We start from the raw sequence: 45,822 nt of genomic DNA on the forward strand, positions 1-45,822 counted from the left end.
AGAAGGAAGAAGGAAGAAGGAAGAAGGAAGAAGGAAGAAGGAAGAAGGAAGAAGGAAGAAGGAAGAAGGAAGAAGGAGAATGCAATCCAAACAAAATATCTCGTGCTTAAGATTTGAGACTTCTTGAAGAAGTTGGGAATCTTAAACAGTCTGGGACTCACTCGGACTAAAGAAACCGGGTTTTTTACCCCGTTGCTGCGATTAAAGAAACCGGGGTTTTTTACGCTCATCTGTGGCTGCGACGAAATATTCTTGCAAAAAACCCGGTTTCTGGATACCCGTGCTAAGTCCTAATTTTAAGAAAGTTTTGCATAGAGAGCTGAAATAAAATTAACGCTTAAAAAGCCTACTCCTAGTACGAGAATGATAAAGATGCCGATACTGAAAATAGACTTTAGCCGATCGCCAATTCCGGGTTTTTCTGAATTCATTGGTCAATTTTTACAGTAAATTTGAGAGGGGGAATTGAGAAAGAGTAGATTATACCAATGGGCGAACAAAAAGGCAACTCCCGACAAGCTCCAAACGACGATCGCCCTGAGTAGGTCGCATTTTTTTAACTTTTAATCTAAAATCTCAAATCTAAAATAGTCTTAGGCATTTTTCGGTGAGCCTGGGCAGCCCGAAGTCGATCGCCCGAACCCGATGGGGCTAACTCCTGTAAAATAGAGAGCGCGTTGGGGCGAACCTTTTAACAGCCGGAATTAGGCGCGATCGCCACAGGCTCCCAAATACATAATAATATGTCAGTCATCCTTAACTTACTCACAAAGGTAAAAATAGAAGAGTGCCAAGAAATAATCTAAAACATATAACTGAAAAAAGGATAGAAATCGATGCTCCACCCAGTCTCGCAACCTTACCCACAACGAGCAAATACTATGACCCAAAGAGCCGTGCGGAAGCCAAAACCCTCTGTTGCAAACCACTTGAGACCAAGTTTTCCTCAAAGGCACTGGCTGGAGATGGCAGAGTACGCCTCTCTGGCGGCCTCTGGTGTGGGTTCCCTGGCGGTGGCAGTGTCGGGTCAAGCTTTTTACGGCGTGGCTCCCCTAACCTTGGCTTTGTCGCTGAATGTTGCTAACCGGTATCGGTTCGAGCAGCAAGTGCGGGTGCATCAAAATTCGGAAATGGCCCAAGTCCAAAACTCTGTCAATAAAGTCGAAAAAACGGCGGTGACGGTAATTGTTAAATTACGCAGGCAGTTGTCTGCAGATATTGCAGCGCTGCGCCAGCAAATGGCTGCACTGCCTAGGCATGAGGCTTTTGAGGAGTCGATCGACATCCAGCGGCAGTTGCTGAGTTTAGGAGAGTCGGTAGCTTCTTTGCAAGAAATCGTGGCGTCTGCTGTGCTCGATGTTCGCCAGCAGGTGAGCCAACAACTGCAAGATTTATCGGTTGGTCAATCGGCGAATCTCCAAGCTGTGGAACAGGCTATAGAGCAACTGCAAATCGCCACGCAAGGCTTGGCAGAAACTTCTATCAGCCGAGACGACTGGGAAGTAGTAAATACTCGATTTTTGGAAATCCAGAAAGTCATGGCCAATTTGCAAAGCCAACTGCTAGCTCCCGCGCACCAATCGACGGCCGATTTGTCGATCGTCCAAGCTCAAATCCACCGTTTGGAACACGAGCAGCAAGAAGTTGTCAAACCTCATCTCAAGCGCTTAATCTCAGTTGTCAAGGAGTTGCAGCACACACCAGAGAACCGTCAGTAGTCAGTAGTCATTAGTCATTAGTCATTAGTCATCAGTCATCAGTCAACAGTCAACAGTCAGCAGTCAACAGTCAACAGTCAACAGTCATCAGTCAGAAGGAATACTTTTTCCATCGGACACTCAGACACTCTCGGACTGTCGCCCGATCGAGTCCTACTTTTTCGACAACTGTGTTAAAAGATTAAAAGCTAATCTGTCTAGTTCAACTGTTTTCAACCTGTTACAAGAAAATTAAATGACTGCAACCGTAACTATTGCTGATAACCCGTTACTAATCGGTCAAGGATTGCCCCCATTTGACGCGATCGAATCACAACACGTAGTCCCCGCTGTTACCCAACTGCTGACCGAACTAGAAGCCTCGCTAGCTGACTTAGAAGCCTCTGTAGAACCGACTTGGAGCCGCTTAGTAGAACCATTGCAGCGACTCGGAGAGCGTTTAAATTGGAGCTGGAGCATTGTCGGACATTTGATGGGCGTGAAAAATAGCCCGGAACTGCGATCGGCTCACGAAACAGTGCAGCCGGAAGTAGTAAAATTTTGGAGCAAGCTCAGTCAAAGCAAACCGCTTTATGAAGCTTTTAAAGCGCTGCGGGCTAGCGAAAATTGGGACAGCTTAGAGTCAGCTCAAAAGCGAATTGTTGAAGCCGCTCTCCGAGACGCCCAACTCTCCGGCGTCGGTTTAGAAGGCGAGCAAAAAGAGCGTTTTAATGCCATTCAATTAGAATTGGCCGAAATTACAACCCAATTTTCCAATCACGTCCTCGACGCTACCAAAGCATTCAGCATCACCCTCACAAACAAAGACGAAATTGACGGTTTGCCGCCGAGTTTGTTGAGTTTAGCAGCTCAAGCCGCTCGCAGCGCCGGCGAAGAAAATGCAGATGCCGAAAATGGCCCTTGGCGGATTACTTTAGACTTTCCGAGTTACGGCCCTTTCATGCAGCACGGCACCCGCCGCGACTTGCGCGAAAAGTTGTACAAAGCTTTTATCGGCAGAGCAAGTAGCGGAGAATTGAATAACTGGCCGTTGACCGATCGCATTTTAGCTTTGCGCCAGGAAAAAGCTGCTTTGCTGGGGTTTAGTAGTTATGCCGAATTGAGCTTGGCGAGCAAAATGGCTCCCGACGTTGCAGCAGTAGAAGCTTTGTTAGAAGAATTGCGTCAGGCTAGTTATGATGCTGCTATCAAAGATTTAGAAGAATTGAAAGCTTTTGCTGCCGAAAAAGGCGCGGCGGAAGCGGGAGATTTGAAGCACTGGGATGTAGGTTTTTGGTCGGAACGGCGCCGGGAAGAAAAGTTTGCTTTTAGTGCCGAAGAATTGCGGCCTTATTTTGCTTTGCCACAGGTATTAGACGGGTTATTTGGATTAGTAAAGCGGCTGTTCGGCGTGACAGTAACTGCGGCGGACGGTCAAACTCCTGTGTGGCACAAAGATGTGCGATATTTCCAAATAGATGATGAAGCAGGAAATACGATCGCCAATTTCTATTTAGACCCCTACAGCCGCCCCGAGGAAAAGCGCGGCGGTGCTTGGATGGGCGAGTGCGTGGTGCGCGCTAAATTTGTGGAAGCGGGAAAAACAACTACGCGGTTGCCGGTGGCTTATTTGGTGTGCAACCAAAGTCCTCCGGTTGACGGCAAACCGAGTTTAATGACTTTTTTGGAAGTCGAAACTTTGTTTCACGAATTCGGTCACGGTTTGCAGCATATGCTGACAACGGTAGACTATCCGGGGGCTTCGGGCATCAATAATGTTGAGTGGGATGCAGTGGAATTGCCCAGTCAATTTATGGAAAATTGGTGTTACGATCGCGCTACTTTATTCGGGATGGCAAAGCATTACGAAACCGGGGAAACTTTGCCGGAACACTACTACCAAAAACTGCTAGCAGCGCGCCACTACATGAGCGGCAGCGTTATGCTCAGGCAAGTACATTTTAGCAGCGTTGACATCGAATTGCACCACCGGTATCGATCGGGCGGCAGCGAAACTGTAGCCGATGTCCGCAACCGCATCGCTAAAACTACCACAGTTTTGCCTCCTCTGGAAGAAGACGCATTTTTGTGCGCTTTCGGACACATTTTTGCAGGCGGCTATGCGGCGGGGTATTACAGTTATAAATGGGCGGAAGTGCTCAGCGCTGATGCTTTTGCGGCGTTTGAGGAAGCGGGTTTGGAAGATGAAAGTGCGATCGCCTCTACAGGCAAGCGCTTCCGAGATACAGTATTAGGATTGGGCGGCAGTTTGCACCCGATGGAAGTGTTTAAAAATTTCCGGGGACGCGAACCGAGCACTAAAGCTTTGTTGAGACACAGCGGTTTAGTTGCAGCTTAATTAAGTGTGGAATAACTAGGGATTAATGCAGGTGAATTTATCTGCATTAATCCCTGTTTTTTGTTAAACAAGATTTACACATATCCTGTATGTGTAGGGTGCGGTGTGCATGAATTATTACCGCTATAATTCATATCAAATCCAGTAGCATCGGAATTATATCTCTCTGTTCTCTTCCTCTGTGTTCTCTGTGCCCTCTGCGGTTTAATCATTCCATTCCAATTCAACCGGAATTCATATCATGCGTCAAACCACTTTTTGCCTAACTTGTGCTGACTTCAAAATGTTTGTAGTAAAAACTAAAAGGTTCAGAATTTTATACTAATTCCCCCCATTCTTGCTAGCTATAATCCTGCTATCATCTGTAGGGAAACGGCAATGCCGTGTCCGGCGCGGGACTCGACAAAATTTCATAATAGTTATAAAATTGAGAATTATAGCAACACTTTTTTATTGGTATTAATAGGACTAAAGTCCTCACTACAAACCAATTTTATTGTAGAAAATCATGCAATAAACATCTGTAGTTTGGCACATCATCCCGAATATTTTTGTGGAAAATCGGGGAGAAAGTGCGTTAGCGAAGCCCGCCCCTAGGGGGCTACGCCAACGAAGAGGATCGCCAGCGGCTTTTAGTTTAAGTTGAAAGCCGCTCAAACCAGCTTTTGCGAATATTTGCTGTCATCGATCAGTGATTATACTTAACTTTCCCTCTCCCTGAAATTAAATTTATATTTCGCAACATTTCCGGGCTGTTTTCTCGATACAGCTAATGCTTTTATTTGCAACTAAAAATCGACGCTTTTACCGAATCTTTAAGATAGAGTGGCAACAGCGAGTGTTTTTTGAATTTTCGATAAAGAACGGGGTACTCGGCGTCAAAAGGGTAAAAAATTAATCTCAATTAAAAAAATTAGTTGAGATTAATTTGAGGATTGTAATAAAAAATCTTTGTATATATGATAAAAAGTAAGGAGTGATAGTTAGTCGTTCACCCATAAATTAAGATTTTCATGGATATTCAATTAATTAATATCGGTTTCGGTAACATTGTGTCTGCTAACCGAGTGATTGCCATTGTCAGTCCCGAGTCAGCGCCAATTAAGCGGATTATTACTGATGCGCGGGAGCGGGGACAACTGGTTGACGCAACTTACGGCCGCCGCACGAGAGCGGTAATTATTACAGATTCGAGTCACGTCATCCTCTCCGCGATTCAGCCGGAAACGGTTGCTAATCGTTTTGTGATCAGCAAAGACGGTCAAAGTAGGGATGATTGAGGTTTGTTAGTTGCAATTTGAGCGCTTACAGTTTAGAGTAAGCGGAAACTTAAATTGTTACACGTTTCTATTGTAAAAATGAAATCTGGTAAATTAATTGTTCTGACGGGGCCTAGCGGTGTGGGGAAAGGCACCCTAGTACGATCGCTCCTCAATCGCCATTCCGAATTGTATCTTTCGGTATCGGTGACAACTCGATCGCCCCGCGAGGGAGAAATTGAGGGAAAGCACTATTATTTTGTCAGCCGCAGCCGCTTTGAACAAATGGTTGAGGCTGGAGAGTTGGCGGAATGGGCCGAGTTTGCCGGCAATTTTTACGGTACTCCCTATTTTGCTCTCCAGCAGGGTACCGGTGAGGGAAAATGGGTATTGCTCGAAATTGAGCTCGAAGGGGCGAGGCAAATTAGAAATAAGTTTCCAGAGGCGCTGCGAATTTTTATTTTACCTCCTTCTTGGGAAGAATTGGAGCGCCGGCTGCGGAGTCGGGGTCAAGATTCCGAAAGTGCGATCGCCCGTCGGTTGGTGCGGGCTAAAGAGGAAATTGAAGCTGCGGGGGAATTCGATTTCCAAGTTGTTAATGACGACTTGGAAGTTGCTTTGAAAAAGCTAGAATCAATACTTAATTTGGAGTAATTTTTAGGTGGGGAGGAGTGAATTTTGAAGTTTTATTGATACTAATGCCCCACAGCACGACACGGAAGTCACGGATACACTGATAGTTGTTTTTTCTTCTCACTTATGAATCACCATTAAGAATTAATCCGTGTATCCGTGTCAAAATCAGTGTCGTGCATTCCTTGTTCCTTCAATCTTACCCATTTCTCCGTCCTGGCTAAAACTTCGCTACTTTGTTTGATAGCAACACAAACTTTTAAATTCAATTCCAGAATATTCGATGAAGGCGAAATTTTTCTCAACGGTTCAATTTCGCGAGCAGAACAGCCCAACATTTCCATATAAGCTAGCGTCCAGCCAATAGCTGCAATGTCCCCTACATTGCCTTCTCCGGCGCAAAGGTAACAACCCAATTCGCCCTCCGGCCCACACTCAGGACAAACCCAATTGCCCAGTTGTGAATGGAGCAGATTTGTGCGGGAGGCTGCTGCAATTGTTAATGCTTTAATATGATTTTGAACTACTTGTTTAAAACCTCGGTTTTGGTTGCTGCGCTGGTCGGAATGTGTGTGCGATCGCCCGATCACTACTGCTTGCTGTTGTGGCGAAGCAACAGAGGCTGTTTGGTTCTCCCTGGTTACTCTAGATTCGCCTAGGTTCGCCGTTAGCTGAATACCATAGTCTTTCGACTCTTCAGTCTGAGAGTGGTTGAGTGCGCTGGAGGAATCGGGTTCGGAAGTTGTGAAGGATTGTTCTATGCGATCGGCAAAATCTTGCATTGAGAGGTGATGTTCGATCGCCAAAGACCAAGTTCTTTTATGTCGGAGGTCGCCATATTTTCTGGCTTCTTCCTCAGTAATGCCGATCGCCGCAGCCTCTTGGCGCAGCACATTCATGGAAGTCATTGTATCTGATATCATTAGTTTGTTTGCAGTTAAAATTACGATCGCCCGCTCAGCCTACAAATAAATTACCTTAGATATAGTACAATAGTCCGGACTATTTTGAGATTGTATTCTGAAACCCTTGATTTTTCGTTAGCAAGTCGATTCGGCAATCGCCCTGAAACCCTTATTTTACGCTTGGCAATCACACACTGCCCGAAGCATTGATAGTAGCTAAAATCTAAAATCTAAAATCTAAAATCTAAAATTGGATGACTTCAATTCTTCCCGATACAGCTTTATCTGTTGCCGGACTAACATCTTACCTGCAAGACTTGTTGGAGGGCGATCGCAACCTGCAATCAGTTTGGCTGACAGGCGAGGTGTCGAACGTTTCGCACCACCCCAGCGGCTGCTTTTTCACTCTGTGCGACACCGACAAAAGCGCTGCTATTCGCTGCGTGGTGTGGAATTCTCAGCGGCAAAAATTGGTGCAAATCCCGGAAAAAGGGGAACAGTTGCTGGTTTTGGGAAGCATCCGGGTTTACAAAAATCGCGGCGAGTACCAGTTGACTGTGGTGCAATCGCTACCGGCTGGGGAAGGATTGCAGGCTTTGCGGTTGCAGCAATTGCGATCGCGCTTGGATGCGGAGGGTTTCTTCGATCCCGCCCGAAAGCGCCCGATTCCCGCACACCCGCAAATTGTGGCGGTGGTGACATCCGATACTGGCGCTGCTTGGGGAGACATTCAGCGCACTCTAGCTCAAAGATATCCGGGTTTGCGGGTGTTGCTGTCGCCGACAGGAGTGCAGGGAGAATTCGCTGCTGCTGCGATTGCTAGGGCGATCGCCCGTGTAGAATTGGACGGTAGGGCTGATGTGATCATTTTAGGGCGCGGCGGCGGTTCAGCAGAAGATTTGGCTTGTTTTAATGATGAGAGAGTTGTCAGGGCGATCGCCAATTGTGCGATTCCAATTATCACCGGTATCGGGCACGAAAGAGACGAATCTCTCGCCGATTTAGTAGCAGATAAACGAGCCCACACTCCCACTGCTGCGGCCGCTCAAGCTGTACCAATTTTAGCAGATATTTACTTTGAACACAAGCAGCGAATGGTCAATTTAGCAAACGCTGTGCGAACCAGATTTCAGGCAGAAGAAGAGCATTTGCAACTGTTACAAAATCGATTAAAACGTTTGCCTGCGACATCCCGAACTTTGCGACAAGCAACTGGTAAACTAGAAGTATTGCAAGAAAAGTTATCCGCACTGAATCCGGCGGCGGTATTGCAAAGGGGTTATGCGGCGGTAATCCAAAGTGACGGTACAATCGTCCGCAAAACTGACGGTTTGGAATTGGGAGAGGAATTGACTGTGAGGTTGAGTCGGGGCGTGCTGAAAGTTAAGATTGTAGAAGTATTGGATGCGGAAGAAAAGTTATGATTGATTCGCAGTTGCGCCAGTCTGACTGGAATTATGAGGAAACGGTCGATCGAATTGAAGCGATTATCGATCGGGTGGAATCGGGAGAGTTGCCTCTAGAGGAGGTTTTCGAGCAGTTTGGGGTGGCTGTGGAGTGTTGGCGGCAGTGCGAAAGCTTTTTGGCGCGGGGGAAGGAACAGATGGATTTGTCGATCGAGCTTTTAGCCGCAGAACCCAATTTTTAAGCGCAGGTGTAGGCACTTCGCCTTTATAAATAAAAAGGTAATGACACCTTATCAAGCACGAATAGGACTTTCAGCAATGCACCAATTTATAACAACCTGTCCAATCTGTTCCCAATCAGAATGCTTAGATGGATCGACTATTCTTGCAATCTCATTAGGAGTGTTGTCTTTAAGATATTCAACGGTCTTGCTGAGCGTCTTATCTCCAAACCCAAGTGATATTTTACATTGACATTCTCCACTATTACTACTGCATTGCCAGTTAGCTTGACACGAATTATTTATACGGTCTGATATATTGAGAATTTGAGGAATTTTGACTGACCAAAACTTCTTAATTTGAGAATTTCTTTCATCAATAATTTTTTTTAAATAAGTTCCTTTTTTTATATCTAAAAAATACCTAACCTCTAGACTAATACTTTCAATAATATTTAAGGCTTCAAGTTTTTCCTGATTTCCTGGATACAGTTTAGATAAAATTGAGTTAGGTATTAAGTTTTCACTTTCACGGCAATCAAGAATAAGAATTTGTGTTTTTATACAAGTTGGATCATCACTCTTAAGCAGGCTAGATGCTGTGGAGCCAAGGTTTCCATTAGGAGCAATTTTATCGCTATCTACAATACAAAGGCAAAAGCGTTGTTTTGCTTGTTGAATATTACTATACTCATTAGAAGTTGTATGACCCCCGCCGCCTCTATGTTCGCATACTATTTGTGCATTGATTTTTTTCCATCTAAGACAAACTTTTGCTATAGTTTCGTAGAAAACAGCGTCATCAAGATTTTCACCCAAGAGTATGGTTTTCTGTACTAACTCTGAATCATTAAAAAAACGTGGAGGTACTTTAATAATTTCCTTGTCTGAATCCGAAAGCACTTCTGGTTCATAACAAGGATTAACAATTTCAATATATTTTGTTACCGCCGAAAGATAGGAATAAAGTTGTGTAGATTCGTGGTATAATTTATTGTAAATCTTCCTAGAAAATTCAGATAAACGAGAGCATTGAGCAATCTTTTCAAAAGTTTCTCTCTTAGCCATTACTATATGCTTACCTTCACGACGAGCAGTTGCAAGATTTTCTAAAGCCACAACAGTCTCATCATCCCAAGTATTTTCATCTCCCTTATCTACTACAGAGCTATCAATCAAAATTAGCATTTATACAAGTTCCATTTCAAAAAAACCTAGTGGCCAGTTTAAAAGATACCCATCTGAATCGAATTGGGCATTTCTTATGGTTACTTCTCCCTGTTGATTGGATGGCTCAAACAAAACAATGTTAATTTCATCCTTAGAAATTTTACCTTCAGCAATTAATTGTCCTAGGCGATTTACCAATACTTCACTATGAGTTTCAATCATTAAACGTAGATCAATCTTCTTCTCCTTAGCTGTTTTGATTGACTTAACCAAGGCATCTGTTAAATTCCCTTGCAGACGGGGATGAAGATGTAACTCAGGTTGCTCGATAGCGTATGTTATTGTTCCTCTGTTTACTCGACGAGAGGTTGACTGTAAGTTCCCTTTGGAACTTAGTGACCATAATTGAGTAATAACAGGAAGAATTTGAGAAAAACCAAACCCCGTATCAGCAATATTAAGGTCTTTATCCGAATCCTTGGAACCTATTGTTACTGAAATATGGCCTTCGCTCGATTTAATTGATGGCTTAAATCCCAAGTTATCTAAAGTCCAAGCCGAGAAGCTTTCCATTTCGGAATCAGTTAGATTACGCAAAAACATTGCAAGATTATCACCTTGGTAATCCACTTCATCAACAGCTAAATCTTGAGTTCGGTAATAACGCTTTGCTGTAGCTCGTACTGGCCCAATATAGCTAATATTCTTGGAGAAGTTTGCTAGCATCTCATCACATTCTTCAAGAATATTAGGTATCGCATTTGCGATAATTAGATCTCTTAGGTCTTGAAAATCCTTTGTCTCTACTGTCCAATTTCTTGTTTTATTTTTCCAGCCTTGGCTACCAAAACTATTTTCTTGAATATCTTTGAGCATATTTTCTGAGTTGCCTAGACCAAAGGAGGCTGCCATTTGAATAATAGTATCTAACTTAGTTGCATGATGAGCCGTCTCCTTGGTTTTATCTATCAAAGCATGAAATAAAGCTCTGAAGCGAGTACGATATCTAATAAGACCAGGAGATGGTGAGGATAATTTTTCAAATTCATATTCTTTTTTTTGCTCACTTTCAGTAATAGTTGGCAGAAGCAAACTCCTATCAAATTTTATGGCAATATATTTACCCAAATTTAAGACGTTCAATGAATTATTAACCCAAAAATTTGTTACTGAATCATCCTCACCAAAATCTAATTGGATTTTTGAATCCTCAAACTGCAAAATAATTCTACTTGTTCTTGTATTTTTTTTCTCTTTATGTTCTGATACCTGGAGAGTTAATTTTATATCAAAACTGTTTAAAATCTTTGCTTCTCCAGAAACAAGAAAGTAGGGAAAACCTCTAGGATAGGTTAAGTTTCTTGATTCTAGCTTGAAGTTAAAAGAAAATTCAATATTGTTATTGTCTTCTGCTCCAGTTTGATGAGCATCTTTAAAATTACCGAAGTCAACTAGGCTGCCCGACCAAAGTATTGGCCCAGTTGTTCGAGATTCTACGCTTTGTTTCAAGAGAGGAAGAATACGCAAAAAACTACTCTTACCTGAACTATTTTGCCCAAGGAGAACAGTTATAGGCTTTAACTGAATATAGCCAGTGTCACCGAGGCAACGTAATCTTTCCACTCTAATAGAATCCATTCATACCTCTTAATAAGGAATAAGTTTAATAGGGTTGGCTTTAATCACTCTTGTAAGTTTGCCTTAAGGTAAGTTTTGAAGGGCTATCGCAGGAGTAACCCAATTTTATGCACATTCCAAAAATGAATCAGATCGAACCCAATTGAGGGCACAGCCTTTGATCGGGCTAGCCCCCTCTAAATTTTACATTCAATGCCTGATGAAAATTTTGTGGGGTGGGCGTCTCGCCCGCCCCACAAATACAGTTTAGATGACCGACAGCTTACAATTTGTCGATCGACTTTTTGGCTTTATCTGCCAGATTTTTCACCGCATTTTTTGCATCTTCTGCTGCGTGGCGGGCGGAGGCTTCCGCTTGTTTGGCTTTGCCTTCTACCTGGTCTTTTCTGTTGCCCGTGATATTACCGAAAATTTCCTGAGCTTTGCCTTCTAAATTTTTGCCGATCGCCTTCGCTCTGTCTTCTGTACTCATAATAAGCTCCGTTTGGCAAGTTGCTATAGTAACATTGTAAAATTAACTCACCTGCAATTGCCTTTAACTTCATATTAATTTATATTCTGCTTGACCTCGGTCTTCTGCTGATGATTTACTTGCGGCAAACTCGTCACTAAAAAAGCCAAGAATTTTTTTTGACCACTGTATAAGTCGGCAAAATTCGTCCTCAAAAACTATTTCAAACTCGCCGCAGCAACTTTAATCGGTTCCAGCAATTCTAACGGCAAATGCAGCATATTCAATTGGGTGCTATCTGCGGCTTTCCTTTCAGGATCGGGGCCGTGATAATCGCTGCCACCAGTTGCCAGCAAACCGTAATGAAGACACAAATCTTTCAACTTTTGGATTTGGCTAGAACTGTGGGTGGGATGGTATACTTCAACTCCCATTAAACCAGCATCTACTAATTCTTTTAAGACTTCCTCAACAGCGCCGCCGCGAAATAAATAAGGGTGAGCCCAAACCGGTACTGCGCCGCAACTTTTCAGTAAATCAATGCCTTCGACGATCGAGAATTTCTCGTAATGCACATAAGCCGGGCCGTCATCTCCTAGCCAGCGCTCGAATGCTTCCCGCGATGATTTCGCGTGACCGGCTTTTACCAGCGCAGAGGCAATGTGAGGCCTTCCCGGTGCCATTCCTGGGGATGTTTTTGGCAGTTCGATCGCGTATCCCATTGCTGCTAATTTTTCGACCATTTCCTGCGATCGACGAAACCTTCCTTCCAGGCGATCGTTCAAAGGAACACGCAACTTATTTGCATCGGGATAAAAACCTAAAATGTGCAGTGACCGGCCGTTGTGAACTGTACTGAGTTCGAGTCCGGGGACTATTTCGATACCGTGCAAAGCAGCGGCGGCGAAGGCTTCATCCCAACCCGACATCGTATCGTGATCGGTGACAGCCAAGGCGCGAACCCCCGAAGACGCGGCTGCGGCTACGAGTTCGGCAGGGGTGAGAGTGCCGTCGGAATAAGTAGTGTGGCAGTGGAGTTCTAGCATTTTTTCTGGTAAGTTAAAGTCTGTGAAACCTGCAATTATTCCCCTCACTCACGCGACATATATCGTCGCTGCGCTCGACAAGTGTTTGGGTAATTTCTATCTGTGAGCTGTAATAAGTTTTAGCGCATTTAAGTGGGACATTTATGTTTATTAAAAGCTTGCTTGGGATGGGTCTCTTGCCCACCTTTTCAGTTGAATTTAGATGCAGAACACCTTAGCTATTTCTTGATTTCTCGCATTGGGTAAAGGACACCCTCTGGCAATTTGGGAGGAACCGGCGATATTTCAATACTTTGTATGTTGTGAACTGGGATAACTACCAGTTTATCTGCCAATTCGAGAATTACCGGGTCTGCTGTCAACATTTTGTGCAGGCGAGTGCCTAAAGTTGCTTGCTCTCCTACTGTTCCCTCTGGCGCAATGAACTGGAAGTGTTGCTGTTTGCCGTTGGTATAGTGGATTGTCAGATTGATAATTCCTTCTTGGTTGGTTGCTTGCATAATTTTTTTCCCTAACAGTCGATCGGGACTTCGCAAAATTAACAATAAATCAAAACTGGCGATCGCACCACGATCGCACCACGGCTGGAAAGCTTTTGACAAGACCAGGCTGTCGGTACGAAAGTCCGGTTACTGCTAATTTTATCACAAAAACTGTACGGAAACTCGCCAACTTACCCAGTATACAATTGCCAGTCGCGCTGTCTTTGCTCCTTAATGCGCGAGAGCTTTCGCCAACAATATTGGGTCGATCGGGCTTTCTTGTATGCCAGTTGGCAAAGTGGCTCAATTTAGCCTCTGTAGCGACTTGACTCAAAGCGGTCTCAAGTCATACAGCAGAGGCATTTGAGCGCTTTAGGTGTCAAGGTTTTTCGAGGGGGGAACTGTGGAGGTTGAGATAGCGGCATTCTGCTGTCACTGCCGTTGAGGATTTTTTTATAAATTAATAACATAACATTCAGGTACAGCTTATGAAATCCACACTTTGTTTTCCCGAAACTTCTCTTCACTCTAACGCAGTCACTGTTAATAATAATGCTATTGACTCTTGTATACTTGCAGCTTGGATTGACTTAGTAGGAGGAGATTTTGAGAGCTTGGGAGGAGATGATTGGCTTCCCTTGTGCGGCGACATTGATGACGGCGAAATTTACCGGGAATGGTTTTTGTGGCAAGACAGCGAAGTAACTCAAGAGTGGGAAGCTTACGATCCAATTACTAATTATCGAGTTGTGGCATCTAGCCGAGAAATGATGATTGCTAAAATCGACAAAATAGAAGATGCCCGAAAAATTTAGTTGAGCGGGAGAAGGTTAAATCTTGATTTTCAACTATCATAAGAATTCTGTTAACAAACCCGGTTTCTCCCAACCACATTAAAGAAACCGGGTTTTTCAGACCCCCACTCTAGGTGTGGGTTGAGTTTCACGGGCAGAACATAATAATTTATGTCGCTACTGCTTTTTGTTTTTCTCGTTCTAATTTGCGCTGCTTCAAGGCGGCCAGATTTTGTTTAATTGTGTCGATCGCAAATCCAGCCCCCTGCTGTTGGTATAATTCGCTGGCACGGATCAAATCTGCAACAGCCTCGTCATCCGATCGCAAATTTGCAAAAGCTAAGCCGCGATTGTGGTAAGCTTCTGCTAAAGTTGAAACTTGTTCTACAGCGCTGGTAAATTTATCTTTGGCTTTGCGGTACTTTCCTGACTGATAAGCCTCAATTCCTTGTTGGAAATAAACGGAAGCTTTACTGCCGCTGTCGGTATCTGGAAATTCTGGGTAAGTTAAAATTGGTTCTTTAAAGAGTACAGAAATGCTGCCCTTGCCGAAGTAAGCCCAAGTCATTGTTCCAAACCCAATCCCCAGCACGAGGGCAATAATGACAGACAGAGCAATAAAATTGGTGAGTTCCATAGAGCAATATTTGTTGTATTATAATATGATAAGTTAATTTATAACTTCTGCACCAATGGCTGCGCGGATTTACCTCAAATGGAAATGGTTTTTCCGGTCGCTAGCTTTAGTATTGTCGATCGGCTTAATGATTGCAACTGCAAGTTCTGACGCAGCAACCAAGGCGCAAACTCAAGCAGGGTGGCAATTGTTGCAGCGGGGGGAGACAGGGTTGGTGGTAGCAATGCGACACGCGATCGCCCCAGGTACAGGAGATCCTGCTAACTTTAAGTTGGGTGACTGTTCCACCCAGCGCAATTTATCAGCACAAGGAAGAACTCAAGCCAAGCAAATTGGAGCAGAATTTCGCAACCGCAACATCAAAGTTGCCAGAGTTTTATCGAGTCAGTGGTGCCGATGTTTGGAAACAGCCAAATTGATAAATTTAGGCAAAGTCGAACCGTTCCCAGCGCTGAACTCGTTCTTTAGGGACAGCAGCAAAGAAGCCAGCCAAACAGCGGCAATTCGCAAATTAATTGTGGACAACCGCAACACAAAAGGCGCAATTATTATGGTAACTCATCAAGTAAATATTACCGCGATTACTGATATTGTACCGCAAAGCGGCGAAGCTGTGATTCTCAAAAGCGATCGAGAAGGTAAAATCCAAATAGTCGGACGAATTGGACGATTTTAAGGAGGTAGAAATTTACAGCAGATTGCGGTTAAAGTTTCTAACAATCGTCTAAAATTTCTAGAAGATAGGAACATTCTTGCCGAACATCAGGTGCTTCATCCGACAAGAGACTCTCAATAATTTTGGGCTCCAGCAAACTCCAATATTGTTCGTCTAGCCTGCACAACTCAATAGCAGCAAGTACGCCCGAAATTCTTTCCTCCGACTCCGACGACATCATCCGGTTAATAGAAGCAAGCAATACATGGTTTGGTGGTGATAGAATCTCAACAAGGTTTCTCGCTGTCTGCCGTACAATCGAATGTCGATCTCCGAGACGTAAGAACATCCACTGCAATAAAATATTGTCACCCTGCGGGAATTTCTGATGCCTTAGATTTCCTAATGTTTCGAGGGCAATCGATCGCACATCCCACTCATCGTCAGCAAGGAGACAAGCCAGTATGGGAGCAACAACAGGATTATCTAAATCTCCTAATTTTGCCGCAGCATTATATCTGACATCATTGCGATCGGAAAGTGTTTCGGTAGCAGCAGCAGCCACAACATCAGGCCACTTGGACTCTAGACTGTCTCCCATCCAAAAATTATCGTCAATATAAACAGAATCTCCCATAAATTCGCCTTTGTAGTGAAGGTGAGAATGTACTACAGACGCATTGCCACTAACACGACTAAAATCTGTTGGCGGATAATCATCCGAAGAAAAACAGCCAATAAATTGCGTTTGATGCAAATTGGCAGCTTTAAATAAGGTACCATTCAGACGGCAACCAAAGAACTCTACCATTGATAAGTCGAGTCCTTCTAGACTGCAATTTCTTAAGTCACAGAAACTCAGAGTGTCCTTTGGCTTGATAGGAAGCTCATGCTTTGTATCCCGCCAGTTCCTGCCCTGATACGGTGTTTTGTAAGTGTTCTCTAGCTTAATAATATCCATTGATTATTTTCCTAACTGATCTCTCCAAGAGTTTGCCCATCGGGGAATCACCGGATCGTTGCCGTTGTGGTAGTCTTCAGCCCATTGTAGCGCCTCTTCCATTTTTTGAATTTCTCTAGTAATCTTTTCTTTAGGCTCATTAGGCTCAGACGGCAAATCTAGCAATCTTTTTTTAAAATATGAAATATATTGACGGCACTTTGTATGGTGGATAGTTCCTTTTTTGAGGGACATTGGCTGGTTTTCTACTCCACCTTCAAATTGTTCCTTCATCACCATAAAAGCACAACTTCCATCTCCGTACTCTGCCTCTTCCCGATAGAGATCGTTCATAACCTCTTGAGCATCATCTATCGCCATAGCAACCGCACGGGGAAATCTAGATTCTCGATTCTCAATCAACCTAGAATCTGGGGTTGTTGGAGTGACTCTGAGTCTTCTAAGATTCTGGTTCTCTTGATTTCCTTTTGGATTCATCTCACTTTGAGTAGTAAAGGGATTGCATGGCGAGCAATTGATTATACCAAGACTTGCACAGTCACTCCCTTTTAACTCCGAAGTTTTGATATCGCAGTGAATGTTGTATAATATTACCAATTCCCAATTCCCCCTTACCAATTTATATGACTTTCCAATACAGCGCGGCCCTAGTGACTTTAGCAGACCTTGATAAGGAAGTTCTCGTTAAATTTTACACAAAATTTCTCGACATAGAACCAAACCCTTACATTCCCAATACTTATGCTGAATTTCAACTCCCCGGATTAAGACTCGGCATATTCAAACCCAAAGATTCCCACAAATCGGAATTTGCCAATCGAGCAAAAACAGGCATGAGTTTGTGTTTGGAAGTCAGCGATATCGAAACTGCGATCGCCCGAATTTGGGCTTTAGGTTATCCGCCCAGCGGAGAAATTATCAAAGCTTCTCACGGTCTAGAAATCTATGCCTTCGATCCTGCCGGGAACCGCATAATTTTACATCAACCCATGCGAATCTAGGATAATGGCTAATTATTGGTGAACTCTCCATCTTCTCTTCTCTTTCTACCCTACCCTTCGGGAACCCCTGCGGGGAACGGGAACGGCTTCGCCGAACGCGTCTTCGCGGTTCGTTCAAAAAAACATCTAGTTCACAACCCGCTGAGGATTGCTATATAACTTATGCAATTGCTTAACCGCCTTCGCAATGACATTGTAAAACCCGCCTCTACAAATCAAAACTGCCTTAACTATCTAATCAGTTCAGCAAAACTATAAAAACTGATAATTAATATTAATAACAACAAAGCAGTCAAGTGAGTTAGCTGAAATTGAGACCGCGGGTCGAGGGATTCCCGCACCAAAATTGAAAAAGACGAACCAATTATATAACTCAGAGACAGTGCTAAATATTGCCACTGCAATGTTACACTCCACAGCCCCAGCAACATCATCGCCAAAGTCAACATCACCAACTCAACAAAGCGAGGCGGATTGTGCTGAGTAGACAGAATCAAAGTGTCCAACCAATATTGCCAAGGTCTCATGTTTTAGCGATCGAGCTTTTGGATTTAGCCTTCTAGCTTAACCTACGATCGCCATTCTGTTTGTTGCTGCAAACACCTTAAAGCCTCCGCAGTCTCAACCTGCGGAAATTGCCCGTAAAAGCGACTGACACTGTAAAAAGGGTGAGGAGTCTCCAGAACGATCAACTTATCGGCCATCTGGGCCAAAAATCCCATTAAATCTGCCGGGGCGACAGGCGCGCAAATCCACAAAGCCAGCGGTTGCTGCGACTGCAAAGCCTTAGCCGCCACAGCCATTGTCATCCCCGTCGCAATGCCGTCATCTACCAAAATCGCCAAAGCCCCAGCCGCGTTGATATTTGGGCGTCCAGGAGACAAATCTGCCAGCAGAGATTGAGCATTATTTTGAGCCACGGGCAGGGCTGATTTTTGCAAGCGCCAATTCTGCAGCTTTTGCTTTTCCCAGAGGACGTGACCGTCAGCAGTTGCAGCCCCGATCGCCAATTCTAAATTATCTGGGCGAGTAATTTTCTTAGCGACAACCACATCCAAAGGACAGCCCAAGCGACGCGCTATCGGCACAGCAACGGGCAAACCCCCGCGTGGCAAGGCGTAAACAATCGGTTTCACCGCCTGCTGTGTCATTAAACTCAACTTGCCGAACTCGTCCACAACTGCCTCGGCCAGTTTTTCGCCTGCATCGGCGCGATCGTCAAAAAACGGGTTAGAGAACATATTTTTGCCTGTACGAGCTCAACCAAACAATTGGAGATTGTGCCAGTGTTAATTAGGGATTGTGCAATCGACAGCATCGCACACAAGCTTCTAGCCAATCTCAAATCACCAAACCCGATCTAAACTATAAACTCTAGACTCCAAAATATCTCCCTAATTGTAAAATTTATGTCCAGCGACTTGCAACTCAGCCTTTTTGACAACAATCAAAGTGCCACTTTCCAAACAGACTCAATACCAGCAAATGCCAAAATTCCCATTCCTCCCGGCACTTATCAAAATATGGAACAAATCGGCGAGCACTGCAACCGCTGCTACCGCTGCGAATTGGGCAACAGCCGCACTCACGCCGTCATCGGGCGCGGCAATCCTCAAGCCTCAATTTTGATTGTGGGAGAAGCGCCCGGACAAAACGAAGATGAAACCGGATTGCCCTTCGTCGGGCGATCGGGCAAACTGTTAGATAAGATTTTAGAATCCGTGGGATTGAGTGCAGAAACCGACGTATTCATTGCCAACGTCATCAAATGTCGCCCTCCCAACAACCGCCCTCCGACAGCAAAAGAAATCGAAGCTTGCAAACCATACTTGCTCGAACAAATTCGCATCTTAGACCCCAAAATTATTTTATTAACTGGTGCAACAGCCCTCAAAGGTTTGCTAAGCGACAAGCGGCCCATTAGTAAAATTAGAGGTCAATGGATTGAATGGGAAAATCGTTTGTGTATGCCAATTTTTCACCCGTCGTACTTGCTGCGAAACCCCTCCCGCGAACCGGAGACTCCGAAATGGTATATGTGGCAAGATATGCAGGCTATCAAGGCTAAATTGGATGAATTCAAAGAGCAATTATAATCGATTTTTCTTGTTGATTTGTAGGCAGGTTTGAGGCACAATCTCGGATTTTTACCCACAATCTTAAAACCCGCCCCCACCCACCGAAAAATTATAATTAATTTTCATGTGTAATTTGTAGGGGGCTGGTTTCACCAACAATCTCTGATTTTTACCTGCCATCTACAAAACCAGTTCCCGCTTTCCATTCATAAATTTACGCCCCGTAGTAAAAATCCGAATTATGGTTGTCTCTAGTATTTTTAGTGAAACTCCTATCAATAGACAAGAAATTCCTCAACAACTATTAGACATTGAAGATAAACAACGTACTAATCCACTTCCTTGGAAAGGGCAATTTTCCCCCCAGTTCGTCGAAACTTTGATTGATAAATATGCCAATAAAAATAGTGTGATTTTCGATCCATTTTTAGGTAGTGGAACAGTTTTATATGAGGCAGGAAGATTCGGACTGGAAGCCTGCGGAACCGAAATCAATCCAGCCGCTTTAATCCTAGCTAACACTTATAAATTCATCACTCTTTCACCAATAAAGCGTGAAAAATGTATCAATTCTTTTCTCACTAAACTAAAAACAGAGATATGGGAGAGAATGCCACTCTTCCAAACAATACAAAAAGAAATTACACCCAATGATTTAATAGATAAAATTGTAGAGGTAGCCGTTGATGATGAAGAAAAATTCCTTAATATTCTACATGAAGTATTAGTGATATTGCTAGACTTAGAAAACAAAAAACTTACCAAATCAAGAGTTTTTACACTGGCGGAAAATATCGCTACTTTTGTCCTTAAACTACCCTATAGTAAAAAGCCGATAAATGCCTACAATGCCGATGCAAGACACGTTCCCTTACAAAACTCCAGCGTCAATCTTGTGATTACCTCCCCCCCTTATATCAATGTATTTAACTATCATCAGCAGTATCGCGGTTCTACTGAAGCACTAAACTGGAAAATTTTAGAGGTGGCAAAATCTGAGTTTGGTTCTAATCGCAAGCATAGAAGTAATAGATTTCTAACTGTCATTCAATATTGCTTAGACATCGCCTATACTTTGCAAGAATTGTTAAGAGTATGCAGCCCTAATAGTAGAATAATATTTGTAGTAGGTAAAGAATCAAATATTAGAGGAACGCCGTTTTTAAACGGGGAGTTAGTTGCCGAAGTTGCTCGTCAAGTATTGGGAATTAGCTTAGATATCCGTCAAGAAAGAAGTTTTGTAAATCGTTATGGAAAAACTATCAAAGAAGATATACTACACTTTACAAAAAGAGAAGACTTACAGTATTATTTTGACATACATCAAGCCAGAACTCTTTCTGTAGAAGCTTTAATATCTGCTTATTCCGTAGCGAATGAACAAGTAAAATATGAAATCAAGGATGCTATCGATAAGGCAGCCACAGTACAGCCCTCACCTTATTTCGATCGGCAGCGTTCACGAAAAACCATTGAAATACTCAACCAAAAAGAAGAAAATTATGTTTAATTTAGCTCAACCACATGGGGACAAACTAGCAGCATTACTTGATAACGTGAAATTACCTCCTACAGATAAACGGCGTGTTAATCAAGCAATCGAATACTACAAAAAATGGTTGGAAACGCTTAAAAACATCAGGGGGGATGATCTGAAAGTTGTTCCAGAGATGGTATCCCATCTAACCTCCTATAAGCGATACATTGACGTTGAACTAATTTTTGACAGTGACAATGATTTTTTGTACCGTCAAAAAGGGCAATTAAAACTTGACAACTCAATTATTGAAGAATTTATACCTATCTTAGTTACAACCGTCTTTGCAGATTCATTAAAGGACAAAGAATTATCCTTTGGCCCAACACAGTGTTTTTCATCCCTACGATTTGAGTCAAGTTTAAAACTCAGTCCAAAAGGCGGTGGGATGAGTATTCGAGCCAAGGATCAAGATTTTGCGATTAGTAGAAAAATATTTCTCAAAGCCTCTCATAACCAAGATTTTAAGGAGAGTACCTCCCGTGAGGCAAATATTGCTTATGTTGCGGCTGAGTGTAAAACAAATCTTGATAAAACCATGTTTCAAGAGGGCGCAGCAACTGCCCTGGATGTAAAATTGAGTGTACCAGGAGCCAAGTATTTCTTGCTATGTGAGTGGCTTGATATGTCGCCGATTAGCTCATCACTCACAGCTATTGATGAAATACTAATTTTGAGAAAAGCAAAACGCTTATCGTCTAATATAAGAAGTGCTTTTAGTACGGTAGAGGGAAGAAATAAAAATAAAGATTATTTTGTCAACCATCTCGATAACAACCCCTTTGCACCGGAAGTTTTTATGAGATTTTTACGTGAGATTGAAGGGATGATTGGTAAAGATGAACTAGACGAAGATGACGTGCTTTCAAGAGGCTATTTTTAAGTGTAAAAAAAATCATTGGAACCAGCGAAATTTATGGCTTTGCATGACAATCGCGCAACCACAAACGAATAGCCTCAGCAATTTCGCTTTTATCGCTATCTTGTCCGAATAAAGGACGGACATCCGCCGCAGTACCAAACCTAGAAACAATTTTTACTAATTCCCATCCGTTCTCGGTTTTAGTTAAAAACAGCCAATGATATTGCTGAATTTCTACTCGTTTTCCCCCGCGATACTGCCGTTCCAAAGTAGTAATGAAAACTTGACTAGCATTTTCAGGAAGCGCATCTTCAAAATTTAAAGGTAACGGTTCAAACTCCGGGCGACCGGCTAAAATTATTTGCGGCAGCGCGTAACCGGGCGGTGTGTTAGTGTTAGGAGAAAAGTGCGATCGCACAATTACGCGATTAGCATAACTCGGCAAATCTTGCAACAGGCGATCGACCAAAGTTTCTAAATCAGCCGGACAGGGCGATCTGGCCCACAAACCATGCCCATTTGCATTTACATTAACATCATCGATTGCCAAATTAACCGCCATAGTTGGAGTCCCAACCACCCACACAATCGCAACCAAAATACTACTTACTGGAAATACATTCAACCTCAGAAAGACTCCTCATCGATCTTAGTCCGCCAATTGTCAAAGCAATGCTCATCTGCTACAATCCCCTATATCTAAACACCATAACACAGCAATATGCAGCGGAGAAAAGCCCTCAGATCCCCCCTCCCTCAAAGAATATGCCTGGAAAAATTCTTAAGCTATACCCCCAATTACAGGAGCCCACAATTTTTATCAGCTTTTAGATAAAATCAAAACTAGACCCGCCCTTTATCCTGGCAAGCGGTTTGGCGGTGGGCGTGGTTGCAGTTTGGCTATGGGCAGTATATACTAACAGTGAGCGCTTGCTTTGATTTGTTATTCAATAGGAGAGCGGATATGAATTTTTTCTATTGGATAATGGGTAATATCAAATGGATTTTTTTGTTTTTTGTTGCGTTATTAATGTTGGCTAGTGGGATGTACTTGTCTCCTTCTTTTGGTTGGTTTGGGTGTTTGTTTGTTTTGTTTTTGTTGTGGTGTTGGCTGTCGATTGGTGATGGATGAAAAACATCTGATGGAGGTTTAAGATTTTTATTATAGTTGTGAACCCGACTTTTTCCACGAAACCATGCCATTTCTACATTTCCGATACCTGGCACTGACCAGAATGAGCTAAAATGTTGCCAATTGATGCTAAGGTTTGTACTAAATGAAATCATGGAAGTCCAACCGAGAGAAATTCAAACCTATGAAACTTTAGAGGGAAAAATACCTTTTGAAGAGTGGCTTGATTCTTTGCGCGATCGCGAAGGGAAAGCTAAAATAAAAGGTAGACTTCAGCGAGTTGCTCTTGGTAATTTAGGAGACTGTAAATCAGTAGGAGAGGGTGTTTCTGAGTTAAAAATTGACTGCGGCCCAGGCTACCGGGTTTATTTTGGAGAAAGAGACTCAACTATTGTACTGCTTCTCTGCGGTGGAGATAAAAGTACCCAAGATCGAGATATTCGCAAGGCCAAAGAATACTGGATAGAATTCAGGAGTAGAAACAATGCCTAAAACCCACAGTTATCATGACTATCTGATTAAATCCCTCCAAGAAATTGAAGAAGCTGCTGCTTATATTCAAGCAATTTTAGAAGAAAAAGAACCGGAATCTGAACTGTTACTGACGGTTCTCAAAGACGTAGTTAAAGCTCAAGATAAACTCTCTATCATGACTGAAGACGAACAACAGAATTGGGAGAAACTTGAGGAATTGTTGAAAGCATCAGGGGGAGAAGAGATTTACCGATTTATGGGTTTGCTGAAGGCTTTAGGATTAAAGACAGATATTGCAGTTAGTCAATGTAAGACTCCAGACGCATCAATGCTAGAATCCCCATCTCGCGTCGAGACTTGTAAATTGTAACGTCTTACCAAATTACTCAAGAGTAGAAACTAGCTATTTTTTTATCTGCTGTAATAATAGCAGCTTAATTTCTTTTCGCCAACCGCAGATATCAGCAGATAAACACAGATGAACGCAGATAAAATTCCCTTGGCGTTCATCGGCGTTTATCGGCGGTTAAAACTGAGAGGTTGCACCATTCTCAATAAGCCTTTTATGAACAGGCTTTCCGGCCTGTTCCACAAAGAGTGAATTTTCTTGTGGAACAGGCCGGAAAGCCTGTTAAGCGAGAATGGTGCAAGATGTGAGTTAAAAACAACATTCCTCTTGTTATCCCAACTCTTCACAAATACGCGCAAAAGCCGCCACCGGATCATCCGAAGCAGTAATCGGCCGCCCAATCACCAGATAATCCGCACCAGCTTTCAAAGCGGCCTTTGGAGTCATCGATCGTTTTTGATCGCCTCCATCGGCCCATTTCGGACGCACACCGGGACAAACTAACAGAAAATCATCCCCGCAACTCATTCTTAATTGTTCCACTTCTTGCGGAGAACAAACAGCACCAGCTAAACCAGTTTCCTTAGCCAACAATGCCATGTGTAAAGCATATTCCGGCAACTCCAAAGGTATTTTCAACTCAAAAGCCAACTGTCGCGAATTCAAACTCGTTAACAGGGTAATAGCAATCAACTTAGGAGTCGGTTTATCCACAGCCGCCGCCCCTTCAGTCAAAGCCAACTGTGCCGCTTTCAAAGCATCTTTACCACAAGTAGAATGGATAGTCAATAAATCCACATTATACTTAGCAGCAGCCCGACAAGCACCAGCCACAGTATTCGGGATATCGTGAAACTTCAAATCGAGAAAAATCCGCTTTTCCCGCTGTTTTAAAATTTCCAAAATCCCCGGCCCGGAACTCACAAACAGTTCCAAACCCACTTTCCAGAAAGATACATCAGGCAGTTTGTCAAGAAGTGCGATCGCCTCTTCTTGACTCGAAACATCCAAAGCAACAATAATTCGATTATCAGCGTTCATCAGCGTTCATCTTCAGTATTCATCTGCGGTTAAAAAAATAGATTAGTCATCGCCATAATTGCCTGTTTTGAACAGGCAAGATGCCTGTTCCACAATCATTATTGGAGATGTCTATTCAAGACACCAATCGAACAAACTTATTTTTCCCGACTTGCAAAACCTTACCTTCCAATTCAGCAGGTGATTCAAAGGTGAGGTTAACATCAGAAACTTTATCGCCCTCCAACTTCACCCCACCGCCCTGCATCAACTTCCGCGCATCACCGCTGCTTTTACAAAGCCCGCTAGCACTCAGAATATAAAACAACTTAGCCGGAAACTGCACACTTGCCAAAGAAAACTCCGCCACAGCATCAGCTTGTCCCGCAGCACCTTTAACCAGCGCAATTGCATCTTGTTGTGCGCGATCCGCCGCTTCCTTCCCCCGATACTGGCGCACCACATCCAAAGCCAAAAGTTTCTGTTTTTCTCGCGGATTTTCTGGCAATTCATCAAGCGGCAAATCTGTCAATAGTTCAAAATATTGGGCGATCGAACTATCAGCAATTTTCTCCAACTTAGAATACATCGTCAGCGGGTCTTCCGACAAAGCCACATAATTGCCCAAAGATTTCGACATCTTCTGCACGCCGTCAGTCCCGATCAAAATCGGCATCAGCAAACCAAACTGCGGTTTCATCCCAAAATGGCGCTGCAAATCTCTCCCCACCGCAATATTAAACTTTTGGTCACTTCCCCCCAACTCAACATCAGCTTCCAAAGCCACCGAATCGTAACCCTGCATTAGTGGATACAGAAACTCGTGCAGGAAAATCGCATTTTCCTGCTGCATCCTGTTATCAAATCCCTCTTTAGCGAGCATCTGCTGCACCGTCATCGTGCCTAGCAGTTCCAAAATCTTCGCCATGTCCAATTTTGACAACCACTCGGAGTTATAGCGAATTTCCAAACGTCCGGGCGTGTCAAAATCTAGAATCGGACGCACTTGGTCTAAATAAGTCTTGGCATTTTCCGCCACTTGTTCGGCCGTCAACTGGCTTCGCATCTCGGACTTTCCTGTCGGATCGCCAATTCTTGCGGTAAAATCTCCGATGACCAGTACCGCTGTGTGACCGGCATCCTGAAAAGCCCGCAGCTTGCGGAAGCAAATGCTGTGTCCCAAGTGAATGTCCGCCCCTGTGGCGTCAATTCCCAGTTTGACGCGCAACGGTCGATCGACTGTTGCCAGCAGTTGGGCTAAATTTTCGTCAGGGTTGCTAGAATCAGGTCGATCTGGAAAAATCTCGCTGACGCCGCGGTAAAGCGCTGAAAGGTTAGGAGTTATCATCGGGGAGCGATCGTCCATCATATTTTGCCAAAGTGCAGCAGAATTAGTTACACTCACTGGTTGACGCATAAAAACATAACTATCAAGCTACTATAATCCCAAAGCTGACCGGCTTTCATTAGCTGACCCCGCCCAAAAACGGATACCAGCCCCCGACAACAGTCGTGGAGATCCCCAAATTTTAGACTCTTGTTCAAACTCCCAGATTCATCTGTGGAATAAATCTAAAATCTAAAATCTAAAATCTAAAATCGACTGACAGTCTCTAGGGTTCGCATCTAAAATTAAAAGTCTTAAACCCCAAATCGAGTGAGGAAGTGAAATCCACGTGTCAACCAACGCAGTCCGCAATAACACGGAAAACTCAGCCCCCGTATTCGAGTTTGTTCAGTCAGTCAGTAAAGTGACCGCCGGAACCATACTCAGCATGACAATGCTTGCCAGTTCCGTAGTCGCTGGTGGACTGGTTGGCTTAGCGATCAGCTTCCGCAATTTGCCAGATGTTCGGATCTTGCAAACCTACTCTCCCACAGAAACTACCCACATTTACGACATCAACGGCAAGCCCCTAGCCAGCATCCACGATGAAGCCAACCGGGATGTCGTACCCCTTGACCAAATCTCCCCGAACCTGAAACGAGCTGTTCTGGCGATCGAAGATAGCAACTTTTTCACCCACAAAGGTATCAACCCCGGCGGGATAGCCCGAGCTCTCATAGTCAACCTAGAGAAAGGTAGAACCGTTGAAGGCGGCTCGACTATGACTATGCAGCTAGTCAAGAACCTGTTTCTATCTCCCCAGTCAAAATTTAGTCGCAAAGTAGCTGAAGCGGTAATGTCTATCCGCTTGGAGCAAATTCTCAACAAAGACCAAATTCTGCAACTATACCTGAATCAAATCTACTTAGGTCACAACTTGTACGGCGTAGAGACAGCCTCTCGAAGCTATTTCAACAAATCAGCAAGTAATTTGACTCTTGCAGAAGCAGCGATGCTGGCCGGCTTAATTTCTGCCCCCGAAGAATACAGTCCTTTCGTCAATTACAAGTTGGCAAAAGAGCGGCAAACCCTCGTTTTAAACCGCATGAAGGATCTTAAATGGATTACGCCGGCCCAAGAGACTGCTGCCCGCAAGGAAAAAATTAAGCTAGGCAAAATTACCTCTTTTGGGGGCTCTCAAGTTCCTTACGTAACACAAGCCGTAGTCCAGGAACTGACGAGGCGTTTCGGGCGAGATGCCGTGGTTAAGGGAGGAATGCGCGTTCAAACCACGATCGACCTCAAAATGCAGCGCATAGCCGAAGAAACCGTCAAAGCGTGGCACAATCGGCTTTACTACCAAGGGCTGTTTTACGATCGCGAGGAAGGTCAAATTGCCCTAGCCGCGGTAGATCCCCGCACCCACTTCGTCAAAGCAATGGTTGGCGGCGTCGATTACGAAAAGAGTCAGTTCAACCGCGCCATTCAAGCACGTCGCCAGCCCGGATCTGCTTTTAAACCTTTTATCTACTACGCTGCCTTTGCTAGCGGCAAATACGGCCCGGATTCAGTTGTCTACGACTCCCCTGTCGGCTACCGCGACGGCGACGGCTACTACTACCCTCAAAACTACGGTGGCGGCTTCTCCGGTGCCGTCAGCATCCGCAGAGCTTTGGAAGTATCTCTGAACATTCCCGCCGTCAAGCTTGGCCAAGAAGTCGGATTGAATAAAGTGATTGAGATTTGCCGCGTGCTCGGCATCAGAAGTCCGATGGAACCGGTGATTTCTTTGCCATTGGGTGCCGTTGACCTCACTCCTTTAGAAATGGCCGGCTCTTTTGCTACCTTCGCCAACAACGGCTGGCATTCTGACACCACGTTTATCGTGCAAGTCACTGACAGCAGCGGCAATGTCTTGCTCGACAATACGCCCAAACCCAAATTAGTTCTCAATTCCTGGGCGGCGGCATCTGTCAACAGCGCCCTGCAAGGGGTAATTACCAGCGGAACGGCAAGGGCGGCTCAAATTGGCCGGCCGGCTGCGGGGAAAACTGGTACAACTTCCTCTGAACGGGATATCTGGTTTGTGGGTTACGTGCCGCAGTTGTCGGTGGCTGTTTGGATGGGCAACGACAATTATAGACCGATGAGCTACGGTGCTACTGGCGGTGGGATTGTCGCCCCTGTTTGGCGGGATTTTATGAGCCAAGCTTTGGAAGGCGTTCCCGCAGAAAGTTTCAAACCTGCTTCAGCTTTTGAGCGGCCTTAATTCTTGGGAATGGGACAATTTTAGATTTTAGATTTTAGATTTTAGATTGAAGAATTGATTAGTAAAGTGGGAATCTTTTATTTTTATTCCTTCTTCCTTTTTCTTTCTTCCTTCTTCCTTCTTTCTTCTTTTACATCCGTTACATCCCTTACAGAATCGGTTGCCGAACTTCCTTCTTCCTTCTGACACTAGGATTGTTTTTCCAGCTCAGATTTCATCCGCTCCAGCGTTGAGTTCATTTGATCGAACATCTGCTGGGGCGTGATGCCAAATTGATTGAGCTGTGTTTTTAACTGCTCTACAGTCATCTGAGCCATGAAGTCCTCAGACAGCTCAAAGCGCTTCATAAAAATACGGTAGCGCTCCATCATTGATTCCATCTGAGCGATGAACATTTTCTTGCCTTCGCGATCGAATTTGCCGTAATTGCCACCTAGTTTGATGAGAGATTGATAGTCTTCAAACAACAGCTTGGCTTCTTGCTGAACAATTTCTGAATCAAAAAATCCCATAGCTTTCCTAATTTTTTAATATTCTACTAATTTTGATCTAGGCGAGAAATCCCGCTGCTTTTTCTACTATTTTATCAGTTGCCGGAGGAAGTCCCTACCCCTTAAGGCGCAAGAATAAGTAGAAATTTCCGTACAGGATAAGGCATGAGAATGGGGCATCGGGCATCGGGCATCGGGCATCGGGCATCGGGCATCGGGCATCGGGCATCGGGCATCGGGCATCGGGCATCGGGCTTGCGATGACAACAGTCAACCGTCAACAGTCAACCGTCAACTGTCAACAGTCAACTGTCAACTGTCAACAGTCAACTGTCAACTGACTTCAAACTTCCCCGATGCGTTCTAGAGGCCAAAACCGCACTACAGCGCGGCCGATGATATTCTGCTTAGGTAAAAATCCCCACCTGCTGGAGTCGTTGCTGTTGTTGCGGTTGTCTCCCATCACAAAGTATTCATTTTCTGGGACGCGATAAGGCCCCCACTGGTATTTAGGAGGTTCGGCAATATATTTTTCGACGAGGGGTTTGTCGTTGAGATAAACTAAACCTTTTTTAACGGCGACGGTTTGACCCGGTAAGCCAATTACCCGCTTGATGAATGCTTGGTCTTGAGTAAAGCCTTGTTCTTGCAACTTTTCGGGCGGGGCAAATACTACGATGTCCCCAGTTTTGGGAGGTTCGAGGTAGTACGAGATTTTTTCGACTACCACGCGATCGCCCACGTGCAAAGTTGGTACCATAGAATCTGAGGGTATGTAGCGCGGTTCGGCGACCAACGCTCGAATCACTATTGCTAAACTCAAAGCAATAATCACTATCTGAAGATTTTCTCGCTGCGACTTCCACGCTTTCTGCCACCAGGTTTCAGGCGGATTTTCTGCTACTTCTGTACCCAAATTCTTTTTTTCAGATGTCATTTATTTCTCCACTATATAGTTCTTGCTAATTATCTAATTGCCCTTGAAGTAGCTCGCTCTAATTAAACGTAAAACTTTGTTGGGGTATTCAGAAACCCGGAAGGGCGAACACGGCGGCGCCGTCCTACAGAAACCGAGTCGATCGGTCTCCTATTTTTTGAGACGAAGATACTTAGAAAAGTAAGCGTACATTGTGTTGATATTAACTCATAAAAAAGGCAGAGAACTAAGATTCTCTACCTTTTTTATTTGAGGATTTTGAGTTGTTTGCGATTACGAGATTGGTTATTTCAAAACTTAACTCGCGATCGCACTTACTCAAACTTACTCAACGCCTTGGGGCAGCAATTCCCGCTTTTGACCTTGCAGCACCTTAACAATTCCGTCCTCGCCCACATCAACAACAGCGGTGTCGCCGTCTTTGATGCGGCCAGAAAGGATTTCCTCAGCCAAACTGTCTTCCAGCAAGCGCATAATGGCGCGGCGCAGGGGTCGGGCTCCGTAGCTGGGGTTGTAGCCTTCTTCTACCAGCCGTTCTTTGAATTTTTCGGTCACTTCCAGGGTGATTCCCTGTTCTGTCAAACGACTGAACACTTCTTTGAGCATGATGACCGCGATTTCCTTGACTTCTTCCCTGTTCAACTGGCGGAAGACGATAATTTCGTCGAGTCGGTTGAGGAATTCGGGGCGGAAGTAGTTTTTGAGTTCTTCGTTAACCAAAGAACGAATGCGGTTGTAATTAGCATCGGCTTGGTTGTCGCTGAACTCGAAACCGAGGCCGCCGCCGCCTTTTTCAATCACCTTAGAACCGATGTTTGAGGTCATAATCAGCAGCGTGTTTTTGAAGTCCACGGTGCGACCTTTGGCATCAGTCAAGCGGCCGTCTTCCAATATTTGCAGCAGCATATTGAAGACATCGGGGTGGGCTTTTTCGATTTCGTCGAACAGCACGACGGTGTAAGGACGGCGACGGACTGCTTCTGTGAGTTGGCCGCCTTCGTTGTAGCCGACGTAGCCCGGAGGAGAACCGATGAGTTTGGAGACGGTGTGACGTTCCATGTACTCCGACATATCCAGCCGAATCATCGCATCTTCGGAACCGAAGAAGTAGCCGGCTAGGGCTTTGGTGAGTTCGGTTTTGCCGACGCCGGTGGGGCCAGAGAAGATGAAACTGGCGATCGGGCGATTGGGATTTTTCAAGCCAACGCGAGCGCGACGGATGGCGCGGGAAACGGCTTTCACTGCTTCTTCCTGGCCGATCAAGCGCTGGTGCAAGGTATCTTCCATGTGCAGCAGCTTTTCGGATTCGGATTCGGTAAGTTTGTTTACCGGTACGCCCGTCCAGCTTGCCACGATTTGAGCGATATCTTCTTCGGTGACAACTGGCGATGGGTCTGTTTCGCCGGTGCGCGCCGAGTCGGTTTTTTTGGCTTGGGAAATTGCGCGAATTTCGGCTTTGATGGTCATTTCCCGATCGCGCAATTCGCCGGCTTTGTCAAAGTCTTGAGAACGCACCGCTTCGTCTTTATCTTTGAGGACTTGGCGGAGTTCTTTGTCAAGTTCTTTGGCAGCCGGGGGCAGTTGGGAGTTGATCAGGCGAACTCTAGAACCTGCTTCGTCTACCAAGTCAATTGCTTTATCTGGGAGGAAGCGGTCCGAGATGTACCGATGTGAGAGTTTGGCTGCGGCTTCCAGGGCCGTGTCTAAGATTTTCAGCTTGTGGTGCTGTTCGTAGCGTTCCCGCAGACCGAAGAGAATCTCGATCGTCTCGTCTACTGTCGGTTCGCCGACCATAACGGGCTGGAAGCGCCGTTCTAGGGCTGCATCGCGCTCGATGTGCTTGCGGTACTCGTCGAGGGTGGTAGCGCCGATGCACTGGAGCTCGCCTCTTGCCAAAGCCGGCTTGAGAATGTTTGCCGCGTCGATCGCCCCTTCAGCAGCACCCGCACCGATCAAAGTGTGCACTTCGTCAATCACCAAAATCACGTTACCCGCAGTGCGGATTTCGTCCATGATTTTTTTGAGACGTTCTTCAAATTCGCCCCGGTATTTGGTACCGGCAACCAGCAAGCCGATGTCGAGGGTAACGACGCGCTTTTCTTCGAGGATGTCTGGGATATCGTTGTTAGCGATGCGCTGGGCGAGGCCTTCGGCGATCGCGGTTTTACCGACTCCGGGTTCGCCGATGAGCACCGGGTTATTTTTGGTGCGACGACCGAGGATTTGAATTACCCGTTCGATTTCTTTTTGGCGTCCGACTACTGGGTCTAGTTTGCCATCGACCGCCATTTGAGTGAGGTTGGCGCCGAATTCATCCAGGGTTGGGGTTTTGGTGCGGGCGCCGCCGCCAGTGGCTGCGACTTCTGCGGTTTCTCCCAGCATCCGAATCACTTGGGTGCGGACTTTCGACAAGTCTACTCCCAGGTTTTCCAAGACTCTGGCCGCTACTCCTTCACCTTCGCGGATCAGGCCTAGCAGCAGGTGTTCAGTACCTATATAGTTGTGTCCGAGTTGGCGAGCTTCTTCTAGGGATAGTTCTAGAACCCGCTTGGCGCGGGGAGTGAACGGAATTTCGACTGCTACGAAGCCGGAACCGCGCCCGATGATTTTTTCCACTTCAATGCGCGCGTCTTTTAGGTTGACGCCCATTGATTTGAGGACTTTTGCTGCAACCCCGGTTCCTTCTCCGATCAGACCCAGGAGGATCTGTTCTGTCCCTACGAAGTTGTGACCCAGGCGGCGAGCTTCTTCCTGGGCCAACATGATTACTTTTATTGCTTTTTCTGTGAAGCGTTCAAACATGATTTATTCCCATCACCTGCTGCTATGTGCCCGTTTCGAGGTCACGCTCGCACAACGAGCGTTTGTGTTCGAGTGTTAACTCGTACTGCTTATTCTAGCGCGACACTCCCAACCTATCTGCCGCACTCGGCTGCGGTTGCAGATTCCAGGCTCATGTTGCAGGGTGGCTTTCAACTGGGAAGACCCAAATGGTGGCTGACCTACAACCTCCCCTAGACTGCAAGAAGATTGCTCTTCTCGGCCCGTGCCCAACCTACGACTACGTATTGATGGATTCTAGCACACTCTTTTTGGCTGTCATGGAGGTGCAAAAGTGATAATTCTCGAAGTGTCGGGCAGTTTTTTTACAAAACTTATTGGTTAGACAAGGGATCTATGTCCTAAGATAGATAGACATTAAGCTGCTGGCTACCTTCCCAATATGTTGGTTTGGGAGGGCGAGAGCGAGCTGGGCTTTCTTCATCTAAAATTTTGTCCCCGATTCGTTGAAGATTTGGGTATTCTTCCTCTTGTCAGTTGTGCGATCGCTCCTGATCAATTAGTGAGTCTTACTACAGTCCGAGGGGTTTGCCTCAGACTATACTCAGCATGGTTCAAGACCTTGCTTTCGTAGCAGAGTGCTTTAGTCGTTAACTCGTGTGACTTAAAAGTCTGAAACTTCAATCGTGGAAAAGAATCTAAATCCTGTTTAAGGCGTAGTGAAAGTAAATAATGAACACTAGAAACTTAGATGACCAGGTACAAAGTACCGACAATGGATCGATCGAAGTTACAAGTAAATTCCACGATGCAGCTACAACAACTTCTGCAGCTTCACCAAAAGAATTCAATGCAGAACAGCTAGGACGTGTCTACTTTATTCGGCACGGTGAAAGTACCAGTAACGAACGCAACATTTTTGCAGGAGTTCTGGATGTTGACCTCACATCCTTTGGCCGATTGCAGGCACGCCGTGCAGGTGTTGACCTTAAGAAAAAAGGTACAAAGTTTGACGCAGTATATGTCTCCCACATGAGACGCGCTAGGCAAACCTGTGAAATCGCCCTTGCTGAAAGTCAAGCACTAAAGTCGCCCGATACCCCCGTTCAAATCGACCACCGAATTAGCGAAAAATCCTTTGGCATTTTTGCGGGTCGCAACCTAAATTTGCTGCGTCTAGCACTGGGCTACGAAGGCTTCGAGGAAATGTTGCATTCACATAACGAAGCACCTCCGGCTGGCGAAAAGATTGCCCAAGTTTACTCTCGCGCTGCCCGTTTCTACGAAGACAAAATTGTACCGCACTTGGAACGCGGCGAAACAGTTCTAGTAGTGTGCCACCAATATGTATTGGAGCCTCTAGCACTTTATTTAAGCGGTCTACCGCCTACTGCTTATAAACACCTAAAACTCCCCAATGGTAAAGCTCTCAGCGGTGTGGATCTCGTCAAGTTTCGCGATAAGGAATCCGGCGGTGCTGCTTCCCTGCGGAAAGAGATCAACGATCTTTCAATTATGTGGGCGATTTTGATCTATGCCGCCGCCTTCTTGCTGGGAAGCTTGGCAAGGGCAATCAGCACCTCAGAAGCAGGGATTCCGTCAGTCCTATTTCGAGCAATAATTGTTGCGTGTCTTGCCGCCTCAACGTTTTATACCTACTTAGACATTGACTTTGCAGCGAGTAAACGCAAAGTAACCTCTACTGTGAAGTATCTCGTTTACGGGTGGATGGCAGTGCGATGGGCAGTTGGGTTATTTTTAATATTTTCTGGATTTTTGTATCAGACTGAAGCGGATCTGTACAAAGTCTTGTGGGTGCTGTTTTGGATGGTTCCGCCAGCCCTTACTTCCCCAGTTTTATCCGTGCTTTGGGGCGGTAATCTTTATCCGTCGGCTCTTTTGTCAAGAACGCTATCAATCGTTGCTCCACTGGCGCTTCTGGCTATATTGAAGGTTGCCAATTTACCCATTAACGTTGACAGCCTGATCTTTTTCGGCATTATTCTAATTTTAGGTCTGGCAATACCGGGTGCGATCGCCCAGTTTTGGCGCGACAAATCCCCGGTTGAATCAAACCACCACAGTAAAAACTGGAAATTCATCGGAGTGCTTGCTGTCGCATTCATGGCTTTGGCAACAGGGTTTCAATTTACTCCCTCAACCTTCATTTCCGATCTATTTTCTTCAACCGATCCGAATCGCTCGCTCGCTTGTCTGCAACAGCTAGCATTGGCAACTTTAGTGTTTGTCTCAATGCGCGTTTTGGCTGTATTAACCTCAGCATTTACGAAGGGCAAGCTTAGCAAGGCAGAAGCTCGCGATGCTTACATCCTGCTTGTGAATCCCAACTTTTTCCTTTGGGCGGCTCTTTTCATCGGAGTTAGTACAACTGCAAATCCCCAAGCCGTAAAATATGCAATTTTTTGGGCAGCGCTGGGGTTCTTCTGCATACCACTCATCGAACAGATATTGTTCATGAATTCATTTGGCAATGACATATTGAGAGAAACACTGCGTTCTTCGAGAGTGGCAACAGCAGATATCAAAAAGCTGTTCCTGCAATTGGATACGGATGGAAGTAAGGCACTAGAACGAACTGAGATTATGGAGTTGTTAGGGCTAATCGAAGATATGACAACAGGCGAACGTAGCTCTGAAGAAGTCAGAAGCTACATCACTGATTATCTTTTTAATACTCTTGACTCCGATAAAAATGGCAGTGTTGATTTAGCGGAGTTAGAAGAGTATATATCAACGTATGGGTTAGTTGCTAACCTTAACGTTGCTCAAATCTAAACTTTTGTTCAATAAGCATGACATCATCTTCAAATTTGAAAAATGATGTCATGCTTATTTGTCCGACTGCTGTATACAGTAATGCAAGAATGATAGTTTTAGCTGGCTCCATAACTGGCGAAAAATTGGAAAACAAAAAAAACCGAGGTTAATCTCACGATGGATACTCCGAGAAAAATTTTAGAGGAATTGCGACAAGTCTTTACCAAGATTGGTGGAAAAGACCAACAAATCGATCGCTCAGAGTTTAAGAAAGCTATGGGGCTGAAAGATGAATATTTTGCCGAGCGAATGTTTGCGATGTTTGATAACGATAAAAGTGGCGTTATAGACCTCGATGAATTTTTGAGAACAGTAGAGGAACTTGTCTTTGCAACTGAAGATCAAAAACTCAAATTTGCTTATCAATTGCACGACATAAACGGGGATGGCTCCATCGAAAAAGACGAAGTTTCTCACTTGATTGCTGCTAGCTTGAAGGAAAATAATTTAACCTTTCCGCCGGAACAAGTTACCGGTCTGGTTGACATTTTGTTTTTAGAAGCTGATACCGATAAAAGTGGCGAAATTTCTTTTGAAGAGTTCAAAGGTTTAATCGGAAAGCATCCCGATCTGCTTGAGGCGATGGCAGTTAGCCCCGTTAGCTGGTTAAAACCTCGCCAGCCAGACGACGACGCCATAGCAGTTGCGCCCAAAGAGAAAAGGTCACCAAAGGCGTACATCAAGCATTATATTCAAAACAACTGGGTCAAGATCGCTTTTTTGTCCCTCTATCTTATTGCCAATCTGGTTCTTTTCTTTGGGGCTGTCGATCGATATGCAAGTCTAGGCGCAAATGTGTACGTTCAAATTGCGCGGGGATGTGGCGCAGCGCTCAACTTCAACGGGGCATTGATCCTAATTCCCATGTTGCGGCATTTTATGACTTGGCTTCGCAAAACAAGGATCAACAACTATCTGCCGATAGATGAGGGCATCGAGTTTCACAAGCTCGTGGGTCAATTCATGTTTGCCTTTGCGATCGTCCATACGATCGCGCATTTTCTCAATTACACCACATTGCCGGTTCCCTTTGCCCAGAGTCTTTTTGCGACGAAGGCTGGCTTGTCAGGATTTTTATTACTGCTAGTTTTCGCAGTTATGTGGGTGACAGCGCAAGCTCCAATCCGCAAAGGCGGAAAATTTGCGCTTTTCTATACAGCTCATATGTTGTACGTCGTGTGGTTTGCCCTGGCGTTAGTTCACGGGCCAGTTTTTTGGCAGTGGGTGTTGTTACCTGCTGTGGGATTTGCGATCGAACTGGTTATTCGCCGGCAGAATACAAAAGAGCCTGCCTATGTAGTTAATGCCTCTTTACTCCCCTCCAAAGTTCTAGGTTTGGAAATTGCACGTCCGAAATCTTTCCACTATCAACCAGGGGACTACGTGTTTGTTAAATGTCCGAGTCTATCCAAATATGAATGGCATCCATTCACAATTAGTAGCGCCCCCGAAATGCAGGATGTCTTATCTGTACACATACGCTCTGCGGGCAGTTGGACTGGAAAATTATATCAACTTTTCCGAGAACAGCACGAGCAATGGATACGGTCAGGTAACTCTAAATACGAGCCTGGAGTGCTTGTCCATTTAGATGGGCCCTATGGGACACCAAGTACCCATATCTTTGAATCTAAGTACGCTATTCTCATCGGTGCGGGTATTGGCGTAACTCCATTTGCCTCTATTCTCAAAAGTATGCTGTACCGAAGCCAACACGGTTCTTCAGGAATGCGTTTGCAAAAGGTACATTTTTACTGGCTCAACCGAGAGCAAAAAGCGTTTGAATGGTTTGTTGAACTCTTATCCAGAATCGAAGCCCAAGACACTAACAACTTATTTGACATTAATTTGTATTTGACAGGTGCCCAGCAAAAGTCAGATATGAAATCCAGCACCCTATTTGTGGCAATGGATTTGATGCATTCTCAGACGCAGGTTGATTTGATTACAGGTTTAAAGAGCCGTACACAAACGGGTCGTCCAGACTGGGAGGAGATTTTTCAAGATATAGCGCAGCAACACGCGCCCAATAAAGTTGACGTATATTTCTGCGGCCCTCCTGGACTATCGGTACAATTGAGAAATCTCTGCCATAAATACGGGTTTGGCTATAGGAAAGAAAATTTCTAGCAAAACTTCTGGCAATTGATTTATGATATTCAGCTATAGTCATAAGTTTAGGACTTACACAAAAACCGGGCTTCTTTGACATAAAATCGGCTTTATGGCTATTTCTCCCAGTCGAAAAACCCGGTTTTTTTGAACTTTCGCCTAATTCCTGGACTTGCTCTCCATCATCTCCCAAAAAACCTTACTTGAATACCGACAAACGAGGAAAATATCAATGAAGCTAGAGAAGTTTATCCTGGCCCAAAATATGGCATTTCTGATATCAATTCCACCGCAAAGCAACCTGGCAAAATTGCTCCACTTTTGCTTGGTGACAAATGTTAGAAAAAAGATGACCGGAACAGAACTCTTAAAAATAACATCTGAGCTAATGGAAAACCCATCTAATTTGCCCTATTGGACTCAAGACGTGATGGGACTCGATTTAGATTACAGCAGTGAAGAGTGGAAAGCTTTAGGAGAAATGGGCATCAACGATGCAGGAGAGTTTATGGCTATGGTGTCTCAAGAATTGGAAAATTTGAATTTGTAATATTTTGCCCTGGCGTCAGCAAATAAACTCTCTTCCAACACTCTATTAAAAGGATTCATCAGAGCCGGATAGTTAAAAAAACCGGTCTTTAGACAAGGGAGCATCACCTTTCAAAAGAGAAACAAAAATATGTCTTTAAATGTTGAACTTTTAGAGCAAAGTTTCGAGAAAATCAAACCTCGTGCTGATGAATTTGCCACTACTTTCTACGATAACCTGTTTAAACTTTATCCAGAAGTGAAACCACTGTTTGCCAATACTGAGATGGAAAAGCAACAGAAAAAGCTGATAAATTCTCTGGTTTTGGTAGTAGAAAATCTTCGTTCTCCAGAGGCTTTAGGGCCAGTTCTAAACGCACTGGGAGGGAGACACGTGGGTTATGGAGCGATCGCCAATTCTTACCCGGCAGTTGGAGAAGCACTACTAATGACCTTTGAGGAGTATCTTCAGGAAGATTGGACTATTGAAGTCAAACAAGCATGGATCGATGCCTACGGAGCGATTACTGCTTTGATGTTAAAAGGCGCAGGTGTAGAAACTACACCTGAAGAAGTTCAATTAGAAACAGAGATTATTCCCGATAAACCGGTAAATATAGCAGCTAATCACCCACTAGAATCAGTTCCCGAAAAAGAGCCAGAGTTAGCCGTAGATGTACTGGAAAGCAGTTTCGATAAAATCAAACCTCGTGCTGATGAATTTGCCGCTAGCTTCTACGAAAACCTCTTCATCGCTCACCCAGAATATAAACCATTGTTTGCCCATATCGAGCTAAAAATACAACAGAAGAAGCTCCTTAATGCTTTGGTATTGGTAGTAGAAAATCTCCGCTCTCCAGAAGCTTTAGGGCCAGTTCTCAATGCCTTGGGAGGCAGACACATCGGCTATGGGGTAATCCCCAAATATTATGGGCCAGTTGGAGACGCACTGCTGATGACTTTTGAGCAGTATCTCCAAGAAGATTGGACTCCCGAAGTAAAGCGGGCATGGACAGATGCCTACAGAACAATTAGTGGTTTGATGCTAAAAGGCGCAGTTGTTGTTTCTACACCAAATGTTGTCCCAGATGAAAAAGATGTCACCCACCATCAGCCAAAAGAATCAAAGACACAATTACTGAACGAATCTAAGCCGATCGCGCCGCCAACCGAGGAACAGAAAAAGCCTTTAGTATCAATTCAGTTGGATGGTGAAATTATCCCCAAAATGCTCTCGAAAATAACTGATAGTTATCGGCAATTTCAGGGTCAATCATTCGTTCAGCGATTGGGTGAAGTTCTCAAAGGAATTTTAGAAAAATTAATTGATAATTTTTGGACGCAACCAGCCTGGTTAGTGGCTAGTGTTTCAGCCGTTCTGTTCATCATAATTTATGTGGGGGCGGATGATAATTCTCTGATTGGAGAGATTCTGGAGAGTGTTGATGCTCTCAGTCTTGTCGTTGCTTTAGTTTTATTCATTAAAGAAGCACCCGATCGCAGAAAGCAATTTCATTACCAAGCTTGGAGTACGGTTGATGCAGCACACGGCGTAAAAGTTAGCTATGCCAGAATTCTGGCACTCCAAGATTTGAATGAGGATGGTGTTTCTCTTAGAGGTTTGGATGCTATTGGTGCGGAGTTAGTAGATATTAATCTTCCTCATGCCAATCTCAGTAAAGCCAATTTGATGGAAAGCGACTTGAGTAATGCTAATTTGACTTATGCCAATTTAGATAATGCTAATATCAGTCAGGTTAAACTTAGTGGTGCAAATTTAAGTCATGCAAAACTGAGTTTTGCTCGCTTGACTCAGGCTAATCTTAGTAGTGCGAATCTTAGTAATGCTAATTTAATTTGTGCAGATTTGAGTAATGCGAACCTGAGTGGTGCAGATTTGAGAGATGCTAGTTTGAGTGGTGCCAACTTGAAGAGTGCCTACCTAACTGGTGCAAATCTCAAAGGTGCTAAAGTTAGCATTTCTGACCTGAGTGGTGCTTTGCTCGAAGGTGCTGTTATGCCTGATGGATCAAAGTATAAGTCTCTGGAAGATGGGGGCACAAACAAATAAATTGATCCCAGCTTGTTTTTGACCTTCAAGTCTGCTTTTCTACTCAAGGTGACGACACCGTGAGTAGAAAAGCTTTGGCTTACTGAAATGCGATCGCGCGGGAGGAAAACTATTGACCTGGAATCGTTTCATTGAATTACTGATCGTGACATAAAAAAGATAGCAACATCTGTCTTAATATCCTCTATACTATTACAGTTACGACCCAGAAGCTCCAGTTTCCTGGAGCTTCTGGGTCGTACTAAATGGTAGCGCGATCGCCTTCTCCTTAATACTAAAGTTGCCAGAAGCAAGCGCTCGCACTCGTTTATCACCAAAAACACATCTTTAATAAAGCATAAACGCAATGAATCTCAGAAATTTTACTGATATCTCAAAGTCGGGAATCTTACTCAAAGTTATTCCCCTAACAGCGCTATTTTGCTTGGCAAAATGGTTCGCTCATCAGATGCAGTGGGAAATTGGTAAGTTCGATAGTCAGATAGGTTCTCTGTTGGCGGCGGTAACGTTCATCTTGGCGTTTATGCTTAACGGGACGCTGACTGATTACCGTACCAGTGAAGATATGCCACACCAGATTGCGAATGCGGTTGAAACGATTCAAGATACGAATTTGTTCATTGCAGCCCGTCAGCCCGACTATGACCCAAGCCTACTTACAGAAGGATTAGCTGAGATCCTCAAATCAGTCCTACTCTGTTTGAAACAGAGTAAGCCATTCATCAGAGTTGATAATGCCGTTACAATCCTCAATCAATTACTGGTTCCATTATCAAAGTTTTGCGAAGCTCCTTTGATGGCTCGCCTTCAAGGTGAACAGGCAAAGATTCGTCTTCTGATTGCCCGAATTCAAAGGATTCGCGATACCGACTTTCTGGCATCCGCCTATGGATTGCTGCATATTCTGATAATTGCCTCAAGCATTGCTTTGTTAATAACGCATACCGACGAGTTTTATACCAATTTGATTGTTTCAGGTTTTCTATTTACGGCATTCATGTATTTGTTGTTGCTGATATACGATCTTGAAAATCCTTTTGAGTACAACGGAACATCTAGTGCGGATATTGATTTGTCATCTCTAGAGCAGTCGTACAATCAACTGCGTGAGGGGCTATTGAATGACGATGAGCCTAAAATACCTGTGTAACCAGTTTTCAGAGCTAAAATCCAGCTAAGGCAGTTTATAGAGATGCTGGAAAGAGGCTTTAATCTTCAAGCATTAATTGACAACCAGTACAAGACGCTCGACAATACTCATTGTAGCAAAGTGACTAAGGTAGAATTTACCGAGGGGTATAATCATAAAAAGAAAGCAAACAGGAGCGGGAAAATTCCTATGGAATTACTGAATCAATTAAGTATTAAGACAAAACTCATAGTTATGTTGCTGGTAGTCAGCGTTTGCGCTATGGTCGCCACCACCTATATATGCTCTAGCAGTGGGAAAGCTACTCTGACCGAAAAAGTCTTCAACCAATTAACCAGCCTTCGGGCGGCCAAAACTGATCAAATCCAAGATTATTTTCAAAGCCTTTACCACCATAGCCAAACCCTAAGCGAAGACCTAACAGTCGTCGGTGGCATGCAGGAATTCAAGACAGCCTACCGCCAACTTGAACAATCAACAGTACCAGCGGATTTTGACGCAAAAATTGATACCTTCTACCGGACAGAATTTCTAACCAAACTAACGCGAACTAACGAGGGTTCCCCCGTTCTGGCATCCTACACGCCAAAAACAGCCGCTGCCCGTTACCTACAGTACCACTACATCGCTGCTAACCCCAGCCCCGTTGGCAAAAAACTTCTCCTTGACAATCCAGGCGACGCCAGCGCTTACAGCCGCGCTCACGCCCGCTACCACCCTATTTTTCGCAATATAGTTGAAAAATACGGTTACTACGATATGTTTTTGATCGATCCCGAAGGAACTGTTGTCTACACGGTTTTTAAAGAAGCCGACTTTACCACAAACTTCACCAACGGCCCCTACAACGAGAGTAACCTAGCATCCGCGATCGCCGCGACACGACAAGCAAATGGAAAGGGCTATGTGAAAATAGTAGATTTCAAACCCTACAGCCCTTCCTACGGTGCGCCTGTGGCTTTTATTGCTACCCCAATCTTTAACGACTCCCAATTCATTGGTGTTTTGGCGTTCCAGCTTCCCGTTGACAAAATTAACAATGTGATGACTGGTAACAAAAATTGGAAAAAAAATGGTCTGGGGGATTCAGGAGAAACTTATCTGGTTGGGTCGGATTATTTAATGCGCTCTGCGTCTCGTTTCCAGATTGAAGACCCAGAAGGTCATGCAAAAACTTTACGCTCGATCGGCACTGATGAAAAGACTGTCAAGAAAATCAAAGAGTTCAATACTACAATCCTCCTACAGGAAGTGCAAACAAAAGCAGTGAAAGAAGCTTTGTTTGGGAAACAGGGCACCGAGGCGATCGACGATTATCGTAATATTCCAGTTTTGAGTTCTTATGCTCCACTAGAGATTGATGGATTGAAGTGGGTGATCTTGGCAGAGATAGATGTTTCTGAAGCCTATGCCTCAATTCACTCGTTTGAAAAAAAAGTTTTGATGGGCGCTACTTTAATCATCGCGCTAATCACCCTTGTTGCCATGTGGCTGACCTCAATCTTTGTCAGACCCATTAATACTTTAATCAAAAGCGCTCGCAAGGTGGGGGCTGGAGAATTTGATGCGGTTGTGAAATCGGGTTCGCAAGATGAATTTGGACACTTAGCTAAGTCATTTAACCAAACATCGGCAGCCTTCGCGCCGAAACTCAACTAATCGAACAGAAAAATCGCGAAAATGAAGCATTAGTCTTAAGTATATTTAGTCCCGCAATCGCCAAACGCCTCAAACAGGGCGATCGAGAAATTGCCGAGCAAATTTCTAATGTCTCGATCTTGTTTTCCGACCTCCACCAATTCACCAAACTGACTCAATCAATGTCGCCTCAAGAGGTTGTTCGCTTGCTGAATGAACTGGTAACAGGCTTTGATGAAATGACAGATAAATACGGTCTAGAGAAGATTAAAACTATTGGTGACGGTTACATGGCTGTATGCGGGCTTGGTATGCCGCGTCTGGATCATGACAAACGCACGGTAGATTTTGCTTTGGAAATGCTGTCGTTTGTCCGCCGATTTAGTTATGAAAAAGACTTGCATCTAGACCTGCGGATCGGCATCAATTCAGGAGATGTGGTTGCAGGCGTGATTGGTAAAAATAAATTACTATACGACGTTTGGGGCGATAGTGTAAATATTGCCAATAGATTGAAGTCGGCTTGTCCGCCGGGAGCAATATTAGTTTCTCAAGACATCTGCTCGCGCCTCCACGATCTCTACGATTTTGAGCTGGTTGGTGAAATTCAAGAACCTGGAAAAGAAAAGTTAGTGGCTTGGCAAGTCAAAACTTCTAAGCTGACTGTAAGTGTTCGAGAGGAAGAAGTTTATGAGTAATTTAAGCTTTTCAAATGACTGGCAAACCTGGGCGGTAATTGTCGGATTAGGGTTCCCACTCCTGGTCGTTTTACTAGGAGAGGTTATTTATCATCTACAAAGGCGCGGTAGACCGCTGGCGGCTACGCTGCAGGTTGTAAAAAACCTCGTACTGCCAGTCTTAATGCTGATGGTTTTAATCAGGAATGTCGTGAGGCTTGACGTTGACGGGAATTTTGCAAAGCTCGTCGCAACGCTGTTTTGGATATCTGTTATCTACGCTTCTCTCTCGCTGTTTAATGTAATTTTGTTTGAAGAAGCTGAGGCAAATACATGGCGGGGACGGATGCCCAAACTGCTGATCGACCTTTCTAGGTTGTTTTTGGTGCTTGTGGGAAGCGCGATCGTACTGGCGGCGGTGTGGGGTGCAGATTTGGCTGGTCTTGCTACGGGATTGGGCGTTAGTTCGATCGTGATCGGTTTGGCGCTTCAGGACACACTAGGCAGCATCATGTCTGGCATTGCGCTGCTTCTAGAACGCCCCTTCAGTGTGGGTGATTGGTTGCGAATTGGAGATATCGAAGGGCAGGTAATTGATATCAATTGGCGCTCTGTTCGCCTGCTAACTCTCGAACGCCAGGTGATTATCGTTCCCCATCAGTTCATTGGAAAAGAAATAATTCATAATTACAGCCAACCAGAACGCATTTACAACCAACGTATCAATATTGGCTTTTCCTACGATAGCCCCCCTAACCTCGTGAAGCAGGTACTACTAAGTACAGCTTTGGCTACACAGGGAATATTAGCCGAACCCGAACCAGAGAGCAAAACCACTTCCTATGATGAGACTGCAATTATCTATGAGGTGGAGTTTTTTATCGAAAATTTTGAGGATATGGAGCAGATACTCGATCGATTTATGACGCGAGTCTGGTACGCAGCGCAGCGAAACAACCTGACGCTATATCGCTACCGATACGAGTATGCTGTGGAAGCTGCTGATAAGGCAGATAGCGCTTCCAGTAAGTTAGCCCAAAGCCTGCACTCAATTCCCGGATTTATGCCTTTAGCTAGAGAGCCAAAAAATTTGGATGACTTAACTAAGGGAACTATTTTACAGAAGTTTGGTGCGGGAGAGAAAGTCATCCGGCAGGGCGAGCCTGGTAATGCTTTGTACATTATCATTGCTGGTCAAGCTAAGGTAACAGTCACGAACAAGTTGGGCATGGAGTTGGAGGTTATGACTATCTTGAGTGGTGAGTTTTTTGGCGAGATGGCGCTGTTTAGTGGGGAACCGAGTCCGGTATCGGTTGTCGCCGTTGACGATTTGCAAGTTCTTGTCGTCTACTCAGATGCTGTAAATACGATGATTGAACGTCAACCAAGCTTGGGCCGCGAGATAGGTCAAATTATCGAAGCGCGAAGCAAAGCGGTAAGTATGGCCGGGCAGGCAGATGTTTCGTCAAGAGCTGAGGTTGATTCTATATGAGGATTTTGAACTAAATTGATATCGAGTAACCAATTTAGTTCAAAACCAGTTAAATACGCAACAAATTACACTCAAAAATCAAAAATATCGATCGCCAAATGCCAGTTTTTCTGATGCAGCCGATCGCACATCTCCCGTTTCTCATCCGCCAAATATCGCTGAAATTCCGGTTTTTCCAGACCGCTGCGCCACATCACCAGAGCATCTTCCCCAGTGTCTTCGTAGTATCGCTTGCGCCGTCCAGCCTCTTTAAAACCAAATTTTTTGTACAGGTAAACTGCCGCTAAATTCGAGTCCCGCACTTCTAAAGTCGATCGCTCTAATTGCCTGTCACAAGCCGATTTTAGCAAAGCCAAAAGCAGAGCTTGTCCCAAACCCTGACCTTGAAACTGAGGATGAATTGCCAGCATTATAATGTGAGCTTCTTCTAAAATCGCCCACAAACAACCGATACCAATGAGAGTTGGCGGAATCTGTAGGGGCGGTGCCCCCGTGCCCGCCCGAATCTGTAGGGGCGGTGTCTCCGTGCCCGCCCGAATCTGTAGGGGCGGTGCCCCCGTGCCCGCCCGAATCTGTAGGGGCGGTGTCTCCGTGCCCGCCCGAATCTGTAGGGGCGGTGCCCCCGTGCCCGCCCGAATCTGTAGGGGCGGTGTCTCCGTGCCCGCCCGAATCTGTAGGGGCGGTGCCCCCGTGCCCGCCCGAATCTGTAGGGGCGGTGTCTCCGTGCCCGCCCGAATCTGTAGG

General features: G+C 44.7%; 45 protein-coding genes. 24 read left to right on the top strand and 21 right to left on the bottom strand.

The window, feature by feature from the left end; translation table 11 throughout:
- Positions 1 to 296 precede the first annotated feature (296 nt).
- Positions 297 to 431: a hypothetical protein gene (locus QUB12_RS25705; RefSeq protein ID WP_333309027.1), complete on the bottom strand. Its 135-nt coding sequence runs from the start codon at positions 429 to 431 to the stop codon at positions 297 to 299.
- 450 nt (positions 432 to 881) lie between these two features.
- Here QUB12_RS25705 and QUB12_RS25710 point away from each other — a divergent pair, with 450 nt between their 5' ends.
- The 4 genes from QUB12_RS25710 (at position 882) to gmk (ending at position 5,969) form a co-directional block, all read left to right on the top strand.
- Positions 882 to 1,718, top strand: coding sequence for a hypothetical protein (locus QUB12_RS25710; RefSeq protein ID WP_333309029.1), 837 nt, complete (start codon positions 882 to 884; stop codon positions 1,716 to 1,718).
- Between the two features lie 235 nt (positions 1,719 to 1,953).
- Positions 1,954 to 4,056, top strand: a complete 2,103-nt coding sequence (locus QUB12_RS25715) for a M3 family metallopeptidase (protein WP_333309031.1) — start codon at positions 1,954 to 1,956, stop codon at positions 4,054 to 4,056.
- 1,013 nt (positions 4,057 to 5,069) lie between these two features.
- Positions 5,070 to 5,336: an extracellular matrix/biofilm regulator RemA gene (remA, locus tag QUB12_RS25720; RefSeq protein WP_190659785.1), complete on the top strand. Its 267-nt coding sequence runs from the start codon at positions 5,070 to 5,072 to the stop codon at positions 5,334 to 5,336.
- A gap of 78 nt (positions 5,337 to 5,414) precedes the next feature.
- Entirely contained in the window at positions 5,415 to 5,969 is a 555-nt protein-coding gene (gene gmk, locus QUB12_RS25725) for a guanylate kinase (protein WP_333309032.1), read from the top strand.
- A 116-nt stretch (positions 5,970 to 6,085) separates the two neighbouring features.
- Here gmk and QUB12_RS25730 read toward each other — a convergent pair whose 3' ends face one another.
- The gene (locus QUB12_RS25730; RefSeq protein WP_333309034.1) at positions 6,086 to 6,871 is read right to left on the bottom strand and encodes a hypothetical protein; all 786 of its coding nucleotides are present in this window, start codon (positions 6,869 to 6,871) and stop codon (positions 6,086 to 6,088) included.
- Between the two features lie 236 nt (positions 6,872 to 7,107).
- Between QUB12_RS25730 and xseA the strand changes: the two genes are divergently transcribed.
- Together xseA and xseB are read left to right on the top strand one after the other, a co-directional pair.
- Positions 7,108 to 8,277, top strand: coding sequence for an exodeoxyribonuclease VII large subunit (xseA, locus tag QUB12_RS25735; protein ID WP_333309036.1), 1,170 nt, complete (start codon positions 7,108 to 7,110; stop codon positions 8,275 to 8,277).
- A complete protein-coding gene (xseB, locus tag QUB12_RS25740; RefSeq protein WP_333309038.1) occupies positions 8,274 to 8,501 on the top strand; it encodes an exodeoxyribonuclease VII small subunit in 228 nt (75 codons plus the stop codon). The genes xseA and xseB overlap by 4 nt, the downstream gene beginning before the upstream one ends.
- 51 nt (positions 8,502 to 8,552) lie before the next feature.
- Here xseB and QUB12_RS25745 read toward each other — a convergent pair whose 3' ends face one another.
- The 6 genes from QUB12_RS25745 to QUB12_RS25770 form a co-directional block, all read right to left on the bottom strand.
- The gene (locus tag QUB12_RS25745) at positions 8,553 to 9,668 is read right to left on the bottom strand and encodes a hypothetical protein (RefSeq protein WP_333309040.1); all 1,116 of its coding nucleotides are present in this window, start codon (positions 9,666 to 9,668) and stop codon (positions 8,553 to 8,555) included.
- Positions 9,669 to 11,288: an AAA family ATPase gene (locus tag QUB12_RS25750; RefSeq protein WP_333309042.1), complete on the bottom strand. Its 1,620-nt coding sequence runs from the start codon at positions 11,286 to 11,288 to the stop codon at positions 9,669 to 9,671.
- Between the two features lie 262 nt (positions 11,289 to 11,550).
- Positions 11,551 to 11,760 carry a CsbD family protein gene (locus QUB12_RS25755; protein WP_333164882.1) on the bottom strand — a complete coding sequence of 70 codons (210 nt, stop codon included), beginning with the start codon at positions 11,758 to 11,760 and terminating at the stop codon, positions 11,551 to 11,553.
- A 197-nt stretch (positions 11,761 to 11,957) separates the two neighbouring features.
- Positions 11,958 to 12,785 (bottom strand): PHP domain-containing protein, encoded by an 828-nt coding sequence (locus QUB12_RS25760; RefSeq protein ID WP_333309070.1) that lies wholly within the window; start codon positions 12,783 to 12,785, stop codon positions 11,958 to 11,960.
- Positions 12,786 to 13,003: 218 nt separating this feature from the next.
- Positions 13,004 to 13,387, bottom strand: a complete 384-nt coding sequence (locus QUB12_RS25765) for a hypothetical protein (RefSeq protein WP_333309044.1) — start codon at positions 13,385 to 13,387, stop codon at positions 13,004 to 13,006.
- A complete protein-coding gene (locus QUB12_RS25770) occupies positions 13,335 to 13,601 on the bottom strand; it encodes a hypothetical protein (protein WP_333309046.1) in 267 nt (88 codons plus the stop codon). Before QUB12_RS25770 ends, QUB12_RS25765 begins: the two co-directional genes overlap by 53 nt.
- Positions 13,602 to 13,755: 154 nt before the next feature.
- Here QUB12_RS25770 and QUB12_RS25775 point away from each other — a divergent pair, with 154 nt between their 5' ends.
- The gene (locus QUB12_RS25775; RefSeq protein WP_333309048.1) at positions 13,756 to 14,082 is read left to right on the top strand and encodes a hypothetical protein; all 327 of its coding nucleotides are present in this window, start codon (positions 13,756 to 13,758) and stop codon (positions 14,080 to 14,082) included.
- A 148-nt stretch (positions 14,083 to 14,230) separates the two neighbouring features.
- On the opposite strand, the gene QUB12_RS25780 is transcribed toward QUB12_RS25775, so the two are convergent.
- A complete protein-coding gene (locus QUB12_RS25780) occupies positions 14,231 to 14,698 on the bottom strand; it encodes a hypothetical protein (protein ID WP_015176387.1) in 468 nt (155 codons plus the stop codon).
- 55 nt (positions 14,699 to 14,753) lie between these two features.
- Here QUB12_RS25780 and QUB12_RS25785 point away from each other — a divergent pair, with 55 nt between their 5' ends.
- Positions 14,754 to 15,374, top strand: a complete 621-nt coding sequence (locus QUB12_RS25785; protein WP_333309050.1) for a histidine phosphatase family protein — start codon at positions 14,754 to 14,756, stop codon at positions 15,372 to 15,374.
- A gap of 37 nt (positions 15,375 to 15,411) precedes the next feature.
- Here QUB12_RS25785 and QUB12_RS25790 read toward each other — a convergent pair whose 3' ends face one another.
- Together QUB12_RS25790 and QUB12_RS25795 are read right to left on the bottom strand one after the other, a co-directional pair.
- Positions 15,412 to 16,314 carry a HEAT repeat domain-containing protein gene (locus QUB12_RS25790; RefSeq protein ID WP_333309052.1) on the bottom strand — a complete coding sequence of 301 codons (903 nt, stop codon included), beginning with the start codon at positions 16,312 to 16,314 and terminating at the stop codon, positions 15,412 to 15,414.
- 3 nt (positions 16,315 to 16,317) lie between these two features.
- The gene (locus QUB12_RS25795) at positions 16,318 to 16,791 is read right to left on the bottom strand and encodes a hypothetical protein (protein ID WP_333309054.1); all 474 of its coding nucleotides are present in this window, start codon (positions 16,789 to 16,791) and stop codon (positions 16,318 to 16,320) included.
- 146 nt (positions 16,792 to 16,937) lie between these two features.
- Between QUB12_RS25795 and QUB12_RS25800 the strand changes: the two genes are divergently transcribed.
- Positions 16,938 to 17,315: a VOC family protein gene (locus tag QUB12_RS25800; RefSeq protein WP_333309055.1), complete on the top strand. Its 378-nt coding sequence runs from the start codon at positions 16,938 to 16,940 to the stop codon at positions 17,313 to 17,315.
- Between the two features lie 230 nt (positions 17,316 to 17,545).
- Here the strand turns inward: QUB12_RS25800 and QUB12_RS25805 are convergent, their stop codons facing one another.
- Positions 17,546 to 17,842 carry a hypothetical protein gene (locus QUB12_RS25805; RefSeq protein WP_333142386.1) on the bottom strand — a complete coding sequence of 99 codons (297 nt, stop codon included), beginning with the start codon at positions 17,840 to 17,842 and terminating at the stop codon, positions 17,546 to 17,548.
- Positions 17,843 to 17,884: 42 nt separating this feature from the next.
- On the bottom strand, positions 17,885 to 18,556 hold the full coding sequence (locus QUB12_RS25810) for a phosphoribosyltransferase family protein (RefSeq protein ID WP_333309057.1): 672 nt from the start codon (positions 18,554 to 18,556) through the stop codon (positions 17,885 to 17,887).
- A gap of 168 nt (positions 18,557 to 18,724) precedes the next feature.
- Between QUB12_RS25810 and QUB12_RS25815 the strand changes: the two genes are divergently transcribed.
- The 3 genes from QUB12_RS25815 to QUB12_RS25825 all read left to right on the top strand — a co-directional run bounded on the left by QUB12_RS25815 (position 18,725) and on the right by QUB12_RS25825 (position 21,813).
- Positions 18,725 to 19,411: a uracil-DNA glycosylase gene (locus QUB12_RS25815; protein ID WP_333309059.1), complete on the top strand. Its 687-nt coding sequence runs from the start codon at positions 18,725 to 18,727 to the stop codon at positions 19,409 to 19,411.
- 223 nt (positions 19,412 to 19,634) lie between these two features.
- Positions 19,635 to 20,903, top strand: a complete 1,269-nt coding sequence (locus QUB12_RS25820; RefSeq protein WP_333309061.1) for a DNA methyltransferase — start codon at positions 19,635 to 19,637, stop codon at positions 20,901 to 20,903.
- Positions 20,896 to 21,813: a Bpu10I family restriction endonuclease gene (locus QUB12_RS25825; protein ID WP_333309062.1), complete on the top strand. Its 918-nt coding sequence runs from the start codon at positions 20,896 to 20,898 to the stop codon at positions 21,811 to 21,813. The genes QUB12_RS25820 and QUB12_RS25825 overlap by 8 nt, the downstream gene beginning before the upstream one ends.
- Before the next feature lie 31 nt (positions 21,814 to 21,844).
- On the opposite strand, the gene QUB12_RS25830 is transcribed toward QUB12_RS25825, so the two are convergent.
- Positions 21,845 to 22,417 (bottom strand): hypothetical protein, encoded by a 573-nt coding sequence (locus tag QUB12_RS25830; RefSeq protein ID WP_333309064.1) that lies wholly within the window; start codon positions 22,415 to 22,417, stop codon positions 21,845 to 21,847.
- Positions 22,418 to 22,767: 350 nt separating this feature from the next.
- On the bottom strand, positions 22,768 to 22,995 hold the full coding sequence (locus QUB12_RS25835; RefSeq protein WP_333146542.1) for a hypothetical protein: 228 nt from the start codon (positions 22,993 to 22,995) through the stop codon (positions 22,768 to 22,770).
- 82 nt (positions 22,996 to 23,077) lie between these two features.
- Between QUB12_RS25835 and QUB12_RS25840 the strand changes: the two genes are divergently transcribed.
- From QUB12_RS25840 to QUB12_RS25850, 3 genes are all read left to right on the top strand, one after another.
- Complete coding sequence (locus QUB12_RS25840) at positions 23,078 to 23,416, top strand: type II toxin-antitoxin system RelE/ParE family toxin (protein ID WP_333146540.1); 339 nt, start codon at positions 23,078 to 23,080, stop codon at positions 23,414 to 23,416.
- Entirely contained in the window at positions 23,409 to 23,768 is a 360-nt protein-coding gene (locus tag QUB12_RS25845) for a transcriptional regulator (protein WP_333105862.1), read from the top strand. The genes QUB12_RS25840 and QUB12_RS25845 overlap by 8 nt, the downstream gene beginning before the upstream one ends.
- 108 nt (positions 23,769 to 23,876) lie before the next feature.
- On the top strand, positions 23,877 to 23,999 hold the full coding sequence (locus QUB12_RS25850; protein WP_333146538.1) for a hypothetical protein: 123 nt from the start codon (positions 23,877 to 23,879) through the stop codon (positions 23,997 to 23,999).
- 78 nt (positions 24,000 to 24,077) lie between these two features.
- Here the strand turns inward: QUB12_RS25850 and pyrF are convergent, their stop codons facing one another.
- Together pyrF and tyrS are read right to left on the bottom strand one after the other, a co-directional pair.
- Positions 24,078 to 24,788, bottom strand: a complete 711-nt coding sequence (gene pyrF / locus QUB12_RS25855; RefSeq protein WP_333146536.1) for an orotidine-5'-phosphate decarboxylase — start codon at positions 24,786 to 24,788, stop codon at positions 24,078 to 24,080.
- A gap of 115 nt (positions 24,789 to 24,903) precedes the next feature.
- A complete protein-coding gene (gene tyrS / locus QUB12_RS25860) occupies positions 24,904 to 26,136 on the bottom strand; it encodes a tyrosine--tRNA ligase (RefSeq protein ID WP_333146552.1) in 1,233 nt (410 codons plus the stop codon).
- Positions 26,137 to 26,443: 307 nt separating this feature from the next.
- On the opposite strand from tyrS, the gene QUB12_RS25865 reads away from it, so the two are divergent.
- A complete protein-coding gene (locus QUB12_RS25865; RefSeq protein ID WP_333146534.1) occupies positions 26,444 to 28,363 on the top strand; it encodes a transglycosylase domain-containing protein in 1,920 nt (639 codons plus the stop codon).
- Positions 28,364 to 28,551: 188 nt separating this feature from the next.
- On the opposite strand, the gene QUB12_RS25870 is transcribed toward QUB12_RS25865, so the two are convergent.
- The 3 genes from QUB12_RS25870 to QUB12_RS25880 all read right to left on the bottom strand — a co-directional run bounded on the left by QUB12_RS25870 (position 28,552) and on the right by QUB12_RS25880 (position 32,593).
- A complete protein-coding gene (locus QUB12_RS25870; protein WP_190661255.1) occupies positions 28,552 to 28,875 on the bottom strand; it encodes a DUF1825 family protein in 324 nt (107 codons plus the stop codon).
- Between the two features lie 322 nt (positions 28,876 to 29,197).
- The gene (gene lepB / locus QUB12_RS25875) at positions 29,198 to 29,791 is read right to left on the bottom strand and encodes a signal peptidase I (protein ID WP_333146532.1); all 594 of its coding nucleotides are present in this window, start codon (positions 29,789 to 29,791) and stop codon (positions 29,198 to 29,200) included.
- 324 nt (positions 29,792 to 30,115) lie between these two features.
- Positions 30,116 to 32,593: an ATP-dependent Clp protease ATP-binding subunit gene (locus tag QUB12_RS25880; protein WP_333055947.1), complete on the bottom strand. Its 2,478-nt coding sequence runs from the start codon at positions 32,591 to 32,593 to the stop codon at positions 30,116 to 30,118.
- A gap of 711 nt (positions 32,594 to 33,304) precedes the next feature.
- Here QUB12_RS25880 and QUB12_RS25885 point away from each other — a divergent pair.
- From QUB12_RS25885 to QUB12_RS25920, 8 genes are all read left to right on the top strand, one after another.
- Positions 33,305 to 35,368 (top strand): histidine phosphatase family protein, encoded by a 2,064-nt coding sequence (locus tag QUB12_RS25885; RefSeq protein WP_333309066.1) that lies wholly within the window; start codon positions 33,305 to 33,307, stop codon positions 35,366 to 35,368.
- A gap of 159 nt (positions 35,369 to 35,527) precedes the next feature.
- A complete protein-coding gene (locus QUB12_RS25890; protein WP_333309068.1) occupies positions 35,528 to 37,540 on the top strand; it encodes an EF-hand domain-containing protein in 2,013 nt (670 codons plus the stop codon).
- Positions 37,541 to 37,754: 214 nt separating this feature from the next.
- Positions 37,755 to 38,072: a hypothetical protein gene (locus tag QUB12_RS25895; protein ID WP_333146524.1), complete on the top strand. Its 318-nt coding sequence runs from the start codon at positions 37,755 to 37,757 to the stop codon at positions 38,070 to 38,072.
- A 129-nt stretch (positions 38,073 to 38,201) separates the two neighbouring features.
- A complete protein-coding gene (locus QUB12_RS25900; RefSeq protein WP_333146522.1) occupies positions 38,202 to 40,121 on the top strand; it encodes a globin domain-containing protein in 1,920 nt (639 codons plus the stop codon).
- 346 nt (positions 40,122 to 40,467) lie between these two features.
- Entirely contained in the window at positions 40,468 to 41,271 is an 804-nt protein-coding gene (locus QUB12_RS25905; protein WP_333146520.1) for a hypothetical protein, read from the top strand.
- 189 nt (positions 41,272 to 41,460) lie between these two features.
- Positions 41,461 to 42,930 (top strand): cache domain-containing protein, encoded by a 1,470-nt coding sequence (locus tag QUB12_RS25910; RefSeq protein WP_333146518.1) that lies wholly within the window; start codon positions 41,461 to 41,463, stop codon positions 42,928 to 42,930.
- A 101-nt stretch (positions 42,931 to 43,031) separates the two neighbouring features.
- Complete coding sequence (locus tag QUB12_RS25915; RefSeq protein WP_333300225.1) at positions 43,032 to 43,607, top strand: adenylate/guanylate cyclase domain-containing protein; 576 nt, start codon at positions 43,032 to 43,034, stop codon at positions 43,605 to 43,607.
- Complete coding sequence (locus QUB12_RS25920) at positions 43,600 to 45,078, top strand: mechanosensitive ion channel family protein (protein ID WP_333146516.1); 1,479 nt, start codon at positions 43,600 to 43,602, stop codon at positions 45,076 to 45,078. The genes QUB12_RS25915 and QUB12_RS25920 overlap by 8 nt, the downstream gene beginning before the upstream one ends.
- A 71-nt stretch (positions 45,079 to 45,149) precedes the next feature.
- Here the strand turns inward: QUB12_RS25920 and rimI are convergent, their stop codons facing one another.
- Positions 45,150 to 45,815 carry a ribosomal protein S18-alanine N-acetyltransferase gene (gene rimI, locus QUB12_RS25925; protein WP_333146548.1) on the bottom strand — a complete coding sequence of 222 codons (666 nt, stop codon included), beginning with the start codon at positions 45,813 to 45,815 and terminating at the stop codon, positions 45,150 to 45,152.
- Between the last annotated feature and the right edge of the window lie 7 nt (positions 45,816 to 45,822).

The organism is Microcoleus sp. B7-D4 (assembly GCF_036705125.1).
Lineage (GTDB): Bacteria > Cyanobacteriota > Cyanobacteriia > Cyanobacteriales > Microcoleaceae > Microcoleus.

Coding starts and splice junctions, on each gene's coding strand:
- QUB12_RS25705 (WP_333309027.1), bottom strand. CDS start 431: ATGAATTCAGAAAAACCCGGAATTGGCGATCGGCTAAAGTCTATTTTC.
- QUB12_RS25710 (WP_333309029.1), top strand. CDS start 882: ATGACCCAAAGAGCCGTGCGGAAGCCAAAACCCTCTGTTGCAAACCAC.
- QUB12_RS25715 (WP_333309031.1), top strand. CDS start 1,954: ATGACTGCAACCGTAACTATTGCTGATAACCCGTTACTAATCGGTCAA.
- remA (WP_190659785.1), top strand. CDS start 5,070: ATGGATATTCAATTAATTAATATCGGTTTCGGTAACATTGTGTCTGCT.
- gmk (WP_333309032.1), top strand. CDS start 5,415: ATGAAATCTGGTAAATTAATTGTTCTGACGGGGCCTAGCGGTGTGGGG.
- QUB12_RS25730 (WP_333309034.1), bottom strand. CDS start 6,871: ATGATATCAGATACAATGACTTCCATGAATGTGCTGCGCCAAGAGGCT.
- xseA (WP_333309036.1), top strand. CDS start 7,108: ATGACTTCAATTCTTCCCGATACAGCTTTATCTGTTGCCGGACTAACA.
- xseB (WP_333309038.1), top strand. CDS start 8,274: ATGATTGATTCGCAGTTGCGCCAGTCTGACTGGAATTATGAGGAAACG.
- QUB12_RS25745 (WP_333309040.1), bottom strand. CDS start 9,668: ATGCTAATTTTGATTGATAGCTCTGTAGTAGATAAGGGAGATGAAAAT.
- QUB12_RS25750 (WP_333309042.1), bottom strand. CDS start 11,288: ATGGATTCTATTAGAGTGGAAAGATTACGTTGCCTCGGTGACACTGGC.
- QUB12_RS25755 (WP_333164882.1), bottom strand. CDS start 11,760: ATGAGTACAGAAGACAGAGCGAAGGCGATCGGCAAAAATTTAGAAGGC.
- QUB12_RS25760 (WP_333309070.1), bottom strand. CDS start 12,785: ATGCTAGAACTCCACTGCCACACTACTTATTCCGACGGCACTCTCACC.
- QUB12_RS25775 (WP_333309048.1), top strand. CDS start 13,756: ATGAAATCCACACTTTGTTTTCCCGAAACTTCTCTTCACTCTAACGCA.
- QUB12_RS25780 (WP_015176387.1), bottom strand. CDS start 14,698: ATGGAACTCACCAATTTTATTGCTCTGTCTGTCATTATTGCCCTCGTG.
- QUB12_RS25785 (WP_333309050.1), top strand. CDS start 14,754: ATGGCTGCGCGGATTTACCTCAAATGGAAATGGTTTTTCCGGTCGCTA.
- QUB12_RS25790 (WP_333309052.1), bottom strand. CDS start 16,314: ATGGATATTATTAAGCTAGAGAACACTTACAAAACACCGTATCAGGGC.
- QUB12_RS25795 (WP_333309054.1), bottom strand. CDS start 16,791: ATGAATCCAAAAGGAAATCAAGAGAACCAGAATCTTAGAAGACTCAGA.
- QUB12_RS25800 (WP_333309055.1), top strand. CDS start 16,938: ATGACTTTCCAATACAGCGCGGCCCTAGTGACTTTAGCAGACCTTGAT.
- QUB12_RS25805 (WP_333142386.1), bottom strand. CDS start 17,842: ATGAGACCTTGGCAATATTGGTTGGACACTTTGATTCTGTCTACTCAG.
- QUB12_RS25810 (WP_333309057.1), bottom strand. CDS start 18,556: ATGTTCTCTAACCCGTTTTTTGACGATCGCGCCGATGCAGGCGAAAAA.
- QUB12_RS25815 (WP_333309059.1), top strand. CDS start 18,725: ATGTCCAGCGACTTGCAACTCAGCCTTTTTGACAACAATCAAAGTGCC.
- QUB12_RS25820 (WP_333309061.1), top strand. CDS start 19,635: ATGGTTGTCTCTAGTATTTTTAGTGAAACTCCTATCAATAGACAAGAA.
- QUB12_RS25825 (WP_333309062.1), top strand. CDS start 20,896: ATGTTTAATTTAGCTCAACCACATGGGGACAAACTAGCAGCATTACTT.
- QUB12_RS25835 (WP_333146542.1), bottom strand. CDS start 22,995: ATGGCATGGTTTCGTGGAAAAAGTCGGGTTCACAACTATAATAAAAAT.
- QUB12_RS25840 (WP_333146540.1), top strand. CDS start 23,078: ATGGAAGTCCAACCGAGAGAAATTCAAACCTATGAAACTTTAGAGGGA.
- QUB12_RS25845 (WP_333105862.1), top strand. CDS start 23,409: ATGCCTAAAACCCACAGTTATCATGACTATCTGATTAAATCCCTCCAA.
- QUB12_RS25850 (WP_333146538.1), top strand. CDS start 23,877: ATGAACGCAGATAAAATTCCCTTGGCGTTCATCGGCGTTTATCGGCGG.
- pyrF (WP_333146536.1), bottom strand. CDS start 24,788: ATGAACGCTGATAATCGAATTATTGTTGCTTTGGATGTTTCGAGTCAA.
- tyrS (WP_333146552.1), bottom strand. CDS start 26,136: ATGATGGACGATCGCTCCCCGATGATAACTCCTAACCTTTCAGCGCTT.
- QUB12_RS25870 (WP_190661255.1), bottom strand. CDS start 28,875: ATGGGATTTTTTGATTCAGAAATTGTTCAGCAAGAAGCCAAGCTGTTG.
- lepB (WP_333146532.1), bottom strand. CDS start 29,791: ATGACATCTGAAAAAAAGAATTTGGGTACAGAAGTAGCAGAAAATCCG.
- QUB12_RS25880 (WP_333055947.1), bottom strand. CDS start 32,593: ATGTTTGAACGCTTCACAGAAAAAGCAATAAAAGTAATCATGTTGGCC.
- QUB12_RS25885 (WP_333309066.1), top strand. CDS start 33,305: ATGAACACTAGAAACTTAGATGACCAGGTACAAAGTACCGACAATGGA.
- QUB12_RS25890 (WP_333309068.1), top strand. CDS start 35,528: ATGGATACTCCGAGAAAAATTTTAGAGGAATTGCGACAAGTCTTTACC.
- QUB12_RS25895 (WP_333146524.1), top strand. CDS start 37,755: ATGAAGCTAGAGAAGTTTATCCTGGCCCAAAATATGGCATTTCTGATA.
- QUB12_RS25900 (WP_333146522.1), top strand. CDS start 38,202: ATGTCTTTAAATGTTGAACTTTTAGAGCAAAGTTTCGAGAAAATCAAA.
- QUB12_RS25905 (WP_333146520.1), top strand. CDS start 40,468: ATGAATCTCAGAAATTTTACTGATATCTCAAAGTCGGGAATCTTACTC.
- QUB12_RS25910 (WP_333146518.1), top strand. CDS start 41,461: ATGGAATTACTGAATCAATTAAGTATTAAGACAAAACTCATAGTTATG.
- QUB12_RS25920 (WP_333146516.1), top strand. CDS start 43,600: ATGAGTAATTTAAGCTTTTCAAATGACTGGCAAACCTGGGCGGTAATT.